This is a genomic window from bacterium, from assembly GCA_035371905.1.
Lineage (GTDB): Bacteria > Ratteibacteria > UBA8468 > B48-G9 > JAFGKM01 > JAMWDI01.
Map to the genome: position 1 here is coordinate 1 of DAORXQ010000003.1, position 48,752 is coordinate 48,752.

General features: G+C 31.1%; 33 protein-coding genes, 2 tRNA genes, 1 other RNA gene and 1 pseudogene. 16 read left to right on the plus strand and 21 right to left on the minus strand.

Annotated features, from left to right (window positions below):
- The 17 genes from PKV21_00625 to PKV21_00705 form a co-directional block, all read right to left on the minus strand.
- Positions 1-471, minus strand: a 471-nt coding sequence (locus PKV21_00625) for a nitroreductase family protein (GenBank protein HOM25996.1), incomplete at its 3' end; no start/stop codon positions are given.
- A 15-nt stretch (positions 472-486) separates the two neighbouring features.
- Positions 487-3,573: a LamG domain-containing protein gene (locus tag PKV21_00630; protein HOM25997.1), complete on the minus strand. Its 3,087-nt coding sequence runs from the start codon at positions 3,571-3,573 to the stop codon at positions 487-489.
- Between the two features lie 3 nt (positions 3,574-3,576).
- Positions 3,577-4,854 (minus strand): hypothetical protein, encoded by a 1,278-nt coding sequence (locus tag PKV21_00635; protein HOM25998.1) that lies wholly within the window; start codon positions 4,852-4,854, stop codon positions 3,577-3,579.
- A 19-nt stretch (positions 4,855-4,873) separates the two neighbouring features.
- Positions 4,874-5,677, minus strand: a complete 804-nt coding sequence (locus tag PKV21_00640) for a creatininase family protein (GenBank protein HOM25999.1) — start codon at positions 5,675-5,677, stop codon at positions 4,874-4,876.
- A 28-nt stretch (positions 5,678-5,705) separates the two neighbouring features.
- Entirely contained in the window at positions 5,706-7,340 is a 1,635-nt protein-coding gene (locus tag PKV21_00645; protein HOM26000.1) for a hypothetical protein, read from the minus strand.
- A 64-nt stretch (positions 7,341-7,404) separates the two neighbouring features.
- A complete protein-coding gene (locus tag PKV21_00650) occupies positions 7,405-8,172 on the minus strand; it encodes a creatininase family protein (GenBank protein HOM26001.1) in 768 nt (255 codons plus the stop codon).
- Positions 8,173-8,182: 10 nt separating this feature from the next.
- On the minus strand, positions 8,183-10,201 hold the full coding sequence (locus PKV21_00655; GenBank protein ID HOM26002.1) for a PKD domain-containing protein: 2,019 nt from the start codon (positions 10,199-10,201) through the stop codon (positions 8,183-8,185).
- A gap of 31 nt (positions 10,202-10,232) precedes the next feature.
- Positions 10,233-12,224, minus strand: a complete 1,992-nt coding sequence (locus tag PKV21_00660) for a PKD domain-containing protein (GenBank protein HOM26003.1) — start codon at positions 12,222-12,224, stop codon at positions 10,233-10,235.
- Positions 12,208-12,954, minus strand: a complete 747-nt coding sequence (locus PKV21_00665) for a sulfatase-like hydrolase/transferase (GenBank protein ID HOM26004.1) — start codon at positions 12,952-12,954, stop codon at positions 12,208-12,210. The genes PKV21_00660 and PKV21_00665 overlap by 17 nt, the downstream gene beginning before the upstream one ends.
- A gap of 7 nt (positions 12,955-12,961) precedes the next feature.
- Complete coding sequence (locus tag PKV21_00670) at positions 12,962-13,492, minus strand: hypothetical protein (protein ID HOM26005.1); 531 nt, start codon at positions 13,490-13,492, stop codon at positions 12,962-12,964.
- A gap of 55 nt (positions 13,493-13,547) precedes the next feature.
- Entirely contained in the window at positions 13,548-14,411 is an 864-nt protein-coding gene (locus tag PKV21_00675) for an alpha/beta hydrolase (protein ID HOM26006.1), read from the minus strand.
- Positions 14,412-14,413: 2 nt separating this feature from the next.
- On the minus strand, positions 14,414-14,875 hold the full coding sequence (ribH, locus tag PKV21_00680; protein ID HOM26007.1) for a 6,7-dimethyl-8-ribityllumazine synthase: 462 nt from the start codon (positions 14,873-14,875) through the stop codon (positions 14,414-14,416).
- 13 nt (positions 14,876-14,888) lie between these two features.
- Positions 14,889-15,689, minus strand: a complete 801-nt coding sequence (locus PKV21_00685) for a hypothetical protein (GenBank protein ID HOM26008.1) — start codon at positions 15,687-15,689, stop codon at positions 14,889-14,891.
- The gene (locus PKV21_00690) at positions 15,682-16,917 is read right to left on the minus strand and encodes a bifunctional 3,4-dihydroxy-2-butanone-4-phosphate synthase/GTP cyclohydrolase II (GenBank protein HOM26009.1); all 1,236 of its coding nucleotides are present in this window, start codon (positions 16,915-16,917) and stop codon (positions 15,682-15,684) included. The genes PKV21_00685 and PKV21_00690 overlap by 8 nt, the downstream gene beginning before the upstream one ends.
- A 96-nt stretch (positions 16,918-17,013) precedes the next feature.
- The gene (locus PKV21_00695; GenBank protein HOM26010.1) at positions 17,014-18,090 is read right to left on the minus strand and encodes a hypothetical protein; all 1,077 of its coding nucleotides are present in this window, start codon (positions 18,088-18,090) and stop codon (positions 17,014-17,016) included.
- A 2-nt stretch (positions 18,091-18,092) separates the two neighbouring features.
- The gene (locus PKV21_00700) at positions 18,093-22,985 is read right to left on the minus strand and encodes a hypothetical protein (GenBank protein ID HOM26011.1); all 4,893 of its coding nucleotides are present in this window, start codon (positions 22,983-22,985) and stop codon (positions 18,093-18,095) included.
- A 12-nt stretch (positions 22,986-22,997) separates the two neighbouring features.
- Positions 22,998-23,840: a type II secretion system protein gene (locus PKV21_00705; protein HOM26012.1), complete on the minus strand. Its 843-nt coding sequence runs from the start codon at positions 23,838-23,840 to the stop codon at positions 22,998-23,000.
- A gap of 256 nt (positions 23,841-24,096) precedes the next feature.
- On the opposite strand from PKV21_00705, the gene PKV21_00710 reads away from it, so the two are divergent.
- The 10 genes and pseudogenes from PKV21_00710 (at position 24,097) to PKV21_00755 (ending at position 40,718) form a co-directional block, all read left to right on the plus strand.
- A complete protein-coding gene (locus tag PKV21_00710) occupies positions 24,097-25,455 on the plus strand; it encodes a chloride channel protein (protein HOM26013.1) in 1,359 nt (452 codons plus the stop codon).
- Between the two features lie 72 nt (positions 25,456-25,527).
- Positions 25,528-29,247: a hypothetical protein gene (locus PKV21_00715; protein HOM26014.1), complete on the plus strand. Its 3,720-nt coding sequence runs from the start codon at positions 25,528-25,530 to the stop codon at positions 29,245-29,247.
- A pseudogene (locus PKV21_00720) lies at positions 29,244-29,426 on the plus strand (type II secretion system protein). Before PKV21_00715 ends, PKV21_00720 begins: the two are co-directional and overlap by 4 nt.
- Before the next feature lie 76 nt (positions 29,427-29,502).
- A complete protein-coding gene (locus PKV21_00725) occupies positions 29,503-30,066 on the plus strand; it encodes a hypothetical protein (GenBank protein HOM26015.1) in 564 nt (187 codons plus the stop codon).
- A 150-nt stretch (positions 30,067-30,216) separates the two neighbouring features.
- A complete protein-coding gene (locus tag PKV21_00730) occupies positions 30,217-31,029 on the plus strand; it encodes a DUF1559 domain-containing protein (protein HOM26016.1) in 813 nt (270 codons plus the stop codon).
- 18 nt (positions 31,030-31,047) lie between these two features.
- Positions 31,048-31,869, plus strand: a complete 822-nt coding sequence (locus tag PKV21_00735) for a type II secretion system protein (GenBank protein HOM26017.1) — start codon at positions 31,048-31,050, stop codon at positions 31,867-31,869.
- Between the two features lie 12 nt (positions 31,870-31,881).
- Positions 31,882-32,583 carry a hypothetical protein gene (locus PKV21_00740; GenBank protein HOM26018.1) on the plus strand — a complete coding sequence of 234 codons (702 nt, stop codon included), beginning with the start codon at positions 31,882-31,884 and terminating at the stop codon, positions 32,581-32,583.
- Positions 32,580-36,050: a hypothetical protein gene (locus PKV21_00745; GenBank protein ID HOM26019.1), complete on the plus strand. Its 3,471-nt coding sequence runs from the start codon at positions 32,580-32,582 to the stop codon at positions 36,048-36,050. Before PKV21_00740 ends, PKV21_00745 begins: the two co-directional genes overlap by 4 nt.
- A 23-nt stretch (positions 36,051-36,073) precedes the next feature.
- Positions 36,074-39,643: a DUF6067 family protein gene (locus PKV21_00750; GenBank protein HOM26020.1), complete on the plus strand. Its 3,570-nt coding sequence runs from the start codon at positions 36,074-36,076 to the stop codon at positions 39,641-39,643.
- Between the two features lie 19 nt (positions 39,644-39,662).
- Positions 39,663-40,718 (plus strand): sialidase family protein, encoded by a 1,056-nt coding sequence (locus tag PKV21_00755; GenBank protein ID HOM26021.1) that lies wholly within the window; start codon positions 39,663-39,665, stop codon positions 40,716-40,718.
- 2 nt (positions 40,719-40,720) lie between these two features.
- Here the strand turns inward: PKV21_00755 and PKV21_00760 are convergent, their stop codons facing one another.
- The 4 genes from PKV21_00760 to tsaE are packed head-to-tail and all read right to left on the minus strand — an operon-like array spanning position 40,721 to position 44,531.
- Complete coding sequence (locus PKV21_00760; protein ID HOM26022.1) at positions 40,721-41,479, minus strand: sugar phosphate isomerase/epimerase; 759 nt, start codon at positions 41,477-41,479, stop codon at positions 40,721-40,723.
- Between the two features lie 60 nt (positions 41,480-41,539).
- A complete protein-coding gene (locus PKV21_00765; protein HOM26023.1) occupies positions 41,540-42,775 on the minus strand; it encodes an SLC13 family permease in 1,236 nt (411 codons plus the stop codon).
- Between the two features lie 48 nt (positions 42,776-42,823).
- Positions 42,824-44,113, minus strand: a complete 1,290-nt coding sequence (locus PKV21_00770; GenBank protein ID HOM26024.1) for a uroporphyrinogen decarboxylase family protein — start codon at positions 44,111-44,113, stop codon at positions 42,824-42,826.
- Positions 44,103-44,531 carry a tRNA (adenosine(37)-N6)-threonylcarbamoyltransferase complex ATPase subunit type 1 TsaE gene (gene tsaE / locus PKV21_00775; GenBank protein ID HOM26025.1) on the minus strand — a complete coding sequence of 143 codons (429 nt, stop codon included), beginning with the start codon at positions 44,529-44,531 and terminating at the stop codon, positions 44,103-44,105. Before tsaE ends, PKV21_00770 begins: the two co-directional genes overlap by 11 nt.
- A gap of 39 nt (positions 44,532-44,570) precedes the next feature.
- On the opposite strand from tsaE, the gene ssrS reads away from it, so the two are divergent.
- The 6 genes from ssrS to lon all read left to right on the plus strand — a co-directional run.
- A non-coding RNA gene (ssrS, locus tag PKV21_00780) (6S RNA) lies at positions 44,571-44,756 on the plus strand.
- A 34-nt stretch (positions 44,757-44,790) separates the two neighbouring features.
- A tRNA-Tyr gene (locus PKV21_00785) sits at positions 44,791-44,874 on the plus strand.
- A gap of 242 nt (positions 44,875-45,116) precedes the next feature.
- Positions 45,117-45,187: transfer RNA gene (locus PKV21_00790), tRNA-Gly, on the plus strand.
- Between the two features lie 21 nt (positions 45,188-45,208).
- Positions 45,209-46,210 (plus strand): trigger factor, encoded by a 1,002-nt coding sequence (locus PKV21_00795; GenBank protein HOM26026.1) that lies wholly within the window; start codon positions 45,209-45,211, stop codon positions 46,208-46,210.
- Positions 46,207-46,806 (plus strand): ATP-dependent Clp protease proteolytic subunit, encoded by a 600-nt coding sequence (locus PKV21_00800; GenBank protein HOM26027.1) that lies wholly within the window; start codon positions 46,207-46,209, stop codon positions 46,804-46,806. Before PKV21_00795 ends, PKV21_00800 begins: the two co-directional genes overlap by 4 nt.
- Before the next feature lies 1 nt (position 46,807).
- Positions 46,808-48,752, plus strand: a 1,945-nt coding sequence (gene lon / locus PKV21_00805; GenBank protein HOM26028.1) for an endopeptidase La, incomplete at its 3' end; no start/stop codon positions are given.

A 48,752-nucleotide genomic window follows, 5' to 3' on the forward strand; every position in this document is an offset into this window, starting at 1 on the left:
TTCTCTTATTTCCTTTTTTGTTTTCTTTGAAACTTCTCCTTTTGCTTTTCCAACAGGTAAAATTATTATAAACCTTTTTTCTTCTGGAATTTTAAGTATTTCTTTTATCTTTTTTTCTTTCGGAATAAGAGTACCTTCTATCCAACAGGAAGCATAACCAAGATTTTCAATTGCAAGAAGCATATTTTCAGCAGTTGCAGAAATATCTTCCAGCCAGAATTTACTCTGAGATGGATCTGCTATTATGCCTATAACAATACTTGCTTCAGAAATACAGTTTTGAACTTCTTCACCAAGTTTTTTTATAATCTTTTCATCATCAATAACTATAAACTCAAAAGGTTGAATATTTCTTCCTGAAGGTGCTAAACTACCTGCCTTTAAAATTTTTTCAATATCTTCTTTGGGAATATTACATTTTTCATAACTCCTTACACTTTTTCTTTTCTCAATTACTTCAAACAATTCCATTTTTCCACCTCTTTTTTAAAATTTCTTATTTCCAAAAAAGTCATACAAAAAGGGTCCATCAAATTCCCATTTGTAAACTTCTTCTATTGTTGTCTCTGAATCCTTTAAACTCCCTCTTGATACTCTCAAATAATCCATCAATCCTTTAAAATATCCAACTTCCTGACCTTTTCCAACTATAAAATCTCCATTATTTGATAAACTTCCCTCTTTTATCTCTCCCTCTTTTACTGTCTTTGCTTCTTTTCCATCAACATATATTTTTGCTGTCTTTTCTTCTCTGTTAACCTCTAAAAGTATGTGATGCCATTTACCATCATCTATTCTGCTTTCTGTATTTATCCTAAAATAATCATTCTGTCCATATCCAAGTTTTAAATTTATCCCTCCGTCCTTTAAATATACCGAATAACCTTTACCATCTTTCATCTTTTCTACAAGTCCTCCATCTTTCTTCTCTGCCTTTATAACCATCTCTATTACAAAACTGTTTCTATCCATATCCACTGTCTGTCTCTTACTGCCAGGATAAATAACTGTTGAATTTTTACCTATATCTCCATATTTAAAATCACCTGTATATACAAAAGAATAATCCTTTTTAATCTCACTATCAGGTAATATACAATAAACTTTTTCTCCATCAAATTCAAGTGCTCCTTCTACCCAGTTTTCAAGTATCCCTGCTTTATAATTTTCCTCTACTACATTCATACCTTTTAAGTTATTCCAAGGAACATATTGATACATATCTCTTTCCATATATTCATCACTGTAATAAAAATTCTCGCCAAATATAATTGATGGGTCTTTTCTATTTCTGTAAAAATTCCATTCCCCTACAACCTTATAAAGTGAATACGGAACAAAAAACTTAATACTGATACTTTTAGCATATTCCTTTATCATATCTTCAAGTTTTTCAGGTGGATTTTCCTTTACAACTCCTACTTCATTTCTTAATCCGTTTAACATAAGTAATTCTTTTGAAAATTCTTCTGGTTTTGATAAATATCTCTGACCACTTGCAAAATTTCCAAGTCCTCTTTTTGGATTATTTACATAAAGTATATTGTTTAAGTAAGCAATTGTATCATAACTATCCTGTTCAATTTTTGAAGAACCCGATGCTTGATGGTCAAAAACAACATCACTTATATCACATATGAAATTCCCGAGATACCATGCTCTCTGAACTCCATTCAATAGAGGTTGTTTTCTGAAAGCACATCCAAATTTATATGCAAAATTGTTAAAATATGCGTGAAGATATGAACCGACCTCCATATAGGCAGCAGCATTACATAAAGTACTTCCAAGTTGATTACTCTTTCCTATAGCAATATTATTGAAGAAATATCCTTTATACTGACCGTCTGAATAATAGGCAAATCCAAAGTTTCCAGAATTGTAATTAAAATCCTTTCTATTATCTATATGCCATACATAATTGCCTCTTCTCGGTCCAACAGGATTTATCACGATGTTATTATAAACAAAAACAGGTCCTCCCTGCCAAACCTCTATACCTCCATAATCATTTGAATTTAAAAGACAATCCTTAACTTTATTATGATGAATGAAAACTTTTATAAGAGGAACATCTCTTAAATCATGGTGTTTCCCCAGAAATACATCAATACCTCCTCCATAACATCTTTCAAGAATATTCCCTGCTATTTCTGCTGTTTCTACCGAATGAAACTCAATTGTAAAAGGTGTATAATCTCTTAACGGTCTTATTCCATCGCAGTAAAATTTATTCCTCAATACTCTAATATTTCTGACTCTGCCAAGAGGTGGTATAGTTTGTCCCCATGATTGACTATCTTTAAATTCAAGAGCATTATGGTCTGTATAAGAGAATTCATTATCTGATACTTCAATATTTTCAATTACACCACTTCCTTCTTGTGCAAAAAATCTTATACCTTTTGTTAAATATTCAAATTTACAGTGGTGTATTTTTATATTCTTGCATGTTCCTGTTGCCCTTATAGCAGAAGTATATACTTCAAATGTATCACGCCATCTCAACATAATATCTGGAAGTGAATTGTTAAATCTGAAATTTATACCAGAAATCTCTATATTTGACTGGTTTGATATTTCTAATAATGTAAATTCTTTTGCAAGTTCTATTGTTTTTGTATTCGGGTCTTCATCTTTTGGTAATCTGATATATAATCTCTTTTTTGATGTGTCATAGAAATACTCTCCCGGTGAATCAAGAAATTCAATTTTATCCTCTATAAAATATCTGCTTCCTTTAACAGGTGGTTGTCTCCATCCACTGCTAAAAGTTATTTCATTTGTTTGAGGATTGTAGTTTATAATTTTTGTAGGTGTAGGTGTAACAATTAAATTATCTCCTTCTGTCCATACGGTTGCACCTCTATAATAATTAGGGTCTGGATTTGTTAAGTTTTTTGAGTCCTTTCCTATTAAATTTCGTCCTTCCTGACGCACTCTTTCCCATGCCCACCAGTTCTTTATAACATCATCAGGGTCATTGGGGTCTTCCTCCCAGTTTGGCTGTCTGGCTATAGGAATTCTTGTTACTTTTTCTCCTTCTATAAGCCATACACTTCTTGGAATAAAATCTCCTTTTAAATCAATGTACCATATCTTATCAGATTCAGGAGCATTTAATCTTTCTGTGTTTTTCTTCCATCCACCTTCTATTTTAACAGAACCATATATATATGCCTCTCCTCTTCCCCAGTCAGGGTCAACTGTCAGTATTATTAGATTGTTTTCCTCTCCTGATTCTTTTGCTATCAATTTTCCTCTGTATATCACTCCTTTTTTAAATATATATGTATGAATCCCTTTACATTCTTTTGCTTTACCTTCTGCATTCTCGTCCCATGGGTGATGTTTCCATGGAGTATTTTTTGTAAGTCCGTCATTATTATCATTCCCATTCTCAAAATCAATATATCTTACTGATAACCCTTTTTTGAAAACAAATGGTTTCGGTTTCCATTTTATATCACCATCAGGAGTTATCTCACAGTGTCTCTCTTCCCATGAAAAATTACTCTGGGCAAAAGAAAATAAACAAAACATAAACAATAAACTTAAAACCTTCTTAATCATATTTTACCTCCTCTTTTTTAAATTATAAATTTCAACTGGATTATCATAAAAAATTCTTTTACAAAGATTTTTTGCTTCCTTTAATGTCAAATATCCTTTATCTATTTTTTCTGTTAAAACCCTCATAAGACAATCTATAACAAGGGAATACTTACCATAACTCCATTCACAGCAGTATGCATCTGTTGCGAGAAAAATCCATTTATTTGAAGGTAATGCCTCAATTCTTTCACTTATCATTCTTTCTATATAGGAAGGATAAAGATTATGCCACCAGAAACCAAGTAAAGAGACATTTGGAAGCATCCTTGCAAGTATTGTTAACTCCTGATTTAAATTTTCAACACAGTTATAAATGTTAAAATTCACTCTGTCAAATTTTTTAAATATTTTAAGAAGTGAAGGAATAGTTTTATCTGAATATATTGCAAAACTCTCTCCCAATCTTAATTTAAATCCAGTTCCTCCAAAAGCACCCCATAAAGCACCAAGATATATCTGAAATGTTATATTTTCTGACTTGAGATTGTTTAAAATTGCATCCAGAAAATAACTCATAATCTGATTCATCTCTTGATTTTCAAGATTTTCACCTTTCAAATATTTATTGTAAAGAATTTCAATTGAATTTTCCTGATGTGGTAAATATTCAAAAAGATAATCAAAAGCAACTCCAATCCCTCTATATCCAGATTTAATTATTTCTTCAATAAACTTTAAAAGTTTTTCATTTACCTCATTAAAATTTTTAGTTTTTCTGTCAGAAATAAATTCAAGAAATCCCTGTCCTAAAATTGGTCCAAAGGATAATCCTTCGGGTAAAATTTCAAAAAAATTATTTTCTCCTTTATTATATTCTTCTTTTCTTTCTCTGATTACTTTACAGCAAAAAACCTTTTCAATTCTTAATTTTTCTTTCAATATTTTATCCTTCCAGGATAGGTCTTTCCTTGTTTTTTCTATTTTCTCCTGTATTTTCATAAGAGAATCTTTATTTATTTCGTCTACACCGTATAAATCCTTGAAAATTTTTTTCACACACCAGATATTTGTTGTGTTTTCAATAAAAGTGTAGTATTTTAAGAAGTAATCAATTTTTTCTTCAAGCGTTGCTGAAGAATTAAAAAAGTTATCATCTCCTCCTGCTGAATGAAATTCTCTTCTGATAAAATGGTAAAAAATTATATCCTCTATACTTTTTGCCTGTGGAGAAAAGGGATTTAGATGGGAATGAATGTCAATAAGTGGTATATCTTTAATTTCTTCTTTAAGTTCTAACATTATTCTCTTTCTCATGTCCTCAGTCCTTTCCTTCAATTTCTTTTTTTATAATTTTTTCAAGTTGCTCAACTGTCGTTTCAAAAATTTTCCTGCCACTTTCAACAGTTGCATCTCTCGGGTCTTCTTCATCTCTTACTGTAAAATCTTCTGTCGGAGTTCCTCTAAAAGTTAAATCATCTACAATTGCAAATTTTTTATTTTTCAGTTTTTCAGGTTTTTGAGGAAGTTTTTTTAAATCAACACATTCAGGATAAATACTCATAATTGTTTCTGTTTCTTCCTTTGTTGCATGAGACCATTTTGAATTCGGGAAATTTAAAGCAGGAAAAATAGTAATAATCTTAACATCCCTTTCTCTCTCAAACTCAATTTTCAATCTTCTTATAACATTTACATGATTTTCGCCTCCATGTCCGTTCACAATAATGATGGTTTTATAATTCCACTTTTCAATCAGCATTTCAAGAATATTTCTCAATAATACTGCAAAAACTTCTTCTTTGAAATATAAACTTTTTAAAGAATTATCTGGAAAATCCATCCCTATAATATAATCATCTTCTTCAAACCCAATATTTTTAAGCATCTGTGGGCTTCTTTCTCTTTCAGTACCGATATAAAAAGTGGGAAGTACCACTCCACCAATTCTTTTTGCAAGTTCAATAGCAACATATTCTGCTCTTAAAGGATCCACTCCAAGTGGTAAATGTGGTCCATGCCATTCAAGAGGACCAATAGGTAAAAATATTATACCGTTTTCATCTCTTTCTTTTATTATTTCATCTGGTCTTAAAAACTGTATCTGTTTTTTATGGTCTTCCATAAAAATCCCTTTCTTAATTTCTACCCTTTCAGTTAATTTTAATGGAGTATATATGTTCTTTTAGAGGAGGAAAGTGGTCTATAAATTTTCCGTCTTTTATCTTTATCGTCCTGTTTTCATCTATAACTTCAACTTCTCCATCCTTTATTCCCTCAATTTTTATCTCAAATTTCCCACCTTTTATCAACTCAAGGTTCTGAGCAAAAATAAAAATCCTATCATTATACAAAGTTGCTTTGAAATGACAATTCAAACCATGCTCATTTTTCATCTCAATGTTTCCCTGATAGGGTGGAGAGAGTATAGCAGAAGATAATCTTTTTATCTGTTCATTCAATTTTTTCAATTCTATTTTCATCTCTTCACTTAAAGCAAATGGATTATTTCCAACAGACCATGTACATAAAAGTTGAGAAATGCCCGGGACTTCTTTAATATTTGGAATCCATGAAGAATGAGTATAATAACCAATCCCTTTTGCACCTTTAATTATCGCCATCCATACTTCTGCTCTTGTATGATAGGGAAGAACTTCTTTCTGTGTTTGTGGTTCTATATTTCTATTACCTTTTGTTGTCTCTATCCATACAAATACGGGTTTATTTTCAGTAAGTTTACAAAGTGTTTCTGTTCCTTTTGGTACATAAGTTAAAAAATCATAATTATTCAGTTCATAAACAGGATAAACTCCAAAACCAACGATATCACTGTTTTTTATATATTCAGGATAAATTTTCTTTTTTGTTTCTTCATTCCATCCCATAATTGGTAATCCTTCCATAAAATTTGAAGTTAGTTTAAGAATAACTGGTTTTGTTCTATCTTTCTGTTTAATCTCATTATACCTCTTTGTCCATTCCTCTACACTTACTTTTTGAAGAACTGGTGGATTTCTCAAAATATTATTTCCATTTTTATCATATGCTTCAATTTCTCCAATTGAACCATAGGTCTCTTCATGTTTGTAAATATCCACCACTTTGCATATTAAAGTGGAAAGTTTTACAGGTTGAGGGAGTTGAAATTTCTGAACTATACCTCTTTTCTCCTGAAGTGTTGCTCTCAATATCTCTGTGTCATCATCTGCAATAAAGGAAACAACTTTAGGACTGGATAAAGTAGAAGCGACAGTTATTGCTATACCAACTCCATAAATTTCAACCTCTTTTGTCAGGTTTATTATAACTTCTGCATTTTGAAGCGGGTCAAGAACTGTCCATGAAAAAACATTTCCATCAAGAATTCTTGAAAAAGGAGTTTTAGGATTTACCCTTAATCCTTTTCCTGGTTCTACTGATACCTCGTAAACAGGAATTCTTTTATCTGGTTCATCTTCAATATACCAGCCAAAAAGATTAGGATGTGATATAAGTTGAGATGAAAATTTAAGTATTCCGTATGCGCCATTTTCTTTTAATTTTTCAATGTATTCCCTGTCTGATAGTTTACTTCCATTTCCAAAAAATGTGTTTATTCCTATTGATACAGCATCTTTTATTTTTGTTTCATCCTGATTGAAAATCATTATAGGGAAAAAACTTTTCCCATTTATAAGTATTTCATTATTTTTGCCTATTTCAAAAGATTTAATTGGCTCATTTTCTGAAAAAGCATACAAACATAAAGTAATAAGAAATATCGTACAAAAGAATTTAAAAAACAAACCTTTCTTCCTCCCCTCTTTTTTTCATTTCTACTCCCTCTTTTTGTTTTTTACTTTACAACGTTTAATATGGGAACTTTTCATCAATATTTGAATTTGAAAGTTTAACAAGAAAATCTGCAATTCTATCTGTTACAATTTCAAAGATTTTCTTGCCTTTTTCTTGGTTTGCTTTCTTTGGATTCCCACATCCTGATTCTTTTGTTAGTAAATGCCAAGGACTTACAGTATATACCCATCCTTTTTTCATCTCTTCAAATCTCGGCTCATTTATTTTACCATCATCTGCCCATTCAAGATGGACAAGTTCTGGATATATATACATTAAAACACTTGTTTCTTCTTCGTGTGCATGGCAACCACCTTTCTCTTCAATAATTTTTTCTGTTATATCTCTTCTTACATTCCATGGCTCAATTAAAAAAATGTAAACGTTTGTTTTTCCATATAATTCCCTTAAAAGTGCTCTCATATCATTACCACCATGTCCATTTAAAATAACAAGTTTATAAATCTTATGACTTTCAAGGGAAAAAATGATGTCTTTTAATATTGTAAGTTGTGTTGTTGGATAAAAGTTTAAAGCAAGTGGAAATCTAAAATGGTCTGCATTATATCCAACAGGAATTGCGGGCAAAGAAATAACCTTTCCTCCCTTTTCATTTGCTTTCTGACAACTTACTTCTGCCATTTTATCAACTGTTAATGTATCACATCCATAAGGCAGGTGTAAATTATGTGGCTCACATGAACCCCATGGTAAAACAACTACTTCAACTTTCCCAAATTCTCTTACCTCTTTTAATGTCATATATTGCAATTTTGATTTCATATTTTACTCCTTATTTCAAAGGTATTTTATATATGTGAACTTCGTATTTCTTGAATGTGTCTTTGAATTTACCATCTAATGACTTTATTTTCCTTCCTTCATCTATTACTTCTACCTCTTTCTCTCCACTTATTTCACTTACCTCAAAATTAACCTCTATACTATCTGGTTCTACTCCTTGATACTTTACCTCTGGCACTGGGTCTGGCTCTGTTATCCTTACTGCAAATATATAAACATTACCATCCTTTTCCCTTATCATTGTATCTACTCTCTTTAATGCCTCTTCTGCATCATCTTTAACTCTCCTATCTGGCTCTGGTCCAAGTACTATATCTTTTAACCTCTCTATCTGTTCTGTAAACTTCTTCATCGCGTTCCACCTAATTGTACTTTGGTCAAAGAATGGAAACCAAAGTATACCTTTTGCTCCATGAACTACATTCATCCATGACTCCATATATACCATCTCCTCTGTCGGTGTCTTCCAATCAGGGTCTTCTGCTCGCCTTCTATTTGTTATTATACAAGGTATTGTCGGAACTAAATCCTTTGTTAATTCTTTTATCTTTCCAACTGTAAATAGATAAGCAGCATAAGGTCCCATATCTGGCCAGTTAACTGCTGGATGGTCTCTATATGCAATTGGATAAGCATCCCAAGCAAGTATCTCTGTTATCCATCTCTTACCACCAAAAAAACTCTCTCCAAATTCTTCTAAACTTCCTATATAATCATATGGACGAGAGAATTTTCCTCCTGCCTGGTTAACTCTTAATCTATTCCAATCACCTGTATAAAGTTGGAATGTTAAATGTTCTGGGTCTTCAAAATGACATATATATTCCCAAGCAGCAATAACTGGTGGATAGACACTCACATATCTTCCTCCTAGTTCTGGTTCATCCTGCCAACTCCATGCAAGTAAATTCGGATGGTCTTTACATTTCTTTATATACTCTCTCATTATGTCTGGATTATGATTGAATTTCCATCTGTTTTTCTGAACACCTTGTGGCCACTCCTCTTTGGGAATTTCATAACCCCCTCTGTGTGGACCCATTACATATAAATCATACTCTTTCGCTGTGTTAAGATAATCTAAAAATGTCTCTGGTGTGTGCTTAGGATAATATCCTACACATACAAGACAGTTTATACTTGCATTATTTTTAAACATACTAATCTCACCTTTGTCGGTCATATAAGGTGCTATCGGAAAGAATAATTTACCATTTACCCAGATTGAATTGTTCTCATCTATCCCATATTTAGGCATACCTTCATATAACTTATCAAATTTTTCCTTCCATATACCCCCAGGTATCCTTTCCCCTTCTTTATCATATAACTCCGCTATTAACTCATATGAATCTTTCGGTAATTCCACCTGTCTTAATAATACCTTCTCCTCTTCTCCTAATCTGTCTTTCTCCAATAATACCTTTTTCGTCCCTGTCTTCTTACCTATTACACTTACCTTCAACTTCGTCTCATTTCCCCTAAATTGTTTAGGTATCTGTATGTATAAATATTGTCCTATCCTTCCATGAAATTGTGCATGCTGTACTTCAAATCCGGCTATCGGTGCTTCTCCTGTTACCTTTATCTTTACTGAACCTGTTGATACTGCTATCGGTGGTTTTGTAGGTATACCATCAGGATTAAAACTGTCAAATACTGATACCTTTAACTTTACTTCAAATTCCCCTGGTTTCATAAAATTATGTAAACAACATATACCTTGTCTTGTAACTTTTGAGTTTGTTGGACTGAATCTTAAATATGTACCATCCCCAAAATCCCATTCATATCTCGCCATCTTCAATAACCTTTTGTCTGGAAATTCTGTCTTTGTACCACTGAAATATACATCCTCTCCTACCTCTACTTCTGTACTAGGTAAGACCTCTATCTTCACCTTTAACTCACTTGACCTATCAACTCCTGCTGGCTTCTCCTGACTTAATAAACTTCCTATAAAACTAACTACTACTACCAACCCAACTAAAATAAATACTTTCTTCATTCAATACCCCCTATTTTTTATCTTTTACTCCTTATTTCAAAGGTATTTTATATATGTGAACTTCGTATTTCTTGAATGTGTCTTTGAATTTACCATCTAATGACTTTATTTTCCTTCCTTCATCTATTACTTCTACCTCTTTCTCTCCACTTATTTCACTTACCTCAAAATTAACCTCTATACTATCTGGTTCTACTCCTTGATACTTTACCTCTGGCACTGGGTCTGGCTCTGTTATCCTTACTGCAAATATATAAACATTACCATCCTTTTCCCTTATCATTGTATCTACTCTCTTTAATGCCTCTTCTGCATCATCTTTAACTCTCCTATCTGGCTCTGGTCCAAGTACTATATCTTTTAACCTCTCTATCTGTTCTGTAAACTTCTTCATCGCGTTCCACCTAATTGTACTTTGGTCAAAGAATGGAAACCAAAGTATACCTTTTGCTCCATGAACTACATTCATCCATGACTCCATATATACCATCTCCTCTGTCGGTGTCTTCCAATCAGGGTCTTCTGCTCGCCTTCTATTTGTTATTATACAAGGTATTGTCGGAACTAAATCCTTTGTTAATTCTTTTATCTTTCCAACTGTAAATAGATAAGCAGCATAAGGTCCCATATCTGGCCAGTTAACTGCTGGATGGTCTCTATATGCAATTGGATAAGCATCCCAAGCAAGTATCTCTGTTATCCATCTCTTACCACCAAAAAAACTCTCTCCAAATTCTTCTAAACTTCCTATATAATCATATGGACGAGAGAATTTTCCTCCTGCCTGGTTAACTCTTAATCTATTCCAATCACCTGTATAAAGTTGGAATGTTAAATGTTCTGGGTCTTCAAAATGACATATATATTCCCAAGCAGCAATAACTGGTGGATAGACACTCACATATCTTCCTCCTAGTTCTGGTTCATCCTGCCAACTCCATGCAAGTAAATTCGGATGGTCTTTACATTTCTTTATATACTCTCTCATTATGTCTGGATTATGATTGAATTTCCATCTGTTTTTCTGAACACCTTGTGGCCACTCCTCTTTGGGAATTTCATAACCCCCTCTGTGTGGACCCATTACATATAAATCATACTCTTTCGCTGTGTTAAGATAATCTAAAAATGTCTCTGGTGTGTGCTTAGGATAATATCCTACACATACAAGACAGTTTATACTTGCATTATTTTTAAACATACTAATCTCACCTTTGTCGGTCATATAAGGTGCTATCGGAAAGAATAATTTACCATTTACCCAGATTGAATTGTTCTCATCTATCCCATATTTAGGCATACCTTCATATAACTTATCAAATTTTTCCTTCCATATACCCCCAGGTATCCTTTCCCCTTCTTTATCATATAACTCCGCTATTAACTCATATGAATCTTTCGGTAATTCCACCTGTCTTAATAATACCTTCTCCTCTTCTCCTAATCTGTCTTTCTCCAATAATACCTTTTTCGTCCCTGTCTTCTTACCTATTACACTTACCTTCAACTTCGTCTCATTTCCCCTAAATTGTTTAGGTATCTGTATGTATAAATATTGTCCTATCCTTCCATGAAATTGTGCATGCTGTACTTCAAATCCGGCTATCGGTGCTTCTCCTGTTACCTTTATCTTTACTGAACCTGTTGATACTGCTATCGGTGGTTTTGTAGGTATACCATCAGGATTAAAACTGTCAAATACTGATACCTTTAACTTTACTTCAAATTCCCCTGGTTTCATAAAATTATGTAAACAACATATACCTTGTCTTGTAACTTTTGAGTTTGTTGGACTGAATCTTAAATATGTACCATCCCCAAAATCCCATTCATATCTCGCCATCTTCAATAACCTTTTGTCTGGAAATTCTGTCTTTGTACCACTGAAATATACATCCTCTCCTACCTCTACTTCTGTACTAGGTAAGACCTCTATCTTCACCTTTAACTCACTTGACCTATCAACTCCTGCTGGCTTCTCCTGACTTAATAAACTTCCTATAAAACTAACTACTACCTTCAAAAATATCACCTCTTATTATAAGAAAAATACCAATACCAGGGTCAAAGAGAGTTGCTTTTGCTCCAGGTAATGGTAGTCCGTGGTCTGTTGTAAAAATTATTATTGTTTCATCATAAAGTTTTGTTTCCTCAAGTGTTTTTATTATTTCACCAATTGCTTTATCAACTCTTTCAATTACGATATTAAATCCTGCAATATCTTTTTTAATTTCAATATCATCTGGTAAAAAATCAGGAACTTTTATATCCCTGTCAAAATTTTCAATAACAGGCCATGGAAGATGTGTTTCAAAAAATCCAGCAGAAATAAAAAATGGTTTTTTAGGATTTGATTTTAAATATTCAATTAAATCAATTACAACATCCATACAAGAATGAGTTTTGCTTTTCACTACTCTATTATATCCAAGTGTTTCTACTTTATTCCAACCTGTTTCATGCTGAATACCGAATAAAGTAGTTTCATATCCATTTTCTTTCAATATTTTTGGCAGGTAAGGTATATCATCCTTTAAAATAAAACCCCTGTGAGCAAGTCCATAAACACCATTATTATGAGGCATCAGACCTGAAAACATACTTGCTCTGCTTGGACTGCATTGAGGTGCTGTACAGAAGTAATTAGTAAAAATAATACCTTCTTCTGCAAGTTTATCAATATTTGGAGTATTTACAGGAGCATCATAACAACCAATATATCTTCCTGTATCGTGAGTTATTATGTGAAGTATATTCTTTTTAGAAATCTTTTACTCCCTTTTTTGCAACATTACTTTCATAAATACTTATAAATTTACTTACAGGATATACTGACATAAATAAATATCCTTTTTTATTGCTTTCTTCAAAATCAAGATACACATAAGTTGTTTTTCCCTTCCATGTAATTCTATTTGTTCCCGGTATCTGTGTATATCCTTTACCAAACTTTTCAATTGATGCTCTTTTTATTCTTTCAAAATTTTCTTTTCCTTTAATCGTTATAAGAATTTCACAGAAAACTTCATCCTGCCAGAAACCATATTCAATTTTTTCAACTTCAGTACCAGCAATATTTAAGTCCTCATTCTTTTTTGTATAATAAACAACTTTTCCTCCATATTTTGGATAACTTCTTGAAAATTCCCTTAAATATAGAGAAGAGATTTCCATTCCCCATGGATAATTTCTGAAACCATTTGGCTCACCTTCTTCAACTCCCCAGAAGGAAAAAAGTAGAGAAGATATGAATAAGAATAAAACACTCACCTTTTTTAATTTTTGTATCACATTTTCCTCCTTTTTTTAAAAATTATAACTCTTTTTAAGTGTTTTAAAAAATAATTTATTCTGCAGGAATTTCTATGAAGTTCCTGTTCTTTTTAAAATTTTTCCAGTTTATTTTATCGTTTTTTAAATAACAATCAAAAAATGCAACCACAAAATCCATTGCTCTCTTTCCAAAACCAACTCCATGACCACCTTTTTTTATTTTAATTAAAGTCACATCAACTTTATTTTTTTTCAATTTTTCAAAAAACATTTCACTTTGAGAATAAGGAACAATTGTATCTTCTTCACCATGCATTATTAAGAAAGGAGGTGAATTTTTACATTCATAAAAATACGGACTTACTTTTATTGCCTTTTTGAGATTTTCTTCAATTGGTCCACCAAGGAATTTAGAAATATATGAATAAGGTGAATTTTCATCATCAGATTTTTTTATATCTATAAGAAAATTTGTTCTGCCAAACCAATCACAAACAGCATTTACTTTACCTGAAAAACCATTCCAGCCACCTTTATCATTAAAAACATCATCTCCTGTAACACCAAGTAAAGCAGCAAGATTACCACCTGCTGAAGCACCCCATACACCGATTCTATTCGAGTCAATGTTATATTTTTCTGAATTTGCCCTTAAAAATCTTATTGCACATTTACAATCTTCTATCTGGCATGGAAATGCCACTTCATTACTCAATCTATAACTTATACTCACACAGAAATATCCTTTTTCTGCAAATGGTAAAAGTTTTGGTATTCCACTTTCTTTATTTCCTGAAATCCATCCACCTCCGTGAATAAAAACAATAACAGGCAATTTATTCTTTGTTTCAGAAGTTTTTATTATATCAAGCAAAAGATTTCTTCCTTTTACTTTACCATAAACTACATCTTTTATAATTTCAATTCTTTTTTCCATTATTAAATCTTATCTTTTAAATTTGCCATTTCAATTGCTGATAATGCTGCTTGCCAGCCCTTATTTCCTGATTTTGTACCAGCCCTTTCAATTGCCTGGTCAGTACTATCTGCTGTTATAACACCAAAGGAAACCGGAGTTTTACCTGAATAATTTGCCTGAGAAACTGCCCTTGTTATCTGTCCTGCAACATATTCAAAATGAGGTGTATCCCCTCTTATTATTGCTCCAAGACAGATAATAGCATCATATTTCCCACTTACAGATAATTTACCAAGTGCAAAAACCATTTCAACCGCTCCAGGAACCCATATAACTTCTATATTTTCGTTGTCTGCATTATGTCTTTTCAAACAATCCATTGCTCCTTCAAGTAATCTTGTTGTTATAAACTCATTAAACCTGCTTACAATTATTCCAAATTTTTTACCTTTTGCATCAAGATATCCTTCAGTTGTTTTCATTTTTCCCCCTTTTTTATTTTTCTAAACTTTTCTTACTTCTTGTTATCTGATACTCAATATTTGGTCTTCTTTTTTCAAGTATGGAGAAAAATATTTCAACATCTTCTTCAACTTCATAAGGAGATGTAAAACCAATTGTTATCATATCAATATCCCTTATGGTATTCACAACAAAATTAAGTCCTACAAATGGAGTAATTCTTCCTGCTGCAAATGGTTTTATTGTCATAACCGGTTTTTTTGCCTCATTTATAATTTTATAAATCCATTCAACCTCAATTTGGCATAAAAAACCAAGGGCATTATATATCTGAATATATGTTTCTACATCAAGACCAGTAGCATCTGCATAAATTACTGTTTCAGGAACATGCGTTGATAGTCCAGGTATCATTCCATATTCTCTTATTTTTTTTAACCATACTTCAATACCTTTTAAATTTTTCTCTCTTTTATTTACATAAGTATCTGTAACAGAAGTATGTGGCATACAGATTTTTGCACCTTTTTCTTTTGCCCAGTCAACCTCTTCAATCTTCCATGGAGTACATATATAAATTATATCTTTCCCTGTTTTATCTTTCGCTTTTTCAATACAATTTGTCAGAAATTCAACTGGAGGACCCATAACAGCATCAATCTCATTTTTTATACAGGTACATAATATATCAACAACTCTTTTTTCATCCATAAATTCTCTTATTGTCCTGTCTTTTGAATTCGTCTGATGAGAATAACCCAAAAACCAGTTTGTTCCACATAAAATCCTTGGAAGAGATAATCCTCCTACATTTGTTCTCGGCATTCTATTCATCCTCTCCCTCCATTTTTATCAAATGACCAAGTTTTTCTTTCTTTGCTTTTAAGTATTTCTCTGTATATGTATTTGGTTCTATTTCTATTGACACTCTTTCAACAACTTCAATTCCATAACCTGCAAGACCCACTATTTTTTTAGGATTATTTGTTAAAATCCGTATCCTTGTCAATCCAAGGTCCGTAAGAATTTGAGCACCAATCCCATAATCCCTTAAATCAGGAGGAAATCCAAGTTTTAGATTTGCATCAACTGTATCAAGTTTTTCTTCATCCTGAATTTTATAAGCCATTATTTTATTAGCAAGTCCAATTCCCCTTCCTTCCTGAGGAAGATAAACTAGAACTCCTCTACCCTCTTTTTCAATCATTTCAAGTGCTTTATGAAGTTGTTTACCGCAGTCACACCTTTTTGAATGAAAAATATCCCCTGTTATGCATTGAGAATGAACCCTTACAAGAATACTATCTTTTTCATCTTTAAGTTTCAAATCCCCTTTAACAAGTGCTATGTGATAATTATTTTCAATTTTATCTCTGTAAAGTATAAGTTTAAAATCGCCAAACTCTGTTGGTAAAAATGTCTCTACAACTCTCTTAACGAGTTTTTCTCTTTTTCTTCTGTATTCAATTAAATCCTTGATTGTAACAATTTTTAAATTATGTTTTTTAGCAAATTCAATAAGGTCTGGTAATCTTGCCATAGTTCCATCTTCTTTCATAATTTCACATATAACACCAGAAGGGTAAAGACCGGCAATTCTTGCAAGGTCAACACTTGCTTCTGTATGTCCTGCTCTTACAAGTACTCCTCCTTCTTTTGCCTTAATTGGAAAAACATGTCCTGGTTTTGCAAAATCAGATGGTTTTGAGTTCCTATCTATTAAAAGTTTTATTGTAAATGCCCTGTCATAAGCAGAAATTCCAGTTGTAACACCATAAGCAGCATCAACACTTACTGTAAAATCAGTTTCATGTAAAGCGGTATTTTCATCAACCATTGGAGGCAAATTGAGTTCTTTTATTCTTTCGGGTAAAAGAGCAACACATATCAACCCTCTTGCTTCTTTTGCCATAAAATTTATTAATTGGGGTGTAATTTTTTCAGAAGCAACCACAATATCACCCTCATTTTCTCTATTCTCATCATCAACAACTATTACAGGCCTTCCCTCTCTTATATCCTGGACAGCTTCTTCTACTGAACTGAAAATTTTGTCATTCATTTTTAACCTTTTTTCCACAATTTTTCCACAATTTTTACACTTTTTAAATCAATTATACCACAAAAAATAATATAAAGAAATTTTAACTGATGTTTTTCATTTTAAAGGGAGTATATATACAGAAGTTCTTCCTTTTCTATCAGAAGAAAAAATTATGTATTTACCGGATGGACTGAAAGATGGATGAACATGAGCAAGTTGATTCCTTTGAGGCAAACAGGAAGAGTCGGGCCAGCAAAGAATTTCTGATTTACCTGTTTCTAAATTAACAAGATAAAGTTCATTTTCTCCTACCTGTTGAACATCCGAAACAATCAACTTATTATCATATGAAATTGCTGAATGACCGAGTTTTCTTGTATCTGAATAAAAATGTTCTCTATAATCATTTCCATTTATATCAATTGAGGCAATAAAAACAGGTGTAAATGAAGGAACTGTTTTTTTATGAAAATATAACCTTTTATTTTCTCCATGTCCCCAGTATTCATGTGTTGCACGAAATCCAGATGGCATTACTAAAAAGGGTTCAAATTTTTCAGTTTCAAGATTTAACATCCATGCTCTTGCTCTTTCTGATGGTGAAAGTTTAAAATTATCCTGTCTATCTGGAAGTATATTGAATGTAAGTATAAATTCTTTTGAAGGACTTGCAATTAAATGAGAGACTTCTTTAATTTCCGAAGGTAATCTATATATTTCTTTTGTCTCTGGATTTTCAATTTCTGTGTAAACTATTCCTATTTTTCCATTTTTATCTTTAAAAAAACAGGCAATTTTTTTATTTTTTTCTGAAATAGCAGGTCCACCAAAAATTCCTTCCCAATCTTTATTCTTTTCTATTATAACCCTTTTTTCAAGAGTTTCTATATCAATACCTACTATTTTTTCTCCGTCATTAAAGACAACCTCTTTACCAAAACATGTAAAGTTATAACATTTTCCAAAGTTTTCTGTTATTTGAATAATATCATCCGATTCAATTTCCATTCTATATAACTCAAATTTACCTGTTCTATTAGAAGAAAAAATTATATACCTTTCATCAGGAGAAAAAGATTGAAAATACATATAAGTAGCAACACAATCACAACCTTCAATATAAATTTCCCATATTTCTCTTCCTGTTTTTCTATCATAAAAAATTTCTTTCTTCCCTTCTATTTTTTCCATTCTCAATCAAAATGGTAAAGTAAAACTGTATTCTTATCTTCTTTAAAATATGTCTTTAATGGTCTAAATCCATCATAATATCTTACATTATTTGAAATCCTCAATTCATCGATTACTCCTTCTCCATTTTTTATAATAAATTCTATACTATCTGGCATAGTTTCAAAATTTTCTATTTTCCAGTATTTTTCTATCCAGTCCCTATTTGTAAATCTTGTTCCCATACCATTTACAAAAATAGAGAAACTCTTACTTTTAAAACTATGTGTTACAACGATATGATACCATCTATCTTTCATAAAAGGTTTTCTACAACCTGAATAAGGGTCAAGTGGCCAACTTCTGAAATTATTCTCTCCTATAAGAAGTATGTTTCTATACTGAGTTCTATACCAAAGACCGCTTATAACTTTATCTCCTTTTTTAATAGATATCTCAGGAAATATATTGTCAGAAGAAGGTTTATACCAAAATTCAATTGTTCCTTCCATAAATGATTGTTTTTTCTTCTCTTCAGGAATTAAAATCTCAAATTTCTCATTTCTTTTAAGTACTTTCACTCCTCCAAGTTCCCATTTTTCTTCTTTTATCTCTTCAACTCTTTTCTCTATTATATCTTCTGGTATCTGAAAGAGTTTTTCTTTCTCAAAAGCAACAGGTATAAAATAACTTAACAATGAAGGCCAAATACTATCTTTTTTATATATATTGTCTTCAATCTTTTCCGCTCTATCTATCCACTGTTGTATTCCTTTTTCTTTTTTATCCTCTTGAACATAGAAATATAAAGGTCCTTTTATTCCTTCTCCTCCACAGGATGTATCAAGAACAATTTTTTCAGCATTTGTTGACCTTAAAGTAAAATTACCAGATGGATATATTTCACTGAATGTAATTTTAATTTTATATATCCCTTCTTCATTTCCTTTTGGAATTTCAAACTTCCCATAATTTGTCCTTTCACCCATAAAAACTAATTCTTCTTCAATAAGTGATATTTCATTTCCTTTAAGTATCTTATTTGATGGTGTTATAACTTCAATCTTAATTTCTTTTTCTTCAGGTTTTATATCTTTTGGTAAAACAGGATATGGATTGCATCTGTAGGAATATTCAAATTTTGTTGTTTGACCTTTTTTATGAATGAAATAAATAATAATTGGAAAATCTGCACTGTTAATCTCTATTTCTGGATACCTCTTTATTTCCTTACCATATTCATCAATCAATCTCATTAAAACTGGAAATCCAACTGTAATAAAATTAGGACTGTGTGCATCTATATTAAGTATCCCAGGGAAAAAATATTGTTCTGAGTGATATTCATTTAAATTTTTTGCTATTGAGACACTATTTTCATTTTTATTCAAATACCAGTCATATGATAAAACAAGATGTGCAACTGGAAATGTGTAAGAATGACAAGGCCAATTTTTGTAATAGTTTTCACATAATTTTTTCATTGCTTCTAAACCTTTTGTTTTCAAAGTAGAATGATAATAGTTAAGTAATGAAATAAAGAAATAAGGTGTTTGTGAAGGTTCTCCTGGGATTTCTTTTCCATCAGGTATTACTCCTGAAGGACTTTCTAAATTTATAAGATATTTTGCAAGTTCTTCCATTCTCAATCCTATATCTAAATCCCAACTTATTAAAAACAAATTATTTATCTGATTGAATAAACCATAACTACATCTTAAAGAACTACCATTTGAATTAATGAGATTAGCACTTTCAAACAGTTTTGGCCATTCTCTCCTTCTTGTTGTATCTAAAATCCCTTGTTTCCATGCTTTTAAAATATCTTCTGCTCTCTGCCAGTTCCCAAATAAATAATTATATAGCATTGCATTTGGATGAAAAGCCCAATGTAGATATGTAGCACCAGACCAGGTGTAATAGCAAGCATAATCATTGTACCCTGCATTCTCATATCTCATAGCAATATCTCCTACATAAACACAGTGTCTCCTCGCAAAATCATACCATCTCCTATCTCCACTTCTTAAATAATCTGTCCACCAGTACTCTGAACCTCCATAATTGTGATTCGCATATCTGTAACAACTATCAGCAACAAATTTCGCCTCATCTTTATTCTCTGTCTTTGTTAGAAGTTTATAGTAAAAATGTGGACCTGAACCATATTCCCAAAATCCATAATTACCACTCTTATCATCCAAATATAAAATTGTATCAACATATTCTTCTATTTTTTTCTCATAGAATGGATATTTTTCAGGATTTCTTACACTTGTTTTAAAAGGAATTACATCTGTCTCAATTATACTCCATTTTGGATGTGGTAATGATAAAACAGGTGTCTGAAAATGTTTATTCCCATTTATTACATTATCTATATCATTCCCGAAAGACAAATAAATCTCATGAGTTTTCCCATGTCCTTGAAAGTTTTGATACATATTTTGATACATTTCTCCTGTTCTGTTTTGATATCCAGGGGTCTTTAAAAATACATCTCCAAAATATTTGATTAAGTCCTCATTCCTGAAACTCAAAATCTGCTTTTCAAAATTACCTTCTTTAAATTTCTTTCTACTATCCCATAAATGAACTACCATTTTATTATCATAAAATTCAAAACTCTTTGGAAAAAGTTTCCAACTATCCTTTAAACAAAGTGAAATTATATCTCTTTCTCCTTCTATTCCAAACCAGTATCCTATTTTCTCAAGTTGCTTATTCATCTCCCATTCTTCCTCATCTCCAATATAATTACTATAAATGCCACCTGATGTCTCAAACTGCCCATGATGATTGTATAAACCCTGAAGCATAAGGTATTTTTTCTTTGGATTTATTCTCTCTTTAAAATATTTATCTTTTTCACTCTCTGATATGTCAAAATATATAAAGTCATTCTTTTTCTTTAAAAGAGATATTGACATCCCTATGTCTTTAAACTGATATATATAAGAGTCCTTGTCCATAAACCAAGTATGTTCAATTTTAATCCCTTCTCCTTCACTATAAAAAATGAACCTTATCATATATTTACAAAGTTGTTCTCCTTTTTCTGTCAAATAATCACCAGTTACTTTTATAACCCCAAAAATCTCTCCTTTTTTCTCTATCTCATACTTAATCTCTCCTTTTAAATTTGAATAAAATTTATCATCCTGGTCTATTAAGTAGTTTGTTATCCCGCCTATTATTTTCTCTTCTTCTGTATATACATTATCTTTATTTCTATCCCAGTATATCTCTTTTATTATTTCTTGTCCCCCAAAAATAACTTTTATTCTCCCTGTATCAACATCTATTTCATTTCCCTTTTCTTCTATTTTTATTGGTTTTGTTATCTTCTCTTTTTTTACTTTTGTCCCATATTCTAATATCAATGGAGAATTATTGTAAGAATTTTCTTTTAAAAAATCGCCTGCCATATTGTAATTCCCTTCTATATCACTTATAAACCTTAATTTTAACCACTTTATGCTCCCTTCTGGTTTCCATCTTGTCACTACTTCTGCTTCTGATATTATTTCTTTTCCTGTATTCCTATTTATTAACCTTATGTTTTCAGGACTGAATAGATGCCCCTCAGGAAAAGGGATTGATGTCTCTACTAGATAATTCTTTATCTCTCCTTCTGGATTGTCTAAAAATATTGGAATTCTGTTTATTTCAGGTGGTTCTTTTGTATTTTCTGATAATCTGTTTGAATAGTAAAAAGTAACTGAATTTATTTCCTTAAAGTTCTCAACTGAAATTTTATATTCAACCAAATCCTTTTCCCTTTTCAAACCATCTAAACTTAATTTGAAAATAAAAGCACGACTTTTTATATCTGAAGGTGGTATTTTATATTCTTTTACTGCTTTTTTACCTTCATAAATCTTAAATATTATCGGCTCTTTTATCTCTATATATGGTTTATCTATTCTTAAATATCCTAAAATTCCCTTATCATCTCTGTAATATCTTTCCCTCAATAATGTAAATAAATGACCCTCCGGAATAAAAATATCTGTAAATGTTGAACCTATATTCTCTCCATTTAAACTGAATACCAATTTCAATCTTGTATATCCACTTATAGGTATTTTATATCTCATTTTAATTTCATTCTCTCCTGGTAAAAGATTAAAATTATTACCATTCTCATTTACAACTTTATCTCCTGAAATAATCTCTGCTTTCATCCCTAAATTCAAATTTTCTCCTGTTTTATTCTCAAATTTCAAACTTATCTCATTCTCCCCTTTCAATAAATCTCCAAAATTGACTTCTTTAAAGGTATATTTCTCATTCTCAAGGTCTATTATCTCCCATCCTGTCTTTAAGTATTTCTCCCCTCCCATCCTTCTTATCCTTATACCAAATTCTCCTCCTTTTACTATCCCTAATTCTGAATATGGAATCTTTATCTCACTTATAAATATCTTTTTCTCTTTATCATAACTTGTCTTTATATCATTGAAATTTACCTGTCTGCTTAATATTCCACTACTTGTTATCTCTCCTTTTCCATCTCTTACAATGCCAGGTGTTTTATATGTCGCATTTATATTATTTGAAAAGATATTTATTTGATAATATGAATCACTTAATTTTACATATGGTGTTATCCAGACCTCTATCCTTTCTGTCTCTGTATAATCTTCTGCTAAAATACTTAAATAAAGATTCTCACTATCACATAAAATTTTTGAACTGGTTAAATTTAAATCACATATTTTAACTGCTTTTTCCCAATCTACTTCATTTATCTGCCCATCTACATTAATAGTTACTCTTCTCTCTGAAATTTTATGTTTAATGAGCGCAGAAACTGTATCTTCTTCTTCATAAAAAATCCTCGGTATTATCTCTACTCCCTTTGCATTCAAAATTAAATTCAAAAATATGAAAATAAAAACGACCCTTCTCATATATACCCCTTTTTAGGGTAAATTATTCTGTCTTATACTCCATACAAGAGCCCAATCATTACTTGTAGAAGAAGTAGTACTAGTTAAGTTGCAATAGTAATGTTTTGAATCATCTATCCATTTAACTGAACCATCAAAAAATAAGGCATTAAACCCTGATATAAGATATGTCTTTGCTACTGGGTCTATTTCCGGTGCTCTATGATGAATTATATAACTCCTCTGGTCTGTATTACCAGGAACAACAGACCACAAATCAACAACCCATGGAGCACCAATTTTTGCTCCTTTACTTAATTTCGCCCAGCATGGTGGTCCTGTATCAAAAGGAACCGGGCTTGAACCACTATATAAAGGACAATTTACTCCATAGGCAGTATTCGCTGAATAACTGCATACAGTGTTTTGACCAGGAATTTCAAATGTATTTTTATAATGAGAAAGTTTTTCTCTTCCATATATTCTTATATAATAAGGACCATATACTGATGGACAAATTAAAACCTTTGGGTCTTGTATATATCTTCCTCTTCCTGTGTTCTGCCATCCCATTAATAAAAAACCAAGCATATTATACTGGTCTATTCTGGATGAACCAGAAACAAAAGTTCCCCAAATTTGAGCCCCAGAATTTGTTCTTTGTTTTGGAGGAAGATAATCATCATAATCCTGGGCATACATAATAGTCGCAAGTCCTATCTGTTTTAAATTATTCATACATACAGTCCTTCTTGCATTTTCTCTTGCTCTACTTAAAGCAGGTAAAAGCATCGCAGCCAAAATCGCTATTATCGCAACCACAACAAGCAATTCTATCAGGGTAAAACCTGCCTTTTTTAAAAATACTTTTTTCATATTTCACCCCCCCCTATTTAATTTTATCCCATAATAATTTTCATTTTAGTAAATAATTCCTTCCAATTTCTCTTTTAAATATCAACTTTAACTTTCATATATACTTTATCTCAAAACCAAGAATTTGTCAATAGAAGTAAAAACAATTTATAGACAATGGATTTAAAAATTTATAAAAAAGTACCCAAAATTTTGATTTTAACAAAAATCCTTTTATGTTAATATAGTTATATAAAATTTGGAGTAAGAAATTAAAATGAAGAGAAAATTAGAAGAGACAACGATTCTTTTTATCAGTACAGTTAAATGGAGTTTTTTAGCAACAATAGTTGGGATAGGTGTTGGAATATCAACAACTATATTTCTAAAGGTATTAAATTTAAGTATATATCTGACGAACCGCTATTCTTATTACTATCTTTTTTTGCCTATTGCGTTTTTCATAAGTGCTTTTATCATTCAATATTTAGCACCTGAAGCAGAAGGACATGGAACAGAAAAGGTTATTGAAGCAATACATAAATATTCCGGTAAAATAAACCCTTTGGTTATTCCTGTGAAACTTATTGCATCAGTTATAACAATTGCTTTTGGTGGTTCTGCCGGAAAAGAAGGACCATGTGCTCAAATAGGTGCAGGAGTTTCATCTGTTTTTGCTGATATATTAAAGTTTGATGATGCTGACCGTAAAAAACTAGTTATATGTGGTATAAGTGCTGGTTTTTCATCTGTTTTTGGAACACCATTAGCAGGTGCTATCTTTGGCATTGAAGTCCTTTTTATAGGAACTCTTTTATATGATGCCCTTTTACCATCCTTTATTGCAGGTATTGTAAGTTATCATACCTCTTTGAAACTTGGAATTACATATTTTTACCATCCTTTAAAGTTTAATACTGTTTTAAGTGAAACTTTCTTAATAAAGGTTATTATTTCTGGAATTTTTTTTGGATTTGTTTCTTTCCTTCTTATTGAAACGATGAGATTATTCAAAAACTTATCTTATAGGATACATTTATGGAAGCCATTGAAGGGTTTAATCGGTGGCTTTATTTTAATTATTTTAACTTTTATATTTTCAACACAATATCTCGGACTAGGTTTTGAAATAATCAAGTCAGCCATTGAAGGGAAAGAAGTTCTTCCGTTTGCATTCATCCTAAAAATTATCTTTACCTCAATTACTCTAAACTTTGGTGGAAGCGGTGGAGTGATAACTCCAATATTTTTTATAGGAGCAACTTCTGGAAGTGCATTTACAAATTTAATAGGTCTTGATAAAACAACACTTTCTTCAATTGGTCTTGTTAGCATTCTTTCCGGAGCAACAAATACACCTATTGCTTCAAGTATTATGGCTATAGAACTTTTTGGTCCAGATATTGCTCCCTATGCTGCACTATCATGTATTATCAGTTTTTTAATAACCGGTCATAGAAGTATTTATCCATCTCAAATACTTGGTTTCAGAAAATCCCCATCTATACAGGTTGAAATTGGTAAGGAAGTGGAAGAAATAAAACCACATGTTCAACGAAGAAAAAAAAGTTTAATGAATATAATTTTTACAGTTAAAAGAATAATTAAAGAAAAAATTTCTAAAGATAAAAAATGAAGCTGAATTGTGCAATCACTTGACAAATTAAAATATTGAGGGTATCCTTTTAAGAAAGGGAAAAAATAGAGAATGGTGAATATAGAGTTTTTAAAAAATATTTACAAAAATGAAAAAAAATGTATTTATCTCTTCTTGCTTTTTTCAATTTCAATTTTCAGTGAAAATTATATTTCAAACTTAAGGGAAATACCTGTAAAAAAGCCATTCTGCCTTGCAAGACCAATCAAAGAAAAACAGATATCAATAAAAATTTATCTTGATAGATTTATTTATTTGGACACAGATAAAGACGGACAAGCACTTATTGTCATTAATCCTCCGAATTTACTTTATGATGGTAAATTAAAAAACTATATAATTCAAGTTTATAAAGAAGGGGATAAAAATAGTCCTCTTGAAATAGAAATAAAAAATTCAGACCATTTTGGATTTGATATAAACATACCTTTATTTCCAATAGGAGAAACAAATATAAAGGTAAAATTACTTGATGATAAAAGAAAAGAAATATGTGAGACAGATGTAAAAATTATAAAAGAGAAGAATGAAAATAAAATAGAAAAATATGCAGAAATACCTTTAATTTTAACAGAAGGAGAGGATTTTGGGGATGAAAAAAATATACCAATATCAACAGGAATTCCTTTGCCTGATGGACTTCTTGAAAATAAATGGAACATTAAACTTTTTGAAAATGGAAAGGAAATTCCTGTCCAAACAAGTGTAAGGAGTAAATGGAGTAAAAATGGTTGTATAAAGTGGCTTGGGATTGATTTTCTTGCAAATTATAATGATGGAGTTCCTTCAAATTATTTAATTAAAGTGGGAGAAAAAAGTAGTTTTAATTTATTAGATGAGGTAAAAGTTAATGAAAATGATGAAATAATTGAAGTTGAAAATGGAATATTAAAATTTAAGGTTTCAAAAAAGAGATTTCATCTTTTTGAAGAGGTTTGGGTTGATAAGAATAAAAATAGAAAATATGAGGAGGATGAAATATTTATAAAAAGTGAAGATACTGATGGTCCTTATTGGATTGATGAAAAAGAAAAAATATATAGAATGTGTCTTGATGGTGATGTGAAAGTTAAGATAGAAGAAAAAGGTCCATTGAAAACAGTTATAAGGGCAGATGGATGGGCAATTAGTAATGATGGAGAAAAAGCAGGGAAATTTGTAACAAGAATTATTGTATTTTCTGGTCAGTCAGAAATTCAGGTAAACAACACATTCATAATAACATGGGATACACTTGAAGAAGGGAAAAGGATAAGAGACATAGGAATAACAACGAGTTATAAAAATTTAGGGAATAATTTAAAATCAATACCTCATGAATGGTGGAGAGAAGGTTTTGAAATTCCTGAAAATAGAAGTATTTATTTTCTTGCAGATAGATGGAACAGTTTTTATATAAAGGATAGTAAGGATGAAAAGGTTTTACAAAGTTTTTTTGGAACATTTACTTATAGTGAGAGTTTATATGGGAAAAATTATTTTAATTGGTTTGGAGTGATGGGAGAAAATGGAGGAATAGGAATATCACAGAGACATTTATTCCAGTTATTTCCTAAAGAAATAGAGATAAATAGAAAATCAATTATATGGCATGCCTGGCCTTATCATTCAACTGAGATGATAAAAAGTGGTCTTGATATAGGTGATTATGTGAATTTAAGATTTCTTCATCAGGGGAAATTACTTGATTTTCAGATACCGGAGGAATATTTTAAAGCAATGAATTTATTTAAAAGTTTAACACCTGATAGAAATTGGAGATGGGGAGGAGAAAAAAGGAAAGGATATGGAACAGGAGTAGCAATAACAGGAGAATTATTATATATTTTTGATGTAAATTCAAAGGAAAAAGGGCAGTACAGTATGTATATGACAAGAAGGGCAAAAATTTTTGAGAAATATCCTCATGCAATATCTAACCCTGAATGGACAAGAAAAACAGAAGTTCTTGAATCAATTGTTGGAATTATTGACCCGAAATATAAACAGATAAAAGAAGGAATATCTTCTGCTTTTGATAGAGTATGTGCAATAATTTCTGATAATAAAGAATATGGACAGTTTATCTGGCCTGATGGACATATCTATTATACTCCTGGTGGAAGTCCACCTGCATTACATAGAGCAAAAGTTGGTTATCATCATGGTTCAAACTTATCACCACTATATCTTTATCTTTCAACAGGAGAATGGAAATATTGGAATTTTTATGAGAGTTTTTCAAGACATTTAATTGACCATGTTTCTGTAAATTATGACCCGTGGAATCCAGAGGCAGATTTAAATCCTGTGTTTCAATGGCCTGGTGCTGTTTATCATTGTGATGGATATGTTCCATGGGGTTCATATCATGAATTATGGGGACATATGGGAGCACAATATAGTTATTTAATCTATTATTATCTTACAGGTGATACAAGGGGTCTTGACCTTGCAAAAGAATGGGTAGAATCAGTTCTTAAAAAATTTCGTGTTACTGATGATTATGATTTTTCAGGTATGATAGATAGAAATCCTGCAAACGGATGGATGGTTGCAACAAACTATTATGCTGATTTACAGGATGAACGACTTTTAAGATTAATATGGGAATTCAGAGATAGATTATTTTCCCAGCCAATGAAATATATGTCTGATGCTCCGCCACCAGCACAATCAGGAAGGTACTGGATGTGGACATATATAAGATACTTCAGGGATAAATTACCCTTAAAACTTCTTTCAGAATGGGTTGATGAATTTACAAGAAGTGGTCCAAATACCCCTGGATATAGTTGGCCCATTAAAGCAATTGATAAAGACGGAAAACAACTTAAAGCAATATGGTGCCATGAAGGTTCTTCAAGAGAAGTTGATTTAACAATTGCAGGACCAATGTATGGAAGTTATAGCCCTTACTTCATAGATACCTCATTATATACTAAAAATGATGCCTATATTAAATGGTACTGGTTTGAAACTATTGGACTTTCTTCTTTAAGACAATGGGCACATGGTCATCCTTCTCCATTCTATTCACTTCAATGGTTCAGTGATGATATTTTAAGATACATGCCACTTATTCCAGTTATGAAAGATTTAAAATTACCTGAAGTTCCATGTTTATTTCCTTTTACTGCTGAGGATTGGGAAAAAGTTACCACTGTAATTAAAGAAGATGAGGATAGAGAGTTTAATTTGAATTTCTGGGGTTATGTTCCTGAAAAAATGAAAACACCACTTAAATTTCAGGTTATAGACCCTGAAATGAAAGTAATAATTGAAGGAGAGATACCAAAAGGAGTGATAATGCCTGATAAACCATTTAAAGTGAAAATACCAAAGGATAACAAAACTGGAGAATATATCTTAAAGTTTATAGGAGGAAAAGAGTGGTATGGTATTATGTTGAACTGTCCTATAAGTGACCTTCCTAAAGAAGTTTATATTATTTCAGATAATTCCCGTGTCCTTACAGCAACAAGATATTATACACAAACAGAAAAAAATCAAACAGAAATTATTTTAACACTTACTGGAAACTCACTTTTCAGACTGGAAACATCTTCTGGAGATAAAATAAGGACTGAGTATGAACAGAAAAGATATATTTTAAATATTGAACCAGAAAAAGGATATAAATTGAGTTTCTGTAGAAAAGGGGTTACTTCAAGTGGATATGGAGGATTTATAAATTCAAGTGGTAAAGATATAATTCTTTCTTTTGACCAGTCATACTGGTTTTATCCTGAAATATTAAAAAAATTAAAGAAAGGAGGTGAAAAAAGATGAAAAGGGAAGGGTTTACCCTTATAGAATTGCTTGTTGTAGTTGCGATAATTGCGATTCTTGCAGCGATGTTACTCCCGGCACTTTCAAGAGCAAGAGAGCAGGCAAGAAGAGTTACCTGTATGAACAACTTAAGACAGATAGGACTTGCAATTATAATGTATGCGAATGACAATGATGATTTTCTTCCTCTTAATCTTTCTCCTCATGGATACTGGTTATGGGATGGACAGATAGGAAATACATATACTGCACTGGGTGTTCTTCTTCAAGGATGGAGACAGAAAAAAAAAGGGACTTTATTTAGATAGTCCCCAGTTTCTTTACTGCCCTTCTCCCTGGCCTGGAAGTGGTAAAGGATGGAAGGATAGAGGAAGTTTGAGTCATATAATAAGTAATTTTGAAAAACCAGGGGCAAGGGCATTCTGTCATTATACTTATAATACATATGTTAATTCAAGGATTTCATGGTGGGGTCTAGGGTGGGTAAATCCACCTACAAAGCCACCTGTGCCGAAAGAGATATGGGATAAGGCCAAACTACATAAAGCAGTAAAAATAAGAGCAATAGCAGTTGCTGATTATTTTTATTTACCTTCTGCTGCTGACCCATCAACATATTATGCAGGGTTTAATCATGGGGGTAGAGATAATGATTGGTATCCAGATGGTTTTAATATACTCAGTTTTGATGGAGCAGTTAAATGGGTAAATGATTCAGGACATAAAATTGCTGATGAATTATGCGAATATTATAATTGGAAGACAAATGGGCATCCCAATTCGTATTTCTGGTCTCATACTTTTGATGAATTAAAATAAGATATTATGGGGTGAAAAAAGATGAAAAGGAAAGGGTTTTACTATCTTTATGCAAATCAACTCCGATATAATTTATTTTTCCTTCTTTTCCATCCGCCACACAACTTGGCGGATGATTACATATAGATTAAATTTTACAGGAGGTGCATTATGAAGAAAAAATTTTCAAAACCACATGGCTTCACCCTTATAGAGTTGCTTGTTGTAGTTGCGATAATTGCGATTCTTGCTGGAATGTTATTACCTGCATTAAACAGAGCAAGAGAAAAAGCAAGGCAGACAGTATGTTTGAATAATTTAAAACAACTTGGACTTGCAACACATATGTATGCACAGGATTATGATGGATATTTACCACCACAGGGATGGAGAGGTATAGACCATGAAAGTGATTATACATGGCAAATATGGACATATTCTTCAGCACTTGGAAAAGGAGGATATGTTGGTCCTGGTTATTTTTTAATTGGTTACAAAAGCAATGGAAGTGGAAAAGGAATGTATATATCTGATATTTCTTTTTTTTATTGTCCAAGTTGTACAAAATGTGGTTACTGGTCGGGTCATTTGAAACTATCAATAATGAAATCAAGATGGGAAGCACCTAATACTGATGGTTGTAGAATTCCCTATGGATGGAACCACAATGATGATATTTATAAACACACATGGTCAAGTTCAAAAGCATATGGAAGACTGGATAAAGCAACAAAACTTGGATATGTCTGGATGGCTGACCTATACTGGGCTCCTTCTGTTCCTGTGACACCTGGAATAAGACCATCTCTTGGAAATCATCTTGATAATAATTATTTACCGCTTGGATTTAATGTTTTATTTTTTGATGGTTCAGCAAGATGGATACCAGATTCAGGACACAGAATTGCAAATACAGGTGGAAATTACAGAACAGACCCGAGTTTATGTAAATTCTGGTGGGAAGTAACTCAAAATACAAGATAAAACGGTAGGTGAAAAAAGATGAAAAGGAAAGGTTTTACCCTTATAGAGTTGCTTGTTGTAGTTGCTATAATAAGTATTCTTGCTGGAATGTTATTACCTGCATTAAACAGAGCAAGAGAAAATGCAAGGCAGACAGTATGTTTGAATAATTTAAAACAACTTGGACTTGCAACACATATGTATGCAAATGATTTTGATGGATATTTACCACCTGGAACTGGAATAGTCAATTATGGTGATGGAAGTGGAACAACATATGATATATGGGAAGCAAGAATTACATCAGGAACAGGATACTCTCCTGGAGCAATTTATAGAGGTCCTGGATATTTTTTTATGGGATGGAAAAAAACAGGTAAAGGTCTATATCTTTCAGACCCAAAAATAATAATCTGTCCAAGTAGTACAAGGTCAGGAAATGGTAAAAGTGTTGCAAAGATAAGTTATATAAAAGATAAATTTGAAAATCCAAATGGAGACCTAAGTTGTATAATTGTTTATGTATGGAATCACAGTCCTATGATTTATGAACATTCATGGGATAAATCTTCTCCAATAAAGGGAAAACTTGATAAAGCAGTAAAATATGGATATATATGGATGTCTGATGCTTATACTCCTCCAACATGGCCACCAACTCCCGGAATCAGACCATGGGATGGAAACCATCTTGATAAGGACTATATACCAATAGGATTTAATGTTTTATTTTTTGATGGGTCTGCTAAATGGATACCAGGAGCAAAAATTTTTGAGAAATTAAGAGGATATGGAAATGGTGGTAATACAAATCATGGATGTGATTTCTGGAAACTTACATGGAAAGATTTGATATATTAAAAGGAGAAAGGAATGAAAAAATTGTTTTTTATATTTTTTCTGCTTTTTGAAATATCTTTTTCAGAAGAATTACATCTTTCCAGTGAAGGATTTTATTTTTATGAGAAAGAAGATAAAGAATGGCATATAAATTTTAAGGGTAAAATTCCTTCTTTTTGTGGTTTTTATTTTATTCTTTTTGATACGAAAGGAAATATTTTTTATTCTGGAGCAATTCCTTCATCTGATTATTCAGAAAAATCATATACTATAAAAATTCCAAAAGACAATATTGCTGGTTTTTATAAGGGTGTTATAGTTGGAGAAGAAGCGGTTTTTGATTCTTTGAGTTTACCTTTAAGTGACCTTGAATATGAAGTTTATGGTGGAGATTATTTTGCAACTCATTATAAAGGGAGATTATATTTTCAGGTTGATAGTGATGATATATATATTCTTGGTGCTTATAAAGGGAATTTAAAAATTTTAAATGAAAAAGAAGAAGTAATTGCTGATACAAGAATAACAAAAAAACAGGAAAAATATGATAATCTGACAGAATTCAATGGGAAAAAGGGTATAACATATATTTTAGAAAAGGAATGCAGGTATTTCAGAATAAAAAATAACAAAAAAATTTTTTTGAGTAATGACCCTAAAAAACTTTTTATACCAGACCCTGAACTTGATAAGATTGAATGGTGGAAATTGCCTTTAAAAAAGGAGACAAGATGAAAAGATTTATTATGTTTTTCTTTGTTTTATGTTTTTTCATTTTTGGTGCAGAGTTTAAGTCAAAAATTTATTATCTTGAATGGGAACAGATAAGTAAAGAATTGAAATTTAATCTTTGTCTTGAAAAGGAAGAATTTTCAAATCTGGATGGAGAAGGAAGAATTGTTTTTGGGATAGAAAAAGGAAATACAATAAATTCTTTAAATGAACTAACATTGGGTATTAGAATTACAACACTTGATGAAGGAAAATTAATATTTGAAAAAGAGATACCTGTTGAAAAAGGGATAGTAGTGATGGATTTTGACCTTGATAGTTTAGAGCCAAATGAATACCAGATACAGGCAGAAATTAAAAAAGGAAATAATATTCTGAAAAAAGAGGAAAAAATTTTTAGATATGTAAAAGAAAAACCACCTTTAAATAAAGGTAAAATTCCTTTAATTTTTTCAACAGATATTCCATTAAAAAATGATACTTTTCCTGTTTCTTTTGGTATTCCATTTCCAAAAGGTGCTTTGTATGATGAGAAAAATGTTAGAATTGTTGATAAAAATGGTAAAGAAGTTCCATCTCAAAAATTTGTTCGTTCAAGATGGGGTTTTTCCAATAAATCAAGTATAAGATTTCTTGGGATAGATTTTCAGACAGAAGGAGTTAAATCTAACTGGCAGAATAAAAATGAAGTTAATTATTATGTTGAATTTGGACCTACAATCAATTATGATACAAAGAGTGGAATTAAAATAGAAGAAACAGAAAATGAATATATTGTAGATAATGGAGCAATTAAGTTTACAATTAAGAAAAAAGGATGGAATTTAATAGATAGTGTAATTTCAGGTGGAAAGGAGATATTTAAAAATAAAAAAGAGAATGGATTTTATTTAATTGACCATGAAGGAAGTATATACAGAGCCAGTAATGATAGTGAAGTTAAAGTTGAAATTGAAGAAAAAGGAGATATAAAAACAGTATTTAGAATAGAGGGTTGGTATGTAAAGGATAATTCAGAAGGAAAAACTGTCAATTATTCTCTACCAACAGATAAACTCTGTAAATTCATAACAAGGATTGAAGTATATAAAGGGAAACCTTATATAAGGGTTCTACACACAATAATCTTTACATTTGATTCAAATATGGTGAGATTAAGAGATATTGGATTTTCTTTACCTTCTGATTTTAAAAATGCTTTTTTTGGGATTGAAGGAGAACAGGCATTTAAAATAGACAAAAATTCATTAAAAACAGGTTCAATATACTTACTTCAACATCTTCCTGATAAATTTTCTATAGAAACATCAGATGGAAGAATTATTAAAGAAGGAAGACACAGTGAAGGATGGTTTGCAATTGAAAAAGAAAATGGGAATATAATTGGAATTTCAAATAGAGAGACATGGCAAAAATTTCCAAAAGAATTTGAAGTTTTAAATGACAGAGTTAATTTTCATATATGGCCAAGTCATGGAAAGACACATTCTGAAATAAATGAGATTGAGCCGACCGAAATTTATAAACTTTGGTTTTGTCATCAAGGGAAAGAATTGAATTTTGCAATGCCATGGAAATATTATTTTAAAGCAGCAGAAATTTATAATAGTCCATCTACAGGGGTTTATACAGCCCCTGGTCTTGTACTTGCAGGAGTTCATTCAAGTATTCTTGGTGCTGGAATTACAAATGATTTTCTTATAACATTTCTTGAGAATAATATTGAAAAACAGAAAGAGATATCAAATTGTTTCCAGATTCTTCCTCACTGTATACCTGACCCTAAATGGACATGTGATAGTTTAGCAGTTGGATATATAGCGCCTTATTCACCAGAAAAATTCAAATTCATTGAAGATTGTATTGAGAAAATAGTAAAAAGTTATTGGGAATTACAGGACTATACAGGACAATATGGAATGTGGATATATAGAACCTGGCACCATACATCTTATAAAGGAGATAAAACATTTGATTTATACAGGTTTTACAATGCAACACACCATTATGAAGCATTCATGCCATGGTTGCTTTATATAAGGTCAGGAGACCCGTTCTATTTAACTCAGGGAAGAGCAAATACCCGTCTTCTTTCTGATTTAAATATTATACATTATGATGACCCTAATTATAATCACAAAGAATTTCATTTTCACCAAAAAAGAATTATTGGTTCAACAAGACATACAAATGGTTTCTGTCCATGGGGAGGAGACCATGGTTTACTTGCCCATCTTACCTGTTATAATGCTTTAATAGTTGCCTATTATTTTACAGGTGATTTAAGATTAAAAGAAGTTGTAGTTGATGAATGGCAGAAAACAATTGTATCAAATAGAAGTCATCCAGAATTTAATGGTGCAATAAGATTAGAGCCAGGAAGAGACCCTAACAATGCACTTGGTGAACTTATAGACCTTTATCAAATGACATATCATCCTGCTCTACTTATTTATATAGATGATTGTTTAAGGAAATTTCTTGATAATATGTATCACTGGGGAGAAGTTCTTCATAATGTTTTGTTATTTTATAAAAGTGAAAGAGCAAAAAAACAATTACTTGAAGGAGTATCTAACCCAAAATCTGATAAAGTAAATCTCTGGACCACTCATGCACCACATGAAAATTATGCACTCGCTTCAATATTTGAAACTGATAAGGAAAAAAGTAAAGAATATGCTGTAAAATCTTTTTTCAGTTCAAACTTTTATGAATGGAATGGTAAAGGAAATAAAATTAAAAATAAAGAACCTTTTGGTGCTTTCTGTTCAATTCCTGATTTTATTCTTTATGTTCCAAGGGTAATATATGCTCTATCAAAATCAAATATAGAAGACCCCACAAACTGGATTTATTCTCAATCATTACCTGGATGCCCTTCTGGAACTTACTGTATTGTAAAGGAAGAAACTGACAGGAATTTTAACATAATAATAAGAGGAGATATTGGAAAAAAAGAAAGTGGTGGATTCCCTTTAAAAGTTATAGACCCGGAAAAAAAGGTAATTATTGAAACTTTAATAGATAAATCTTATACAAAACTTACTGTTCCAAAAGATGGAAAAACTGGTGAATATTTAATAATTCTTGAGGTGAGAGATGGAAAAGATGATGTATATGTTCCTCTGACAGACCTTGAAAAAGAAGTTTATTATGTTAATTACTGGTTTCAATGTACAGAGACAAAATACTTCACAAAACCAAAAACAGAAGAAAAGGAAATAATTGGTATTAAACCGCATGTCTATTCAGTTTATATAATCTCAAATAAAACGAAAGAAGTAATTGCTTTAACAGAAAAAGGAGAAAAAATAGAAATAGAAATGCCATCTGAAGGGATATGGATTTTAGGAAAAACAAGGTATATGCATCTTAAACAACCACTTATTCTTTCAAATGATGAAAAACACTGGTTTTTGCCTGAAAGTATAAAAGAAATACAGTTTAAGTGGAAAACTACATGGTAATAAAAACAAGAAAGGAGGAAAAGATGGGAAGAAAGATTTTTTTGAGTTTTTTGTTTATTTATTTTTTGATTTATTTTTCAAGTTATTGTAAGTGGGTGATAAATAAAGAGTTATTTCCAGTGTGTCTTGATTTTGGTGATAAAAAAACTCCTGCTGCTGAAAGTTTTATAAAGATTACACAGGAAACAATATATAATGAAAAAACAGGATATGGATGGGAAAAGAAATATAATATCTATCCAACAGGGACAAAAGATTTAACATCTACCCCAAACCAAACAGGTCTTGCATCAACAGAAGAAGCAAATTTAATAATAAATCTTAAAAACGGAATTTATAAAGGAATAATTACACCAGCAGTTGTGGGAAAGGATATAGGAAGATTATACAGATATTCTCTTTTAGGGAATGAAAAAGTGCTTGTTGAAAAAGTAGAATTGCCTGAAAGAACTTTTACAGTAAAAGTAACAGATGGAAAATTAAAATTGACATTTAAACCAAAGGAAAATGGATGGATAGTTCACAGTATTGTTTTGATGCCTATTGAAAATTTTTTAAAAGCACCTGAAGAATTTGAAAAAACTAAAAGATTATTGATTGTTGGAGATGAGGACTGGATATTGAACTTACAAATACCTGAATTAAAATATAAAGAAACACCTTTTCCCTCATTTATGAAAGAGGATATACTTATTTTCAAAAAATCAATTACAGACATTATTACTCCTGTTTATAGGCCAGAAGAGGAAGAAATTTTAAAAAAAATTGAGATGAAAGCGGCTGGAGATGAATATGAATCTTATCAGTTTGGTATTATATCAAAAAAACCACTTCCTCAGTTAAAATTTAAAATATCTGAATTAAAAGGTCCAAAAACAATCCCACCACAGAATATAACAATAAGAACGCAATACTATTTTAATTATAAAAAAAGTCTTACTCCAAAAACACTTGATTTAAGAGAAGAAACAGAATTAATTCCTAATTATACTCAAGGATTCTGGTTAACAGTTTATATTCCTCCTGATACACCTGAAGGGATTTATAAAGGAGAAATAAGTATAAATGGATTAAATATGAAAGAAAAAAAGATTCCAGTTGAATTAACTGTTTTGCCATTTAATCTACCACAATTAAAAAGGCATTTTTATAATATAATGTGGCTTGGTACATATGATACAAAACCAGATTCACCATCACAGGAAATCTGCAAAATGGCAATTCTTGACCAGAAAGCACATGGAATAAATGCTTTTGGATGTGAGTTAAGATATCCTGCATGTAACATATATAAAGAAGGAGATGAAATTAAATTTGATTTAAAACCACTTGAATACAGAATAAATTTTTATAAATCACTTGGAATAAACCTTGATAAAAACGGGAAATTTATATGGTTAATAGGAATTCATCCTCAAAAAACTCTTGCTGAACTTACAGGAACGGATACAAGAATACTTGATAAGTATGTTGTTGAACCACTTTCTTTTACTGACAAATTTCTTGAGGTATACTCACAGATAGTTGCAGCAGTTGAAGAATATGCAAAGAAAAATGATTTACCTGAAATGTATCTTTTCAACATAGATGAACCTTATGGTATATATAAAAATAAGGTTGCATTACAACTTTTAAAAGCAACAAAAAAAGGTGGTGGGCATCCGTGGGTAACTGTAAATGATACTTATTACCAGCCGCTTAAAGAATATTTAGATGTTCCTGTTTTTGCCAATGGATATGCTTCTTACAAAACTTACGAAGAATACAAAAAAATGGGAAAAAAATTCTGGTTTTACAGCGCTGCTCCAAGAGGGTTAAGACCTGTATATGCAAGATATGAAACAGGAATTTACCTTTATAAAGTAGGATTTGAAGGAGCAACATGGTTTGTTTATACATGGAGTTTGGGAAATGCATATAATGGACTTAGCAGTATGTGGAATGCAACTCATCCTGGTTTCTGGGAGTTTGTACCAACAATTTCATGGGAATGTACAAGAGAAGGTATTGATGATGTCAGGTATATGGAATTTCTTGAAGATTTATTGAATAAAAATAAAGAAGAAAAAATTTTTAATGTATTTAATTCATTACTTGATATTGTAGACCCTGATATAAATAACTTTTTACACATAGACCCGATTACAGATGTTCTTGTTGGAAAAGATGCAAGCACATGGAAAAGCAGAGACCTTGATTTAATGAGGGAATTTTTACAAAAATCAACTATAAAACTTTTAAAAGGGAAGGAAGGAATTACTAAAGAAAATAAAGGAAGAAAATTAAAGGATTTGAAAGTAAGTTTTGATAAAGAAGTTAAAGAAGAATTGAAAACAAGAGAAGTTGATTTTTATTCCAGTAAATATATCTGCGAAGCACTCCTAATTGAAAAAAATCTTATAAAAATTGATGGAGAAATGGAAGATTTATGGAAAAATGGATATAAAATTGAAAATTTTGTTAAACTCAATGAACCTGATAACCCTGCTGATGATAAGACAGAAGTTTATATTTTAAGAGATAAAGAAAACCTCTATTTATTTTTCAAATGTTTTACAAACGATATGACAAAAATAAAAGCAACAATTACAGGAGATAAAAGAGATATAAAGGAAATATGGAGAGAAGATGGAATTGAAATTTTCATTGACCCAGGATGTAAATATCTATCATATTATCAACTTATGATAAATGCAAACGGAGCACTTACAGATATGAAAGTTGATATTGGTGAAAAAAAAGAAGATGACCTTGAATGGAACAGTAATGCAGAAGTTAAAACAAAAATATTAAAAGACCTCTGGACAGCAGAAATAAAAATACCTTTTAAATCTCTTGGAAATTACGAAATATATGGAATAAACTTTTGCAGGAATAATACTCAAGAAAAAGGAACTCATACTTTATGGAGTCCAACCAAAAAAGCATCCCTTGGAAATCAGGGATTCGGCGTTCCAGAAAGATTCGGAAAATTACTTCTGGATAAGAAAGAAATATACAGAAAAGTAAAATCAATAAAAGGAGAACTTGTATTTCAACCACTTGGCGTTGAAAATAAAGTTGAATTGGAGATTGATAAAAGTCTGCTTGGAAAAAAAATGGATATAAACATAGTAAATTTCAAGAATGAAAAAGTTTTTGAAAAAAATATCCTGTTAGAAAAAGAAAAAATTGAAATTCCTTTTGTTATCTACCAGGATAATAATGACCCGATTTATTATTTAAAATTTAAATGCGATGACTATATATTTGAAATTCCTTTTAAATTTTTAACAAAAGATATTAATTTTTTTGTTTTCCCGGAAAATGCCTTTTTGATTTATTCTTCTGACGAGAAAGAGACAAAATTGCATGGAAGTATAAAAATAAATAAAGCAGAAATAGTTAAAAATCCTGATGCAAAATTGAAAATTGTATTAGAATATATATCAGGTGGTATCTTAATTGAAAAAAATTTAAAAATGATTTCAAACAATTTTAATATCTGGTTGCCAATTAAAGATTTGGATTCTGGCGGATATATTTTAAAAGTAGAAGTATATATAAATCCAGAAACTGTTTTTAAAAATGAATATAAATTTCTGAAACTTTAAATTAAAAAGGAGGATTTAGATGAAAGTTAATAAGATTAAATGTGAAAATTTTATAGTTTACAGAAAGGAAAATGAATTTTCTGCATGGCCAAGAAATTGTGGAGTTTATAAATATAAAGGAGATGAAATTGTTGTAAATTTTTTTACAAGGACATGTAATTATCAGACAAAAGAAGAAGTTGGTCATGGTTATGAACCCCCTGATAATTCGTCAAGAATAATGCAGATAAGGTCAAAAGATGGTGGAAAAAACTGGAACAATTCAAAAAAAATATTAACTCCAATAAACCTGGGAAAAGGAGAAACAGAGAATATAAATTTTCTATCACCAAAGGAATTCAATTTTAAAAATCCTGATTTTATGCTTATCGCTATCAAAAATAATCTATTTTTTTCTGATGATAGAGGAAAAACTCTTTACGGACCATGCAGATTACCTTCTTTTGGATATGATTTTAACTGGGCAAGACCTGATTATGTGGTCAGAGAAGATGGTGCTTTAATTTTATTTTCTACTGTCAATTGTTCTGATGGAAAAGAAGGAAAACCTATAGCAATAATATCAAAAAATAATGGTTTATCCTGGGAAATCCTTTCTTATATATCATCTGAAAAAAACGACTATATGCAGATAATGCCCTCTGGTATTATCCTTCCTGATGGGAAAATTTTATGTGCTATAAGATGTCAGAGATACAGGCATGGATACAGTTTCTGGTCAGAATGTTATATTTCAGAAGACAGTGGTAGAAGCTGGCAGTTTTTATCAAGAATAAATGATATTGGAAGTCCATGCCATTTATTATTGCTTAAAGATGGAAGAATTCTTGCTACTTATGGATACAGGTCATACCCCTTTGGAATAAGATGTTCAATAAGCGAAGATTATGGAAAAACATGGAAGAATGAATTTATTATAAGAGATGATGGTGGTTCCTGGGATTTAGGTTATCCTGTAAGTATTCAATTAGATAGTGGAAAAATTTTAACTTTCTATTATTTCAATGATAAAAATGACAAAATACAGGTAGATGGTGGAGTTAGATATATAGCAGGTTCTATTTTTGAAATTTAGATTTATTTGTTTTTAACTCCAAAAGAAATTAAGTTTTCTAAACTTATCTTAAGTGCTTCAAATGGGTCACAGGTAGGTCTATCCATTTCAACAAGACAGAATTTAACCTTTGACTTCTTACAGGATTTTATAATCCTTTCCCAGTTTAAATTTCCACTTCCTATAGGTGGCATAACCTGCTGATTTTTTATTATTCCCATATCCTTAAAATGTACCTGACTTACCCTTCCATTATATCTTTCAATCCAGTATGCAGGGTCTCCTCCACCATATGTAACCCAGTAAGTATCTATTTCACCCTCAAGTTCAGGGCAATTATCAAGTAAAATTTCAAGTCCTGTTTTACCATTATATCTCTCAAATTCAATCCCATGGTTGTGGTATCCAAGTATAAGTCCATTTTTTTTAATTTTTTCAATTATTTTATTAAATTCATCCGCAACTTTTAAATATCCATCTTTATTATGTAATTCTCCTGGCAATCCCGGACACATAATACCTTCACATCCAAGAATTTTATGCTCCTCTATTACCTTTTCTGTTTCTTTTATAATCCTTTCATAACCAGTATGAGTTGAAACAGCAACAAGTTCTGTATCATCAAGTATTTTTTTAAGTTCCCTTACATCTTTTGGTTCACTCACAGCAGAAATCTGGACATATTTATAACCCATTTCTCTGATTTTTTTTAATGTATTTACTGTATCTTCAACTGACTTACAATAATCTCTTAATGTATATAATTGAACTCCACATTTCATTTTTTCCTCCTTTTTCGTTCAGAAACTTTAAGAAACATTTTAACACTTAAAATTTCTTTTTCAAATTTTGAAAAATAGAAGATAGATAAAAGCATTTATAAAAGTTACCGGTATCCCCACTCTTGCAAATTCCCAGAAAGTTATTGTTTCTCCATATTTCTTTTCAGCATTTTGGATTATAATAACATTACTTGCAGCACCCAGAATAAATAAATTACCACTTATTGTACTGCCTGAAGCGAGAACCATCATTTCTTTAACACCTGCACCTGACTGAATAAGCAAAGGTAGATAAAGTGCTACAAGTGGAACATTTGATATCAATTGACTTAAAATTATACTGATAATCATTATCATATTGATAGATGTTATATTAATTTTTAGATTTTTTATGATTGATTGAAAGAAACCTGTATTCCAGACACTCGCCATCAATATGAACATTGAAGCAAAAAATATTAAAGTATGCCAGTCAATCTTCTTAACTATTAAAACCCTTTTTTTACTGAAAATTAAAATCGGGAGTGCAGAAATAACAGTAATATGAACAAGTTTTAAGTCAATTTTGCTATCAGTTAAAGAAAGAAAAATTTTAGTGAATATTAAAATAACAAAAATAAAAATAGAAATCCCGGACAAAAAAGCAAGAGAATTATCTTTTATTGTCTCCTGATAGTGATTTAATGAGTTGTTTTTAAAATGTTCCCTGTAAAAAAGTTTTAACAAAAAAAATAAAGCGAAAAGATTGATGATTGTAGGAAAAAATAGATAATGGAAAAATGTAAGAAATGGATTTTTTAGATTTCCTTCTGTTGCAATAAGAAAGTTCTGGGGATTACCAACAGGACTAAAAACACTACCAGTGGTTATGGAAAAAGCAAGAGTAATTAAAAGAAATTTAGCATTTATATTATGCTTTTTTGCAATATGTAATATCACAGGAGTTCCTATTATGGCAAGGGTATCATTCATCAATAGAGCAGAAGAAAAACCAATTCCAAATAGAATTAAAAGTAATAACTGATTTACTGTTTTTGCTTTTCTAAATATTCTGTATGTGATATAGGAAAGACAGCCACTTTCTTCAAGAGCAACTCCAATAACAAACATACTGAATAAAAAGAACATAACTTCCCAGTTTATTGATTTTAAAGCATTAACAAAAGAAATCTGATGTGCAATAAGAACTATTAAACAGCCACCTAACATTGCCTGCCAGATTTGAATTTTTATATTTCCTATCTGTCTTATTGCAATAATTAAAAAAACAAAAAATAAACTTATTATTGAAATCATAGTAATTTGAAAAAGGTATTTTTAGCAGAAAATAAAAATTTAAAAAAATTACTTCTGTTTCTTCTTTCTGAATATTCCGAATAGAGAAAATTTTTTCTTTTCTTTTTTAACTTCTGTTTCTTCTTTTTTTGCTTCAACAGATATTTCTTCTTTTTTCTGTTTTGCTTTTTTTCCAAAAATTCCTCTTTTTTCTTTCTTTTCGGTAATCTCTGGTTTTTCTATTTTTTCTTCTTTTATAACTATTTTCTCTTTTTCATGTTTTTCAATTTCTTCATATTCAGAATATACACCGTATTTTTTTACAAGTTCTATAACATAAGAGTATTGCTGAAAACTTATGGTATTTGGAATAGAATGGTCCGAATGATAGATATAACCACCATTTTTCTTTGCAACTTCAAATTTTCTTTTTATCTCCTCTTCAATTTTTGATGGATCTGGGTCTGCCATCAATCTTACATCTATACCTCCCATAAATGAAAGTTTATCTCCATATTTTTCTTTTAATTCAATTAAATCCATTCCTGCTTTAACTTCAAGTGGCTGTAAACAATCAAGTCCAACTTCAATTAAAATAGGTATAAGTTCTTTAACATTTCCACAGGAATGAAGTAATGTCTTCATACCCTTTGAATGAAAATATTCATAAACAATTTTATCTGCCTCATAATGTGTTTTCATATAGGTATCAGGTGAAAATAAAAGACCATTTCTATATCCCATATCATTAAACATAAAAGCACCATCAAATTTAAAACCATTTCTTATCATCAAGTCAGCCATAACAAGAGTAAGTTCTGCAAGTGTCATAATCATTTCTTTTACCCAATCAGGGTCTTCAACCATTGTAATTAAAAGTTGCTCTGACTTCATATAACCCTGAAGTATATCATATCCATATCCACCACTGAAAACACAGAATTTTCCCTCCTCATAGGCTGCTTTATTTCTTGCAAGTCCAGAAGCCCAGTCAACTCTTGTCCAATCAGGCTTAAGCAATTTTTTGATTTCCTTCCAGTCATCCTTTGTTTTTACAGGCCAGTCAATAATTTCAGGAGTTGTAGAATAATCCCTGTGATTTTTTCTTTTTCCTCCCTGTGGTGTTGTTGTGATTATATACTCCTCATTCTTTTCAATTACTCTTACAGGAAATCTTGGACTTGTATCAGCACCAAAATATTCAAACTCATATCCAAAAAATTCAGCAGGTGTGGTATCCTCGGGTAATCCTTCTTTATGCCATCTTCTAACAGTTGCTCCCCATGGACTATCATGAATTGGAACTCTGTCAGGGATTTGATGATTTAAGGCTCTTAAAATTCTTTCTCTACTTGTCATTTTTTACTCCTTTTAAATTTTTAATCTCAATAATTCTTTTTCTTTCCCCAACATTTTTTATTTTTACATAAATCGTTTTTTTTGGCAAATTTTTTTTTATTCTTTCTGCCCATTCAATTAAAATTATTCCTTTATCAAGATAATCAGTCCAGCCAATATCAAAAAGTTCATCAAAACTTTCAAGACGGTAAAGGTCAAAATGAAAAACAGGAATTTTGCCTTTATACTCATTTACTATTACAAAAGAAGGACTGAAAACACTGTTATGTGAAAATTTTTTTACAATACCTTTTATCATAGTTGTTTTCCCGCTACCAAGTTCTCCAATAAATCCAACAATGTCTCCCTTTTTTAAATACTTTGCTATTTTTTCTCCAAGTTTTATTGTTTCTTTTGAGTTTTTTGTGTAAAATATCATAAAAAGATTTTACTTTTTATTTTTAAAAAGGTAAAATATAAATACCTGTTCCGGACGCGGAGATTAAGAACCCTTGAGCCAACGACCATATATAGGGAGCCAAGTCCGGATGGAGCTGACAGGTTCGCCATGCCTTATGGCGAAAAGTCAAAACTATCCGGGGAGGCACCCACTTTAAAATACGGGTCTCAAAGGGTAAAATCTCTACGCCGGAACGGGTTTTTATTACTTATAAAATATGGTATAATTATAAAATAAAGGGCAGGTGGCCGAGTGGACAATGGCAGCAGACTGTAAATCTGCCGGCTCTACGCCTTCGGAGGTTCGAATCCTTCCCTGCCCAACTAAATGTTCTTTGAAAAACTGAGGATTGAAACAGAAGTAAAAAAAGCATCATAAGTGGAAGGATTCGAAGTGAGGCACGGGTTAAGGAATTGCGACCAAGTGGAGCAATTCCAGTGCCGAGTGGCGACCGTAGCGAGCATTTTTCGAAAGAAAAATATTTCTTAAGCGAACGGAGGCGCCGAATCCTTCCCTGCCCAACTAAATGTTCTTTGAAAAACTTATTCTTTTTTCTAAAATTAAGCGGGGTTGGTTTAATGGTAAAACATCAGCCTTCCAAGCTGAGGATACGGGTTCGATTCCCGTACCCCGCTCTTTTATAAAGGAGATAAAAAATGAAAGTTGATATAAATAAAAAAAGTGAAATAGAGGTTGAATTGTTATGTGAAGCAGAAAAAGTAGAAATTGAAGAAGAAAAAAATAAAATAATTAAGGAAATAAAAAAAGATGCTGAAATTGAAGGTTTTAGAAAAGGGAAAGTGCCTGAAGATATAATTGAAAAAAAATTCAGTGAAACAATCAAAGAAAATATCTTAAAAAATATCATTTCAAAAGCATATTATGAAACCTTAAAGAAAGAAAATTTTATACCTGTGATACAACCTGAAATTTATGATGTTGAATTTACAGAAGAAAAGTTAAAATTTAAAATTGGATTGGAATTAAAACCAGGTGTTAAGATAAAAAAATATAAAGGAATAACTGTTAAGAAAGTTGAACCGAAAGAAGTAAAAGAAGAAGATGTGGAAAATACATTGAAAGAACTTGAAAAAAGACCGGAATTTGCTTCTTCTGTAATTGACCTTGAAAAAAGACAGATGTGGAAAAAAAGAATAAGAGAAGAACTTGAAGAAAGAGAAAAAAATAGTGCCAGAATTGAAGAAGAAAAACAATTATGGAATGACCTTTTCAAAAACGCAGAATTTCCTATTCCAGAAAAACTTGTCGCAAAAAGAGCAAGAGAGTATACTGAATATCACTTAAGGAGAATGAATTTGCAGGGTAAAACAAGAGAGGAAATCGAAAATTATGCTCAACAGATTTTTAAAGCAGTAAAACCATATGCAGAAGAAGAAGTTAAAAAATATTTTATACTTGATAAAATTGCAGAAATTGAAAATGTAGTTGTTGAAGAAAAAGAAGTTGATGAAAGAATAGAAATTTTCAGCAGAAGTATTGGTAAACCATTTGAAGAGGTAAAAAAAGAACTTGAAAAAACAGGAGAAATTGAGAACATAAGAGATGAGATAAAAATTGATAAAGCATACAAAATTGTTAAAAATAATGTGAACTATATTGAAAGAATTGTTATTCCTGGTGAGGAAAATAAGAAATGAAAAATCAACTTATCCCATATGTAATTGAAGTAACAGAAAGAGGCGAAAGGGCTTATGACATTTATTCAAGGTTGCTCAAGGATAGGATAATATTTCTTGGTTCTCCAATAACAGACCATATTGCAAATATAATAATTGCAGAACTTTTATTTTTGCAAAATGAAGACCCGAAAAAGGATATACATTTATATTTAAATACACCGGGAGGTTCTATTACAGCAGGTCTTGCAATATACGATACCATGCAATATGTTTCCTGTGATATATGTACTTACTGTATAGGACAGGCAGCAAGTATGGGAGCGGTTTTACTTGCAGGTGGAACAAAAGGAAAAAGATTTCTCCTTCCTCATAGCAGAGTTTTAATTCATCAGCCATGGGGAGGAGTAGAAGGAACTGTTGTTGATGTAAGTATTCACACAAAAGAAATGATAAGGTTAAGAGAAATAATAAATGAAATTCTTGCACTGCATACAGGACAGCCCATAAAAAAAATCGAAAAAGATACAGAAAGAGATTACTTTATGAATTCAGAGGAAGCAATAAATTATGGCCTTGCAGATAAAATAATTCAATCAACAAAACTTCCAAAATAAAATGGCTATACTTAAAAAAAATGAAATTAAAATAAGAAGAAAAAATGTACCTGCTTTACCTTTGAGAGACCTTATTATTTTCCCTCAGATGGTTGTACCCCTTTTAGTCGGGAGAACAAAATCATTAAACTCAGTTGAAGAAGCAATTGCAAATGAGGGGTATCTTGTAGTAGTTTTTCAAAAAGACCCACAGATAGAAGACCCTGTTTTTGATGATATTTATTCAACAGGTGTTCTCACTAAAATTGTGCAGAGTTTAAAGGAATCAACAGGAGTAATGAAAATTCTTGTTGAAGTTCTTGAAAGAGTAAAAATCAATGATTTTACAACAACAAAAAATTATTTTTCTGTGAATTTTGATTATATAAAGGAAGAAACAGAAACAGATACAGAAGTTGAAGCAATGACAAGACTTACTCTGGAACTTCTGGAAAAATACTTGAATTTTAATATATCTGTACCGAAAGAATTATATAACACAATTACAACACTTGAAAATCCTTCAAAAATATGTGATACAATAGCGGGTTATTTACCCTTAAAAATTAAAGATAAGATAAAAATTCTTGAAACAATACCGATTAAAGATAGATTGAGTACATTAATTGATATATTAAATAAAGAGATTGAAGTTCTTGATGTTCAGAAAAAAATTCAGGATAAAGTCATAAAAAAAATTGAAGATACACAGAGACAATACATTCTGACAGAACAATTAAAACAGATACAAAAAGAACTTGGGAAAGAAGAAGAAACACCGGAAATTGCTGAATTGAAGGAAAAAATTAAAAAGGCTAATATGCCGAAAAATGTTGAAGAAAAAGCAATTGAAGAACTGAACCGTCTCTCAAAGATGATGCCATTATCTCCTGAAGCAACTGTTTCAAGAACTTATATTGAATGGCTATGCAGTTTACCATGGTCTGTTTCCACACAGGATAACCTTGACATAAAACATGCTCAAAAAATTCTTGATGAAGACCATTACGGACTTGAAAAAGTTAAAGAGAGAATTCTTGAATATCTTGCAGTAAGAAGTAGAACTGAATCTTTAAGAGGTCCAATACTCTGTTTTGTAGGTCCTCCCGGAGTTGGAAAAACATCTCTTGGAAAGTCAATTGCCAGAGCCCTTGGAAGAAAATTTGTGAGGATATCTCTTGGAGGGATAAGGGATGAAGCAGAAATTAGAGGACACAGAAGAACATATATTGGTTCATTACCCGGAAGAATAATTCAATCAATGAGAAAAGCAGGCGTTAATAACCCTGTTTTTTTACTTGATGAAATTGATAAACTAGGAAAGGACTTTAGAGGGGACCCTGCAAGTGCATTACTTGAAGTACTTGACCCTGAACAGAACAAAAATTTTTCAGACCATTATCTTGAAGTTGAGTTTGACCTTTCAAAAGTTTTATTCATAACAACTGCAAATACAGAGTTTACTATTCCCCCTCCTTTGCTTGACAGAATGGAAGTTATATCTTTACCCGGATATACTATATGGGAGAAAAAAGAAATTGCAAGACATTTTTTAATTCCAAGACAGATGAAGGAACACGGACTTACTGAAAAAAATATAAAATTTTCAGATGAAGCAATATTTAAAATTATAAAAAACTATACAAGAGAAGCAGGAGTCAGAAATCTTGAAAGAGAGATAGCAAATATCTGCAGAAAAGTAACAAAAAAGATTGTAGAGACAGGAAAAGAAAGTTCTTATATTATAACTTCCAAAAATATAGAAAAATATCTTGGCCCTGAGAAATTCTCATCTCTTGAAATAGAAAAAGAAAACAAAATAGGAGTTGCAACTGGAATGGCATGGACTGAATATGGAGGAGAAATAATATTTACAGAAGTTTTAACAATGAAGGGAAAAGGAGATTTAATTCTAACAGGACAACTTGGAGATGTTATGAAAGAATCCGCCCGTGCTGCTTTAAGTT

What these genes read in the sequence shown, in the direction of transcription:
- PKV21_00730 (HOM26016.1), top strand. Translation starts at nt 30,217, where the DNA reads ATGAAGAAAAAATTTTCAAAACCACATGGCTTCACCCTTATAGAGTTG.
- ribH (HOM26007.1), bottom strand. Translation starts at nt 14,875, where the DNA reads ATGAAAACAACTGAAGGATATCTTGATGCAAAAGGTAAAAAATTTGGA.
- PKV21_00655 (HOM26002.1), bottom strand. Translation starts at nt 10,201, where the DNA reads ATGAAGAAAGTATTTATTTTAGTTGGGTTGGTAGTAGTAGTTAGTTTT.
- PKV21_00640 (HOM25999.1), bottom strand. Translation starts at nt 5,677, where the DNA reads ATGGAAGACCATAAAAAACAGATACAGTTTTTAAGACCAGATGAAATA.
- PKV21_00705 (HOM26012.1), bottom strand. Translation starts at nt 23,840, where the DNA reads ATGAAAAAAGTATTTTTAAAAAAGGCAGGTTTTACCCTGATAGAATTG.
- PKV21_00715 (HOM26014.1), top strand. Translation starts at nt 25,528, where the DNA reads ATGGTGAATATAGAGTTTTTAAAAAATATTTACAAAAATGAAAAAAAA.
- PKV21_00690 (HOM26009.1), bottom strand. Translation starts at nt 16,917, where the DNA reads ATGAATGACAAAATTTTCAGTTCAGTAGAAGAAGCTGTCCAGGATATA.
- PKV21_00695 (HOM26010.1), bottom strand. Translation starts at nt 18,090, where the DNA reads ATGGAAAAAATAGAAGGGAAGAAAGAAATTTTTTATGATAGAAAAACA.
- PKV21_00745 (HOM26019.1), top strand. Translation starts at nt 32,580, where the DNA reads ATGAAAAGATTTATTATGTTTTTCTTTGTTTTATGTTTTTTCATTTTT.
- PKV21_00800 (HOM26027.1), top strand. Translation starts at nt 46,207, where the DNA reads ATGAAAAATCAACTTATCCCATATGTAATTGAAGTAACAGAAAGAGGC.
- PKV21_00750 (HOM26020.1), top strand. Translation starts at nt 36,074, where the DNA reads ATGGGAAGAAAGATTTTTTTGAGTTTTTTGTTTATTTATTTTTTGATT.
- PKV21_00795 (HOM26026.1), top strand. Translation starts at nt 45,209, where the DNA reads ATGAAAGTTGATATAAATAAAAAAAGTGAAATAGAGGTTGAATTGTTA.
- tsaE (HOM26025.1), bottom strand. Translation starts at nt 44,531, where the DNA reads ATGATATTTTACACAAAAAACTCAAAAGAAACAATAAAACTTGGAGAA.
- PKV21_00650 (HOM26001.1), bottom strand. Translation starts at nt 8,172, where the DNA reads ATGAAATCAAAATTGCAATATATGACATTAAAAGAGGTAAGAGAATTT.
- PKV21_00760 (HOM26022.1), bottom strand. Translation starts at nt 41,479, where the DNA reads ATGAAATGTGGAGTTCAATTATATACATTAAGAGATTATTGTAAGTCA.
- PKV21_00635 (HOM25998.1), bottom strand. Translation starts at nt 4,854, where the DNA reads ATGTTAGAACTTAAAGAAGAAATTAAAGATATACCACTTATTGACATT.
- PKV21_00675 (HOM26006.1), bottom strand. Translation starts at nt 14,411, where the DNA reads ATGGAAAAAAGAATTGAAATTATAAAAGATGTAGTTTATGGTAAAGTA.
- PKV21_00630 (HOM25997.1), bottom strand. Translation starts at nt 3,573, where the DNA reads ATGATTAAGAAGGTTTTAAGTTTATTGTTTATGTTTTGTTTATTTTCT.
- PKV21_00710 (HOM26013.1), top strand. Translation starts at nt 24,097, where the DNA reads ATGAAGAGAAAATTAGAAGAGACAACGATTCTTTTTATCAGTACAGTT.
- PKV21_00740 (HOM26018.1), top strand. Translation starts at nt 31,882, where the DNA reads ATGAAAAAATTGTTTTTTATATTTTTTCTGCTTTTTGAAATATCTTTT.
- PKV21_00700 (HOM26011.1), bottom strand. Translation starts at nt 22,985, where the DNA reads ATGAGAAGGGTCGTTTTTATTTTCATATTTTTGAATTTAATTTTGAAT.
- PKV21_00685 (HOM26008.1), bottom strand. Translation starts at nt 15,689, where the DNA reads ATGAATAGAATGCCGAGAACAAATGTAGGAGGATTATCTCTTCCAAGG.
- PKV21_00765 (HOM26023.1), bottom strand. Translation starts at nt 42,775, where the DNA reads ATGATTTCAATAATAAGTTTATTTTTTGTTTTTTTAATTATTGCAATA.
- PKV21_00755 (HOM26021.1), top strand. Translation starts at nt 39,663, where the DNA reads ATGAAAGTTAATAAGATTAAATGTGAAAATTTTATAGTTTACAGAAAG.
- PKV21_00770 (HOM26024.1), bottom strand. Translation starts at nt 44,113, where the DNA reads ATGACAAGTAGAGAAAGAATTTTAAGAGCCTTAAATCATCAAATCCCT.
- PKV21_00735 (HOM26017.1), top strand. Translation starts at nt 31,048, where the DNA reads ATGAAAAGGAAAGGTTTTACCCTTATAGAGTTGCTTGTTGTAGTTGCT.